Origin of the sequence: Streptacidiphilus fuscans, from assembly GCF_015690355.1 — a bacterium.
In the GTDB taxonomy this organism is placed as follows: Bacteria; Actinomycetota; Actinomycetes; order Streptomycetales; family Streptomycetaceae; genus Streptacidiphilus; species Streptacidiphilus fuscans.
Genome location: NZ_JADPRT010000005.1, coordinates 113,880 through 168,992 on the forward strand (window position 1 = coordinate 113,880; position 55,113 = coordinate 168,992).

58 protein-coding genes and 3 pseudogenes (3 of these 61 only partly in view) are annotated in these 55,113 nt (G+C 68.9%); 32 read left to right on the plus strand and 29 right to left on the minus strand.

The window, feature by feature from the left end:
• On the plus strand, window positions 1–3 hold the 3' portion of the coding sequence (locus I2501_RS13755; protein WP_196194259.1) for a protein kinase domain-containing protein. It extends 846 nt beyond the left edge of the window; 3 of the gene's 849 nt are visible here — the last part of the coding sequence; its start codon lies off the left edge, out of view; it ends in the stop codon at window positions 1–3.
• Window positions 1–506, plus strand: partial view of a GNAT family N-acetyltransferase gene (locus I2501_RS13760; RefSeq protein ID WP_328806358.1) — the 3' portion only. 1 nt of this gene lie to the left of the window's left edge; 506 of the gene's 507 nt are visible here — the last part of the coding sequence; its start codon straddles the left edge of the window (only 2 of its three bases are visible, at window positions 1–2); it ends in the stop codon at window positions 504–506. Before I2501_RS13755 ends, I2501_RS13760 begins: the two co-directional genes overlap by 4 nt.
• A 48-nt stretch (window positions 507–554) precedes the next feature.
• The gene (locus I2501_RS13765; RefSeq protein ID WP_328806359.1) at window positions 555–1,058 is read left to right on the plus strand and encodes a hypothetical protein; all 504 of its coding nucleotides are present in this window, start codon (window positions 555–557) and stop codon (window positions 1,056–1,058) included.
• Between the two features lie 143 nt (window positions 1,059–1,201).
• Complete coding sequence (locus tag I2501_RS13770) at window positions 1,202–2,344, plus strand: hypothetical protein (RefSeq protein ID WP_196194261.1); 1,143 nt, start codon at window positions 1,202–1,204, stop codon at window positions 2,342–2,344.
• A 213-nt stretch (window positions 2,345–2,557) separates the two neighbouring features.
• Window positions 2,558–2,767, plus strand: a pseudogene (locus I2501_RS40585) (DUF6882 domain-containing protein); the annotation flags it as partial.
• Between the two features lie 126 nt (window positions 2,768–2,893).
• Here I2501_RS40585 and I2501_RS13775 read toward each other — a convergent pair.
• From I2501_RS13775 to I2501_RS13805, 9 genes and pseudogenes are all read right to left on the minus strand, one after another.
• Window positions 2,894–3,628 (minus strand): hypothetical protein, encoded by a 735-nt coding sequence (locus tag I2501_RS13775; protein ID WP_196194262.1) that lies wholly within the window; start codon window positions 3,626–3,628, stop codon window positions 2,894–2,896.
• Window positions 3,629–3,870: 242 nt separating this feature from the next.
• Window positions 3,871–4,230, minus strand: a complete 360-nt coding sequence (locus I2501_RS13780) for a hypothetical protein (protein WP_196194263.1) — start codon at window positions 4,228–4,230, stop codon at window positions 3,871–3,873.
• Window positions 4,231–4,331: 101 nt separating this feature from the next.
• Window positions 4,332–4,622, minus strand: a complete 291-nt coding sequence (locus I2501_RS13785; RefSeq protein ID WP_196194264.1) for a hypothetical protein — start codon at window positions 4,620–4,622, stop codon at window positions 4,332–4,334.
• Between the two features lie 31 nt (window positions 4,623–4,653).
• Window positions 4,654–5,019, minus strand: coding sequence for a transposase (locus I2501_RS40925; RefSeq protein WP_408022738.1), 366 nt, complete (start codon window positions 5,017–5,019; stop codon window positions 4,654–4,656).
• 454 nt (window positions 5,020–5,473) lie between these two features.
• Window positions 5,474–6,253 (minus strand): annotated as a pseudogene (locus tag I2501_RS40930) (ISL3 family transposase); the annotation flags it as partial.
• A gap of 157 nt (window positions 6,254–6,410) precedes the next feature.
• Window positions 6,411–6,944, minus strand: a pseudogene (locus I2501_RS39305) (HAD domain-containing protein).
• Window positions 6,944–7,501, minus strand: a complete 558-nt coding sequence (locus I2501_RS39310) for a DUF6193 family natural product biosynthesis protein (RefSeq protein WP_196194266.1) — start codon at window positions 7,499–7,501, stop codon at window positions 6,944–6,946. The pseudogene I2501_RS39305 and the gene I2501_RS39310 overlap by 1 nt, the downstream one beginning before the upstream one ends.
• 434 nt (window positions 7,502–7,935) lie before the next feature.
• The gene (locus I2501_RS13800) at window positions 7,936–8,367 is read right to left on the minus strand and encodes a ribosomal protein L7/L12 (RefSeq protein WP_196194267.1); all 432 of its coding nucleotides are present in this window, start codon (window positions 8,365–8,367) and stop codon (window positions 7,936–7,938) included.
• A gap of 197 nt (window positions 8,368–8,564) precedes the next feature.
• On the minus strand, window positions 8,565–9,059 hold the full coding sequence (locus tag I2501_RS13805; RefSeq protein ID WP_196194268.1) for an Lrp/AsnC family transcriptional regulator: 495 nt from the start codon (window positions 9,057–9,059) through the stop codon (window positions 8,565–8,567).
• 73 nt (window positions 9,060–9,132) lie between these two features.
• Between I2501_RS13805 and I2501_RS13810 the strand changes: the two genes are divergently transcribed.
• Together I2501_RS13810 and I2501_RS13815 are read left to right on the plus strand one after the other, a co-directional pair.
• Window positions 9,133–10,134, plus strand: coding sequence for a DMT family transporter (locus I2501_RS13810; RefSeq protein ID WP_196194269.1), 1,002 nt, complete (start codon window positions 9,133–9,135; stop codon window positions 10,132–10,134).
• A 44-nt stretch (window positions 10,135–10,178) separates the two neighbouring features.
• Window positions 10,179–10,646: a DUF2000 domain-containing protein gene (locus I2501_RS13815; protein ID WP_196194270.1), complete on the plus strand. Its 468-nt coding sequence runs from the start codon at window positions 10,179–10,181 to the stop codon at window positions 10,644–10,646.
• Between the two features lie 1,208 nt (window positions 10,647–11,854).
• Here I2501_RS13815 and I2501_RS13820 read toward each other — a convergent pair.
• The 4 genes from I2501_RS13820 to I2501_RS13835 all read right to left on the minus strand — a co-directional run bounded on the left by I2501_RS13820 (window position 11,855) and on the right by I2501_RS13835 (window position 16,341).
• Window positions 11,855–12,280, minus strand: coding sequence for an SMI1/KNR4 family protein (locus I2501_RS13820; RefSeq protein WP_196194271.1), 426 nt, complete (start codon window positions 12,278–12,280; stop codon window positions 11,855–11,857).
• A 52-nt stretch (window positions 12,281–12,332) separates the two neighbouring features.
• Window positions 12,333–12,920 carry a S1 RNA-binding domain-containing protein gene (locus I2501_RS13825; RefSeq protein WP_196194272.1) on the minus strand — a complete coding sequence of 196 codons (588 nt, stop codon included), beginning with the start codon at window positions 12,918–12,920 and terminating at the stop codon, window positions 12,333–12,335.
• 522 nt (window positions 12,921–13,442) lie between these two features.
• Window positions 13,443–15,512, minus strand: coding sequence for a SpoIIE family protein phosphatase (locus I2501_RS13830; RefSeq protein ID WP_196194273.1), 2,070 nt, complete (start codon window positions 15,510–15,512; stop codon window positions 13,443–13,445).
• A 184-nt stretch (window positions 15,513–15,696) separates the two neighbouring features.
• Complete coding sequence (locus tag I2501_RS13835) at window positions 15,697–16,341, minus strand: GAP family protein (protein WP_196194274.1); 645 nt, start codon at window positions 16,339–16,341, stop codon at window positions 15,697–15,699.
• 239 nt (window positions 16,342–16,580) lie between these two features.
• Here I2501_RS13835 and I2501_RS13840 point away from each other — a divergent pair, with 239 nt between their 5' ends.
• The 3 genes from I2501_RS13840 (at window position 16,581) to I2501_RS13850 (ending at window position 20,712) form a co-directional block, all read left to right on the plus strand.
• A complete protein-coding gene (locus I2501_RS13840) occupies window positions 16,581–18,404 on the plus strand; it encodes a glycoside hydrolase family 15 protein (RefSeq protein ID WP_196194275.1) in 1,824 nt (607 codons plus the stop codon).
• Between the two features lie 194 nt (window positions 18,405–18,598).
• Complete coding sequence (gene ctaD, locus I2501_RS13845; RefSeq protein ID WP_196194276.1) at window positions 18,599–20,329, plus strand: aa3-type cytochrome oxidase subunit I; 1,731 nt, start codon at window positions 18,599–18,601, stop codon at window positions 20,327–20,329.
• Complete coding sequence (locus tag I2501_RS13850) at window positions 20,326–20,712, plus strand: hypothetical protein (RefSeq protein WP_196194277.1); 387 nt, start codon at window positions 20,326–20,328, stop codon at window positions 20,710–20,712. The genes ctaD and I2501_RS13850 overlap by 4 nt, the downstream gene beginning before the upstream one ends.
• A gap of 5 nt (window positions 20,713–20,717) precedes the next feature.
• Here I2501_RS13850 and I2501_RS13855 read toward each other — a convergent pair whose 3' ends face one another.
• Entirely contained in the window at window positions 20,718–21,251 is a 534-nt protein-coding gene (locus I2501_RS13855; RefSeq protein ID WP_196194278.1) for an SPW repeat protein, read from the minus strand.
• A 307-nt stretch (window positions 21,252–21,558) separates the two neighbouring features.
• Between I2501_RS13855 and I2501_RS13860 the strand changes: the two genes are divergently transcribed.
• The 3 genes from I2501_RS13860 to I2501_RS13870 all read left to right on the plus strand — a co-directional run bounded on the left by I2501_RS13860 (window position 21,559) and on the right by I2501_RS13870 (window position 25,601).
• Window positions 21,559–22,941, plus strand: coding sequence for a cytochrome ubiquinol oxidase subunit I (locus I2501_RS13860; protein WP_196194279.1), 1,383 nt, complete (start codon window positions 21,559–21,561; stop codon window positions 22,939–22,941).
• 25 nt (window positions 22,942–22,966) lie between these two features.
• Entirely contained in the window at window positions 22,967–23,980 is a 1,014-nt protein-coding gene (gene cydB / locus I2501_RS13865) for a cytochrome d ubiquinol oxidase subunit II (RefSeq protein ID WP_196194280.1), read from the plus strand.
• Between the two features lie 202 nt (window positions 23,981–24,182).
• Window positions 24,183–25,601 (plus strand): chloride channel protein, encoded by a 1,419-nt coding sequence (locus I2501_RS13870; RefSeq protein WP_196194281.1) that lies wholly within the window; start codon window positions 24,183–24,185, stop codon window positions 25,599–25,601.
• A 158-nt stretch (window positions 25,602–25,759) separates the two neighbouring features.
• Here I2501_RS13870 and I2501_RS13875 read toward each other — a convergent pair whose 3' ends face one another.
• Entirely contained in the window at window positions 25,760–26,014 is a 255-nt protein-coding gene (locus I2501_RS13875) for a hypothetical protein (RefSeq protein WP_196194282.1), read from the minus strand.
• 229 nt (window positions 26,015–26,243) lie between these two features.
• On the opposite strand from I2501_RS13875, the gene I2501_RS13880 reads away from it, so the two are divergent.
• Window positions 26,244–27,083: an SDR family oxidoreductase gene (locus tag I2501_RS13880; RefSeq protein WP_196194283.1), complete on the plus strand. Its 840-nt coding sequence runs from the start codon at window positions 26,244–26,246 to the stop codon at window positions 27,081–27,083.
• A 27-nt stretch (window positions 27,084–27,110) separates the two neighbouring features.
• Complete coding sequence (locus I2501_RS13885) at window positions 27,111–28,880, plus strand: cation:proton antiporter (protein ID WP_196194284.1); 1,770 nt, start codon at window positions 27,111–27,113, stop codon at window positions 28,878–28,880.
• A gap of 36 nt (window positions 28,881–28,916) precedes the next feature.
• Here I2501_RS13885 and I2501_RS13890 read toward each other — a convergent pair whose 3' ends face one another.
• Together I2501_RS13890 and I2501_RS13895 are read right to left on the minus strand one after the other, a co-directional pair.
• Window positions 28,917–30,497, minus strand: a complete 1,581-nt coding sequence (locus tag I2501_RS13890; RefSeq protein WP_196194285.1) for a GMC oxidoreductase — start codon at window positions 30,495–30,497, stop codon at window positions 28,917–28,919.
• Window positions 30,498–30,634: 137 nt separating this feature from the next.
• Entirely contained in the window at window positions 30,635–31,540 is a 906-nt protein-coding gene (locus I2501_RS13895; protein WP_196194286.1) for a cyclase family protein, read from the minus strand.
• Between the two features lie 238 nt (window positions 31,541–31,778).
• On the opposite strand from I2501_RS13895, the gene I2501_RS13900 reads away from it, so the two are divergent.
• Window positions 31,779–32,747, plus strand: coding sequence for a DUF389 domain-containing protein (locus I2501_RS13900; protein WP_196194631.1), 969 nt, complete (start codon window positions 31,779–31,781; stop codon window positions 32,745–32,747).
• Between the two features lie 234 nt (window positions 32,748–32,981).
• Window positions 32,982–34,346, plus strand: a complete 1,365-nt coding sequence (locus I2501_RS13905; protein WP_196194287.1) for a glutamate decarboxylase — start codon at window positions 32,982–32,984, stop codon at window positions 34,344–34,346.
• Window positions 34,347–35,011: 665 nt separating this feature from the next.
• On the opposite strand, the gene I2501_RS13910 is transcribed toward I2501_RS13905, so the two are convergent.
• Window positions 35,012–35,413 carry a helix-turn-helix transcriptional regulator gene (locus I2501_RS13910; protein WP_408022732.1) on the minus strand — a complete coding sequence of 134 codons (402 nt, stop codon included), beginning with the start codon at window positions 35,411–35,413 and terminating at the stop codon, window positions 35,012–35,014.
• Window positions 35,414–35,514: 101 nt separating this feature from the next.
• Window positions 35,515–35,757: a hypothetical protein gene (locus tag I2501_RS39315; protein ID WP_196194677.1), complete on the minus strand. Its 243-nt coding sequence runs from the start codon at window positions 35,755–35,757 to the stop codon at window positions 35,515–35,517.
• 206 nt (window positions 35,758–35,963) lie between these two features.
• On the opposite strand from I2501_RS39315, the gene I2501_RS39320 reads away from it, so the two are divergent.
• Window positions 35,964–36,137, plus strand: coding sequence for a hydrophobic protein (locus I2501_RS39320; protein ID WP_236046332.1), 174 nt, complete (start codon window positions 35,964–35,966; stop codon window positions 36,135–36,137).
• 397 nt (window positions 36,138–36,534) lie between these two features.
• Complete coding sequence (locus I2501_RS13920; RefSeq protein ID WP_328806360.1) at window positions 36,535–37,581, plus strand: mechanosensitive ion channel family protein; 1,047 nt, start codon at window positions 36,535–36,537, stop codon at window positions 37,579–37,581.
• 161 nt (window positions 37,582–37,742) lie between these two features.
• Here the strand turns inward: I2501_RS13920 and I2501_RS40245 are convergent, their stop codons facing one another.
• Window positions 37,743–37,877 (minus strand): hypothetical protein, encoded by a 135-nt coding sequence (locus I2501_RS40245; protein ID WP_268926918.1) that lies wholly within the window; start codon window positions 37,875–37,877, stop codon window positions 37,743–37,745.
• 382 nt (window positions 37,878–38,259) lie between these two features.
• Between I2501_RS40245 and I2501_RS13925 the strand changes: the two genes are divergently transcribed.
• The 3 genes from I2501_RS13925 (at window position 38,260) to I2501_RS13935 (ending at window position 39,547) form a co-directional block, all read left to right on the plus strand.
• Window positions 38,260–38,610, plus strand: a complete 351-nt coding sequence (locus tag I2501_RS13925; protein WP_196194289.1) for a PRC-barrel domain-containing protein — start codon at window positions 38,260–38,262, stop codon at window positions 38,608–38,610.
• A gap of 92 nt (window positions 38,611–38,702) precedes the next feature.
• Complete coding sequence (locus I2501_RS13930; RefSeq protein WP_196194290.1) at window positions 38,703–39,005, plus strand: WhiB family transcriptional regulator; 303 nt, start codon at window positions 38,703–38,705, stop codon at window positions 39,003–39,005.
• A 188-nt stretch (window positions 39,006–39,193) separates the two neighbouring features.
• A complete protein-coding gene (locus I2501_RS13935) occupies window positions 39,194–39,547 on the plus strand; it encodes a hypothetical protein (protein ID WP_196194291.1) in 354 nt (117 codons plus the stop codon).
• A gap of 87 nt (window positions 39,548–39,634) precedes the next feature.
• On the opposite strand, the gene I2501_RS13940 is transcribed toward I2501_RS13935, so the two are convergent.
• Both I2501_RS13940 and I2501_RS13945 read right to left on the minus strand, forming a co-directional pair.
• A complete protein-coding gene (locus tag I2501_RS13940; RefSeq protein ID WP_215909645.1) occupies window positions 39,635–40,432 on the minus strand; it encodes a SigB/SigF/SigG family RNA polymerase sigma factor in 798 nt (265 codons plus the stop codon).
• 194 nt (window positions 40,433–40,626) lie between these two features.
• Window positions 40,627–40,995, minus strand: coding sequence for a helix-turn-helix transcriptional regulator (locus I2501_RS13945; protein ID WP_196194293.1), 369 nt, complete (start codon window positions 40,993–40,995; stop codon window positions 40,627–40,629).
• Between the two features lie 158 nt (window positions 40,996–41,153).
• Between I2501_RS13945 and I2501_RS13950 the strand changes: the two genes are divergently transcribed.
• From I2501_RS13950 to tatC, 5 genes are all read left to right on the plus strand, one after another.
• Window positions 41,154–41,477 carry a hypothetical protein gene (locus I2501_RS13950; RefSeq protein ID WP_196194294.1) on the plus strand — a complete coding sequence of 108 codons (324 nt, stop codon included), beginning with the start codon at window positions 41,154–41,156 and terminating at the stop codon, window positions 41,475–41,477.
• Between the two features lie 269 nt (window positions 41,478–41,746).
• On the plus strand, window positions 41,747–42,025 hold the full coding sequence (locus tag I2501_RS13955) for a hypothetical protein (RefSeq protein ID WP_196194295.1): 279 nt from the start codon (window positions 41,747–41,749) through the stop codon (window positions 42,023–42,025).
• A gap of 3 nt (window positions 42,026–42,028) precedes the next feature.
• Window positions 42,029–42,259, plus strand: a complete 231-nt coding sequence (locus tag I2501_RS13960; protein WP_196194296.1) for a DUF6458 family protein — start codon at window positions 42,029–42,031, stop codon at window positions 42,257–42,259.
• 257 nt (window positions 42,260–42,516) lie between these two features.
• Entirely contained in the window at window positions 42,517–42,807 is a 291-nt protein-coding gene (gene tatA / locus I2501_RS13965) for a Sec-independent protein translocase subunit TatA (protein WP_196194297.1), read from the plus strand.
• Between the two features lie 48 nt (window positions 42,808–42,855).
• Window positions 42,856–43,740: a twin-arginine translocase subunit TatC gene (gene tatC / locus I2501_RS13970; RefSeq protein ID WP_196194298.1), complete on the plus strand. Its 885-nt coding sequence runs from the start codon at window positions 42,856–42,858 to the stop codon at window positions 43,738–43,740.
• 7 nt (window positions 43,741–43,747) lie between these two features.
• Here tatC and I2501_RS13975 read toward each other — a convergent pair whose 3' ends face one another.
• From I2501_RS13975 to I2501_RS13985, 3 genes are read right to left on the minus strand one after another with little or no spacing between them, the layout of a single operon-like run.
• Window positions 43,748–44,011, minus strand: a complete 264-nt coding sequence (locus I2501_RS13975) for an SRPBCC family protein (RefSeq protein ID WP_196194299.1) — start codon at window positions 44,009–44,011, stop codon at window positions 43,748–43,750.
• 28 nt (window positions 44,012–44,039) lie between these two features.
• A complete protein-coding gene (locus I2501_RS13980; RefSeq protein ID WP_328806361.1) occupies window positions 44,040–45,065 on the minus strand; it encodes a MerR family transcriptional regulator in 1,026 nt (341 codons plus the stop codon).
• The gene (locus I2501_RS13985; RefSeq protein ID WP_196194300.1) at window positions 45,062–45,274 is read right to left on the minus strand and encodes a hypothetical protein; all 213 of its coding nucleotides are present in this window, start codon (window positions 45,272–45,274) and stop codon (window positions 45,062–45,064) included. Before I2501_RS13985 ends, I2501_RS13980 begins: the two co-directional genes overlap by 4 nt.
• Window positions 45,275–45,508: 234 nt before the next feature.
• Between I2501_RS13985 and I2501_RS13990 the strand changes: the two genes are divergently transcribed.
• Entirely contained in the window at window positions 45,509–45,877 is a 369-nt protein-coding gene (locus I2501_RS13990; protein ID WP_408022733.1) for an FAD-dependent oxidoreductase, read from the plus strand.
• The gene (locus I2501_RS13995; RefSeq protein ID WP_196194302.1) at window positions 45,874–47,430 is read left to right on the plus strand and encodes an SDR family oxidoreductase; all 1,557 of its coding nucleotides are present in this window, start codon (window positions 45,874–45,876) and stop codon (window positions 47,428–47,430) included. Before I2501_RS13990 ends, I2501_RS13995 begins: the two co-directional genes overlap by 4 nt.
• 67 nt (window positions 47,431–47,497) lie before the next feature.
• On the opposite strand, the gene I2501_RS14000 is transcribed toward I2501_RS13995, so the two are convergent.
• Complete coding sequence (locus tag I2501_RS14000) at window positions 47,498–48,385, minus strand: LysR family transcriptional regulator (protein ID WP_196194303.1); 888 nt, start codon at window positions 48,383–48,385, stop codon at window positions 47,498–47,500.
• Between the two features lie 119 nt (window positions 48,386–48,504).
• Here I2501_RS14000 and I2501_RS14005 point away from each other — a divergent pair, with 119 nt between their 5' ends.
• Both I2501_RS14005 and I2501_RS14010 read left to right on the plus strand, forming a co-directional pair.
• Window positions 48,505–49,497: an aldo/keto reductase gene (locus I2501_RS14005; RefSeq protein ID WP_328806362.1), complete on the plus strand. Its 993-nt coding sequence runs from the start codon at window positions 48,505–48,507 to the stop codon at window positions 49,495–49,497.
• A gap of 32 nt (window positions 49,498–49,529) precedes the next feature.
• A complete protein-coding gene (locus I2501_RS14010) occupies window positions 49,530–51,341 on the plus strand; it encodes a beta-galactosidase (RefSeq protein WP_196194304.1) in 1,812 nt (603 codons plus the stop codon).
• Window positions 51,342–51,524: 183 nt separating this feature from the next.
• Here I2501_RS14010 and I2501_RS14015 read toward each other — a convergent pair whose 3' ends face one another.
• Complete coding sequence (locus I2501_RS14015; protein ID WP_196194305.1) at window positions 51,525–51,968, minus strand: VOC family protein; 444 nt, start codon at window positions 51,966–51,968, stop codon at window positions 51,525–51,527.
• 137 nt (window positions 51,969–52,105) lie between these two features.
• Window positions 52,106–52,576 carry a VOC family protein gene (locus tag I2501_RS14020; RefSeq protein WP_196194306.1) on the minus strand — a complete coding sequence of 157 codons (471 nt, stop codon included), beginning with the start codon at window positions 52,574–52,576 and terminating at the stop codon, window positions 52,106–52,108.
• A gap of 992 nt (window positions 52,577–53,568) precedes the next feature.
• Between I2501_RS14020 and I2501_RS14025 the strand changes: the two genes are divergently transcribed.
• Window positions 53,569–54,300, plus strand: a complete 732-nt coding sequence (locus I2501_RS14025; RefSeq protein WP_196194307.1) for an SDR family NAD(P)-dependent oxidoreductase — start codon at window positions 53,569–53,571, stop codon at window positions 54,298–54,300.
• Window positions 54,301–54,544: 244 nt separating this feature from the next.
• On the opposite strand, the gene I2501_RS14030 is transcribed toward I2501_RS14025, so the two are convergent.
• Window positions 54,545–55,113 carry the 3' portion of an arylamine N-acetyltransferase family protein gene (locus tag I2501_RS14030; protein ID WP_196194308.1) on the minus strand. It continues 331 nt past the right edge of the window, so the window shows 569 of its 900 coding nt (coding positions 332–900); the start codon falls outside the window, past its right edge; the stop codon is at window positions 54,545–54,547.

Genomic DNA, 55,113 nt, shown 5'->3' on the forward strand with positions numbered 1-55,113 from the left:
TGACCCTCCGAGAACTCACCGCCCAGGACGCGCCCGCGATCCAGCAGGTCTTCGCCGGCGCGTCCGCCCACTACACGCGAGGCCGCGAAATGACGCCCGAGGAGGCCGCCAACGCCGTCGCCTTGTACCTCGCCCAGGCACGCGCCCTGCCCCGTCGCCACTGGGCCTACGGGATCACCGTTGCTGGTGACCTCCTCGGCCTCCTTCGTTTCCGGCTCCGCTCCGCCGACACGGTGACGGTCAGTTACGTCCTACGCGAGAACGCCTGGGGCAACGGCTACGCCACCCAGGCTGTGCGGCAGGCCGTGCCCACCTGCTTCGCGCACGCCACGGCCGAGCGCCTCGAAGCCAAACACCACCCGGACAACGTCGCCTCCGGCCGAGTCCTCGACAAGGCCGGATTCATCCGGATCGGCGTCTCGAACGTCCGGACCGAGGATGGCACCGTCGTTCCCTATCCCGTCTACGAGCTGCGACGGATATCGGCTCTGACGGTGCCTGGGTGAGACGGAATCTCGGGGTGTTGGACAACGGCTGTAGGGCATGCTGGTGCGGTGGATGAAACGGAGGCGGCATGGCAGTCGTGGCTGTCAGGACTTGATTCGTCCGGGCGGGCCGCTGCCGAATTGCTCAGGACGCAGTTCGAAGCGCTCGGCGCGGCGGACGCGCCAGTGTGGGCGCGTTCGGAGATCGATGAGAACCAGCCGCAGTTGGCGCGCATTGTGCTGCTGCGTTCGCTGTGGCGTACTGCGATAGATGGCTGGGCCAGCCCGGGAGCATTGGAGCGGGTGGCTGCGGCCAAGCGGCTGTTGGACGAGGGGGCCGACAGGGACGACCTGGTGCTCCTGGTGCGGGTCGCCGCCTACGAGGCTGTCTCCGCTGTGGTTGACGAGCTGGATTCAGGTGCGGACATGAACGTGTCCGGCATGGACGTCGGATGGGTGGTCATGGAGTCCGACACAGAGGGCTCTCCCACCGGTCGACCTCTCGCGGGCCTCCACGAGGACTTGCTGACGATGGATCCGAGTGGGCGCGAGGGCGAGGACCTCGTGCGGTAGGTCCCAGTACCGGTCGGTCCCCGGTCGCAGGCGCGCGGCCGGGTGGCGCGGATACGCATCCGAAGCGGTGAGTCCTTGCCCGCTCGAAGGGCTTGCCGCCACCAGACCTTGAAGTGGCACGGCCGGGCCATAATGATCAACCGATGACAGAAATGCCGCCCGCAGCCGGTCATACCTGGGACAGACTCACCAGAGCCGCTGAAGTCGACCGCCGAGCAGGCCTCTCATGGCTGTCCGCGCTTGGCTTCAACCGTGCCGCACCCACGGGGGTGCTCCTGAGGCTCCTGGACGTCGGCGAGACCTCCTTTCTGTACCGCGAGGATCTGCCTGACAGCGTCATCGAGGCCGCCATCCTCCACCCGACGCGGCAGGTTCGCGCCAGCGTCGCCGAGATCCGTCGCCTGTCGCCGGGCCAGTGGGAACGGCTCGTCGCCGCGACCCCTGAGCCGGACCTGCGCGAGCAGTTTGCCGAGCTTGCCGAGGAACGCCTGGAAGCACGTCGAATGTCACGCGGCGGCCGGGGCGTCGGACGCGCGCCTCGGCCCGACGCCGAACCGCCCGCCACTCCCGACGAGATCGCGGCGATGGCCGCTCAGGTTCCTGACATCGACCCGCAGGGCTCGACGATGGCCCTGTGGTGGATCGGTGCTCTGCACGCCAACGGCGAGGCCATGCGTCAACTCGCCAGTTCCCCCAAGCTGTTGGTCCGACGCAGCGTAGCCAGGGCACCGCGTCTGCCTGCGGATGTGGTGTCCCTCCTCGCTCGTGACCAGGATCGTGTTGTACGTCTCTTCCTGGCCGAATCCTGCGAAGACGCACCAGCGGACATGCTCTTGGAGGTGGCCGCGTGGTGGGAGGGGAGTCTTTCGTTTCCAGGCAGACCGCGCACCCATCCGAACTTTCCCCGCGACGGCCTGCTGCGGTTCCTGGAAGATCCGAACCCGCGCCTGCGTGCGCTCGCGCTCGACGACCCGGACTCCAGCGCGGTCCACGCTGACCGGCTCAGCCTGGATCCTGATCCGATCGTCCGTCGAGCGGCCGCCGAGGACCACCGGCTCCCTGCGGTAGCAGCGGTCAGACTGGCCGCAGACCCCGATCAGGGCGTTCGCTGGCGAGCATGCACCAACCCGGTAGTCCCCGCGTCCGACCTGGTAGTGCTCCTACTCGACCCACACACCGCCCAAATGGCCGCCCGCAACCCCGCTGTCCCCGAATCTGTGATGAAGCGCATGATCACGCTCGGGACTCCGTTCATCAAGGCTCCGCATCGCCCGGCACGGAAGTAGGGCAACGAGCGCTTCCCCACCTTGTCGGTGTCGAGATGACAGGCGCGAGGGTGATCGCTTGCCCGTCAGAGGTGTCTGGCAGACTCCGCGGGCATGGGAATGTTCACGCAGTCCAACAAGGCGGATAGTGCTGGTCAGGCCGGGGAACGGGCCGACCTGAGTGTGCTTCTGATGCAGGGCGAGGACATGATCGAGCAGGTGAGCTGGGCTCATATGTCGTGGGGCCTGGGCTCGGCAGACCGCTGGGACCTGGAGCAGGCGACCGGCATCATCACCTGGACCTTCCCCGACAAGACCGCGACCGCGCCGGCTCAGCTCCTCGGAAGCTTCGCCCCGAGAGCGGGCTCATGGATGTGGGCCTGGGCCAACCAGAGCCTCCTTCCCGCCATGAGCCGCGACTCCCGCAGCTTCTGCGACTGGGCGGAGGCCAACGGGCATCCCGGGCTGGCTCAACCCAAGATTGACGCTGACGAGCAGATGGCTTCGACGCTCGCCGGGCCCTGTCCCACAAGCGACGGCGACGGGCGAGCCGGCCAAGTTGCCGCGAGGTCAGGGAATCCAGCGGGCCTTCACTCGATCCGCCACCGTGAACTCGGTGGAGCAGTCCGTGCATGTCGCCCGCCCGAACAGGTAAGGCACCCCACGAGCCAAGTCCGTCTGTCCGTCCGCAGTCGCCCGATCATGCAGACGCCTCGGCAAGTCCTCCAGGTCACCTTCTGCTGCCGGACGCAGCGGAGACCGAAGGACGTCTCCCGACGCGTAATCGTCGCTGCAGCAGAAGCAGTCGTCCGCCTCGATCACGACGCACAGGTTCACACCGCAGTACGGGCAGTCGACCTCGTACTCTCCGGTCGCCAGGCCTTCCAAGCACCTGTCCCAGACCTCCACGCCCTCGAACGACAGCAAGGACTGGAGCAAAACTACGTAGTCGTCCACCGCGGTCGTCCGGCTTAGGCACTCGTCCGTGAGCTGATGCAGCACCGCGAGCGGAGCCGAGAAGACGTCAAGAGGTCCACCGACCTCGGACAGTCCCGGCGCGCAGGACGCGATTGCCCCAGCCGCTTCCAGCACGGACGGCAGGTCATCCGGGCGGCACGACGCGGCGATCTCGGCCAGCCGCGGGAGAGCCGCAAAGCTCGCCGAGAACGCCGTGTCGAGCTGCGGACAAAGGTGATCCATCAGCTCGGACAACACGCCACTCGGATCACCCGCGAATCGCTCCAGCAGGACAGGAACGTGTTCCGCCGGACCGCATGCATCGCTGAGCGTCGCCCACTCCGTCATGCGCTCATCCAACCAGGGCACCCCGACCCTCGCAGGGGCCGGGTCACTTCAACCCATCCCCAAGCGGGGCCGACGCACCGTCACGGTCAGGGCCCGGCCACTCTCAGTCGCCTGGCCCTCGACGCGCTCTTCGCTCCCCACGACCCCCACTCAGTTGCCGAGCGGACGAACTGAGGCGAAGAGCAGCCCTGGGGAATATCACGGGTCTGGCCGCGACGTGAATGATCTTGAATGCGGCCCTGTCAGGTCGCTGATGCAGCCTTCAGCTCTTCGAAGATCACTCCAGGGTCCCTTTGTGCCAGGTAGCGGAAGTGCCAGTGGATGGACCCGTCCTCGACGGCGAGCGAGGACAGCGAGACGCCTTGAGGTGTGATGAACCGCGGCCTTTCCCACTGCTGGGCAACCACGGCGATCGAGGAGCCTGCACAGGTCAGGACCCAGCTGGCCTTGCCCCCCGCGATCGAAGCGAGGTAGTCGCTCTTGACGACGGAGGTGATCGCTTCACCAGCTGACATTTCGGCAGGCAGATCCCTGGTCGCGCCATGTGGGGCGTCGGCGTCATCCCCCATTGCGACGCTGTCCCTGGTCAGATGCACCTTCATGGCCGGGATTCTAGGCGGCTGAGCCAACCCTCATGCCGAGCCCGCCCGTCACGCGGTCGCGGCCAGAGACTTGACGGCTCTGACCGGAATTGGGCGAATGATCAATGAGAGGTGCCGGTCAGTCCCTGCCGAGTGGGCACGGCTCGTCCGGTCGGCACGGGCACCGAGTACATCAGGGCGAGGACGACGCTCCGTGCATCGGGGCGGTCGTATCCGGTCGATGAGCGGATCTCATCGATGGCCGTGTTGATCTTTCCCTCGTGGATGAGTTCCTGAGCACGTTCCTGAACCGCCTGCGGCACCGGCAGCTGCAGAGCCCTGATGATGTCGGGATCCCAGCTGCTCCTTCGCATACGCCACGCGAGGAAGCGCCTTCTGAGCGGCCATCCCATCGCTCCTCCGAACCCGTGCCAGTACATCACTTCAGTGGCTGCTGGAGAGGATACGGATGCGAAGGAGCCGGAAGGAAGCCCGGCCATACATGGCCCTCTTGAGTGTCTTGACTCGATTCACGTTGCCTTCGACTCTTCCAGAGCTCCATTCGAGGGTGAGGCCGGCGGGGACGGCGTCGAGGTCCTGACGAAGGAAGCCGGCGAATGAGCGGACCGGGGCGGGGCCGTTCTGCTCGGCCTGGCGGATCCACTCCAGCAGCAGGGCGCCGCGGCGGTTGACGAGGAGGTCGCGGAAACATCGGGCCAGATCGCAGGCTCGGGCGTTGTCGGGGCAGGCGAGCTTGACGTCGAGCAGGCTCTCCACCTCCCGTTCTGTGAGCGTCTCCCGAGGACGCATGATCCACGAGGTAATGCGGCGAGGGCTTGGGGTCTCGGCTCGGACGGGCTGCCGTGCCGGCACGGAGCTTGGCCAGGTAGGGCGTGATTGTCGAGTAGGCGCCCTGGTAGCCGCGGGCCCGGATCTCGTTGAACAGCTGACGGCTGGTGGTGCATCCGGCGACGAAACGGCTGTTGAGGTAGGGCTTGAACGGGTCCAGGACGCCGCTGGGGCTTCGGTCGCAGGCTCGGGCCAGGAGTTCGTCCAGGCTGGTCTCCCTGAAGTGGCGGACGGTCTTGCGGTCCAGTCCGAGCTGGCGGGCGATGGCGCTGATCGTCCACTTCTCGTCGAGCAGTCGGTGCACGTCCGCGTAGCGATCGCGGGTGCGCTCGACGATCGAGGCGCGTGGTAGCTGAGGCGGTGGCAGGTCGATGGCCGGCGGTTCGACGGGCTCGCGTTGCTCGATGTGTTTGCGCAGGCAGGCGCGGTGCTGATGGCACGTCTTCTCGACTGCAGCGGCCAGGTTCTGCAACATATGCCACCGGTCGGCGACCTCGGTCGCGTGCGGCGCTGCTTCCTTGATCGCCTTTGTGTACGCGATGGCTCGGTCCCGACATACGATCTCGACCCCGGGATGGGTGCGGAGCCAGTTGGCGAAGGTCTCCGAGGTGCGGTCCGGGAGCACGTCGACGACTCGGCTGGTCTCGACGTCCACGAGCAGGGTGCCGTAGGTTTTGCCCTTACGGAATGCGAACTCGTCGACGCCCAGGACGCGGGGCGATCGCTCCGGCGCGTCGGGGGCCTCCAGGAGGCCGAGGAGCTGAGTGCTTCCGGCGCGCAGGTTGATCCGTTGGCAGAGCCGTTCCCCGGGGCGGCCTCCGAGCTCGGCGGCGATGGCCTGCAGCCAGAGCTTCAGCCCCAGGCCGGAGCGCCGATGACGCTCACTCAGACCGCGGACCTGCTCGACGAACGTCAGCCGAGGGCACTGGCGTCGGTCGCAGAAGAAGCGTCGGACTCGCAGGCGTATCGACAGTCGCCGCCCAATCAATGGTCGTTCAGCGAGGGTGCGCCAGTACCGGGAGTGGACGCGCTTCGCGCGGGTTGAGCAGTCCGAGCATCGCGGCGGATCGCCCCGGGCCGACATCTCGGCGGTGACCAGCTCAGCGCAGATGCTCAGTCGCTCCAGCACGACCTCGGTTCCGAAGGGCAGCACCTGCTCGATGGCACCGGTCTCCATGCGGAGAAGATTCCGCATGGAAACGATCCTGCATGCAGGGCTCTGACCTGGCCTTTCACGGAACTCCGGCCAGACCCAATTTCACGAATCCTCATCAACCGTATCTCCCTCGGGGCGCCGCTCAGGGTGGCGGAGCAGTAGACCCCTGTCACGCCCTACGTCAGAACTCAGGTCGTCAGCCTTCCAGGCTCTCCGCCCACCCCGTCAGAACCGCGAAGTCCTCTTGGCTGAGACCGAAGCGTGGGTCGACGCGGTGCAGTAGCGCCGGCCCCTCATGATGGGCGGCAACCCACTCGCGATCCCCTCGCGTGATCTCATCGTCGACCCAAGCGAACGGCCGCCCCGCGGCCCACGCGACAATCGGCCGTGTCTTCCAGTGACGCCCGGCCCGGACGTCCCGGTCCTCATCCTGCGAAGGCCCCGGCCAGGAGACAACGGGCAGGCGCGGCAGGCCGAGCCGCGGCGCGACACACTCATTCGCTTCCTCCTCCCACGTCGTCGCCCAGACGAGCTCGAAACCCAGCACCGCCAGCCGACGCCCCACTCAGGGATCAATCCGTGCCAGCAGCGGGGTCGCAGCGCCAGCCCCCGGTTCGACGCGATGGCTCGGCGTCGGTCCCCCAAAGGGAATCAGCGGCCCGTCGACGTCCAGGAAGAGCAACGGCGGAACAGCCCAGACTGTTGCGTCGTTGCGCGAGGGCTCGGTCATCAGCTCTCGCGGTCTCGCAGGTCGTGGTCGGTCCCGGCGATGGCCGGCCCCCAGCTCGCCGGCATGCGGGCGACAACCGACGCTGCCGCTTCCTCTGCCGAGTAGGAGGGCTCCAGGCTGAACTCCTCGCCGCGGTGCCGCACCGCGTAACGACCGTCGCCCAGCGGACAAATGGCAGAGACGTCGCGCGAGAAGGGCCAGCCGGTGCAACGGCTGAAGTGCAGACTGCCATGGCTCGTGGAGGGAAAGAGCATGCGAAGCCTGGGTTCCGCGTGAGCCGCGCGGATCATCTGCAGATCCAGGCGATGCCCCGGCTCCAGATAGCGGCGCCACTTCTCCGCCACAGCATGGTCGGGGCCGCGCTGGTGAGCCAGTGCCATGGCCGAGACCTCCAAGAAGGGTGCCACGTCACCCAGCTTGGCCAAGGAGACACCTGCATGCCAGGCTGACGCCGCAACAGCGAGTTCGGTGAGGTCGCTGGTGGACCCATTCGTGAGGTTCACGCCCTCCCCCCAGGCGGCGACGACGAACACGCGCGTCGCCGAGCCGAGGGTCACGTTGAAACCGTCGAGGCGAGGGTTCCGGCTCCCGACCCGCGCAGCGATGGGCGAGTCACTTCGCGAGGTATGAATCTCACCGACATCCAGGCCGTTGTCGGCCGCACACCGCGTGAGGGCGGCGGCGAGGCTCCCGGCGGCCGCAACGTCGGGGTAGAGCCCGGCATCGGGTTGCTGCGGCTGCCGCACAGGACCAGGTCGAGTCATCCCGACATGATCGCTCCGGGACCACTGCCGAGGCCAGGATTATCGGGAAGCGGTCACTCGCCCCTGGACAGTGATCGCTAACCGGCGCTTCGATGGCTCGCCCAGACCCCTTCGTCAGTCCCCCATGGTCGCCGTCCCGTGGGGAATCCCGCGATCACGAAGGTGCGGATTTGCGCAACGCTGATCACGCAGAACATAGAGACGCCCCGACGGCCGATAACGTGACATCAGCGGGTGGGGGTGGTTGGCCCGTAGGTAGTGCAGAACGTGCAGTCACAGCTGGTGAGGGAGTTCGCCTGACAATGGGCGGTCGGCCAGTAGCGGGATGTGCAGGGCTCTGGGGCGAGCAGCGTTCCGTCGCGAGGCACTGTCCTGTCGCACCAGGTGCAGCGGATGGCTGCAGGGACGCCGGCTTCCTGCAGCCGGCGGGCCGCTAGGATCGCCGTGTCCAGCGGGGCTTCCTCCAGGACCGCCACGGGCGTGCTGTCCAGGAGAAGCTTGCTGTGCCACAGACTCAGTCCGGTCACCGCTCTGACAGCCTGCAGGGCCTGCCGTCCACTGCTGCCGGATTCGGTCACGTTCACGGTGAATCCTGGATCCTCCACTGACGCGTCTCCTCCAACAACGGGGCACCTGGCCCTCAGTATGTCGATGGACATGACCTACGTCCCGTCAGTTTCCCGTGACTGCTGAGCTCCCCCTGATCAGGTAATCGCGGGGGCCCGGTCGGAGCGTCTTAGCGGTTCGCGCTGGAAGTCCTTCGAGGGTTGACGGGTAGCTGCTGTTGTGCGTGGGGTTTTGCAGGAGCGCTAACGGTCCGTTGGCGCAAGCTCGGCGCACAGTTACGCTGCTGCGATCAGCGGGTGTTGCGCAGGGTGCGGGAGCGATCGGCGCCAGCGGGTTCGATGCAGTGGGACTGGACGTGCTCGTAGGCCAGTGTGGTTTGCACGTCCGCGACCTCGCGGCGGTCGGTGAGACGGTCGATGACGAAGGCGTATACCCCGTTGACGTCCGGGACCGCGATGTGGATGAGGAAGTCATAAGCGCCGGATGTGACGAACAAGCCGATGGTTTCGGGCAGTTGTGCCGCCCATTCGCGGAATCCCTCGATAATCGGGCGGGCTGGTGGCCGGATGCGAACAGAGATGAGCGCCTGGACAGGGCGCCCGGCAGCTTCGAGATCCAGGGCCGCGTGATAGCCGGTGATGATGCCGTGCTCGCGCAGCAGTCTCACACGCTCCAACGAGGTGGAGGGAGAGACTCCTGCCTTGGCGGCCAGATCGCGGTTGGTCTGCCGTGCATCGTGCTGCAGTTGCCGCAAAATGACCCGGTCCACTGAATCAAGTTCCACGATTCTTCCTATCTTCCGCATGAAGTTTGGCAGCCCATAAACTTCCCCGGATGTTTGTCTAGCGTATCGGGTTATGTATGCGCAGAAGAACGGGACGACCGTCGCTGCCGGGCTGGTGCTCGGCGCGGCGGTGCTGTGGGGCACGGTGGGCCCCGCCCAGGTGCTGGCCGACACATCACTGGGCCCGGCGGCCCTGGGCGGATGGCGGCTGCTGCTGGGAGGCATGGTGCTGGGGGTCTTCACGGCCCGGAGCCCGGTCAGGCTGCGTGCTCTGACCGCGCGCTCGGCCTTGTGGCCGCTGCTGGTGTGCGCGCTGTCCACCGGCCTGTACCAAGTGGCCTTCCTCTGCTCGGTCTCACGGACCGGGGCGGCGCTGGCCACCGTGGTCGCCCTGGGCAGCGCACCGGCCGCCACCGGTCTGTGTGCACGCTGGGCCACCGGTGAGCGGGTCGGGACCACCTGGCTGGTGAGCACGGGCGCTGCCGTGGTCGGCTGCGCCTTGCTGCTGGCCCCAGGCAGCGATGCGGTGGACGTCCCCGGCCTGCTGCTGGGGATGGTGGCCGGGGTCTGCTACGGCCTGTACACGGTCTTCGCCAAGCGGCTGGCCTCCGACAACCCGGCGGTGCATCTGCCGACCGTCGCCGCCGTCTCCCTGACCGCCGGCGGGCTGATGCTGCTGCCCTGGATGGCCACCGACACCGCCGGACTGTCCGATGCCAGGTCCCTCGCCCTCATCGCGTGGCTGGGCCTCGCCACCACCGCCGCCGCCTACTGGTTGTTCTCCACCGGCCTGGCCCGCCTGAGTGCGGCCGCGGTCGGCACGCTCAGCCTCGCCGAACCGCTGGCCGCCGCCCTGCTCGGTGTGCTGGTGCTTGGCGAACACCTGTCGTCCACCGCCTTGGCCGGCTGCGCGCTGCTGCTGGGCGGGCTGGCCGCCGCATCCCTTCCGCATCCCTGGCAGGCGTCCCGTACGACCACGACTGGGAAAACCAGGCGGGCTTTCGACTCGCGCTCCGCGCCCGTCCTGGGCGCGCGTCGAGCGACGCCCGATCCCGTGCCGCCCGCCTCCAGCTGAATCCCTCGACCCGATAGACCGCACAGCCCGAAGGAGCCCTTTCCGTGTCCACTCCGCAGCTGTCCAGCGAGGACATCCGTACTGACCTGTCGACCCGGAAGGCGAAACTCAAGTGGGTCATCGTCGTCGACGAAACCATGGCCGCCGGACGCCTGGTGAATGCAGCCGCCTGCATGGCCGCAGCCGTCGGCAAAGCCCTCCCCGACCTGGTCGGACGCGACGGCGAGGACGCCTCCAACGTCCCCCACCCCGGTCTGCCCTGGGCAGGCTGCTCCGTCCTGGCCGCCGACGCACACACCCTCCACACTTTGCGGGCCGAAGCCACCGCCAAGGGAGACGAGTTGCTGATCATCGACATGCCTGAACTCGCGCAGGCCTCACGCGTCTACGACGAGTACCTCGACCAGCTCGCCAGCACCAAGAACGAGGATCTGACCTACTGCGCCATCAGCCTCGTCGGCCCTCGCAACAAGATCGACAGACTGGTCCGCAAGCTCCGTCTGCTCCGCTGACCCACACCGCCATAACCCCGACGAAAATTGCCAGCCTGCCACCGGGCAGCGCACTCAGGCACTGGACGGTCAGTCATTGCCCGTCGCCTCATCGTCAAGGGTCGTCCGTCGAGAATGTCACCGCCCCGCGCTCGCCCCATAGCCTTGACCGCCTCCGAGCGCCACCGGTTGAAGAAAATGGCCTACGACTGTCAGCTGGCTGCAATCCCCGGACACCTGGAGCGGCTGCCCGGCCGGCGCCAACCAGGAGTACTCCGCCCGCGCGCTCGGGAACCGGGTCAACCCGCTGTACAACCCCGGCAGCCCCACCACGGCAGGACACTGGACCAAGGCCAGCTTCACCTTCACCCCCACCGACTACCTGTCCACCCTGGAGTTCGCCTCCAAGAACAACGGCGGCGGCTGCGGCCCCCTGATCACCGACGTCGCGGCACGCCAGAGCCCCTGACGTTCCGCCATTCCCGCGTGCCCATTGGGGCACGCGGGAACCCTCAAAGCCGGTACCGAGCTCGACCAGACCCCGCGTACCGCCCAGCCGACGACGAGCCAGAGGACATGTGGGAAGACGTGGCCACCCGTACGGACTCGATCCGATCGGTGAGGAAGTTGTTGGTCGCCTGCCGTCCATGGCCCTACCTCCGCGGGCTGTCGAGGGCGCGAAGGTGTTGATGGAGAACCGGTATCCCGCTACCGCCCGGTGGCCGCTTTGACTGACACGGCTGCGCGGCACGGAGTACGAGCGCGTCGCATGGCAGACGCTTCGTCAACCACCCTGAACTCACCACATCCGACCCACGACGTCCACTCAGTGGCTTTGTAACTGAGGGCGGGAGTCGTTCCGAGCTGATTGCGGGAGTCACCTTCTGACCGAGTTTGCCGTGTCGGTTTGTTTTGACGTCAGTAGGGCTCTTGCGGTGGGAGCGTGGAGTGTGCATCTCCCGTAGGGGGGCTCGATGTCGGAGTCGAAGGTAGATCTCTACGCCGCCATTCGCCGTGACCACGACCGCAACGGACTGTCCCAGCGAGCCCTGCAGCACAAGTACAACGTCACCTGGCGAACGGTTCGCCGGGCCCTGAACGGGCAGTGGCCCGAGCCTCGGAAGAAGCCACGCTAGCGCGAGTCCCGGCTGGACCCGTACAAGCAGCTGATCGCTTACATGCTGCGGGCGGATCTGGACGCGCCGGCGAAGCCGCGGTGGGACGCTTCGCTAGAGCTCGATATGCCCGGCCTGCCACCATTCAAGATACTTGGCGAGGCTCGGTGCCACCCAAGTGCGACTGTCAGTCTCGTGATCCCACACGAACACGTCGGGTCGGCGGACGGCGGACAGGAGCGCGAACAAGTCCCCGTTCCCAGCATCGGCGAAGAAGATCAGGGGGTCGAAGGGCATATACAGAGCCGCGAACTCCTCATCCTGGCGCAGGGTCAGATTCTCCGAGGCGATCCTGTCTGCGGACCAGACGAGCCCCGCCCCGTATTCGCCTTCGACGCCGTCGCTCTCGCGGAGCAGAGCCGCGAGGTCTATCGGCAGTGCATGACCAAGAGCGTCAGCACAGCTCTGCAGAGAAGATTCGGAGGCCGGGGACCGCAAGACTGTCGGCCCCGGCAACGAGCTGACCAGCTCGATCCACATGTTTGCTCATCCCAACTGGAAGATCACCGCCCGGACAGTATGACGGCCGGCCTCACTCGACTGGACCGGCGCTGCCCGGGAGAGCGAGACGGATCCGGCGTCGCTCCGGTTCCACCTCGGCGATCTGCACGGTCAACTCGTCCCCGATCCTGAAGCTCTCACAGGGACGCGGCAGTTCGGATATGTGGACCAGACCGCTCATGCCGTCATCGACGCCCACGAAGACCCCGAACGGGACAACCTTCGTGACGCGACCGGTCAGGACACTGCCGACCCGATCGACCCGGTCCAACCATGGGTTGGACTGGAGGGCGATCAAGGAAAGTACAGCCTGTCCGCGCGTCTCGGACTCCACATCCAGCACCTCGGCGGTCACCCGCTGGCCCACCGCCAGGACCTCGTCCGAGGGGAGCCACTGCCACGACACCTCGGGCAACGGAATGATCCCCGCCATCGACTCCGGCGCCCCATCAAGATCGACCAACACACCGAACTGCTCGACCGACACGACAACCCCGGACCGCACCTCACCGCGACGAAGCGTCGACAGGAACTTCTTGAGGGCCGGAGACGGGAGCTGGTCAGTCACAGAGGCGACCATACGCCCGTCCTCGAACGGATGAGCGACATCAAAACTCACCGACTTTGTCACCCATAAGCCGAGGAAGTGACTCCCGGATTCACTTCGAAACGACTCCCAAAGAAACCGGCACAGCCAACTCAGCACGTCCGCGGCGCTTCGCCCATATGACTGAAGCGTTCCCTGACAGTTCGTCAGCTAGGTCAGCATTGAGTCAGCATTCGGACTGGAACAGAAGACGGCACATGGGATTCACGACAAGGGCACGAGCCCTTCGGCTCCCCGAGGTTCCCGCGGTCGCATGACCGGGGCATTCTGAACCTGTTGCTTCAGCCCCGCTTTCCCGAACCGCCGAGAAGGCTGAATCCCCGCAGGTCACAGGCAGTGCAGGCAGTCCCATAGAGGTGCTTGCCCGGGGTTCCCCGTTGGGGCTCGCCCTCCTTGCAGGCGCGGGGCCCACGTCGGGTCCCTGCCATGCACTATCGTGCGGATCGTCCACGGAGAAGTCGGGCATATCACAACCCAGGCGCTTCTTCCCTGCCCAGGGGCGTGTCGCACCCTCCGTGGTCAGCAAGGGGTCCGTCAGGCCGGGTGGGTTCCGTTCGTGACGTGTTGCTCGACCCATACCGTCTTCCCGGTCGGCGTGAACCGCACGCCCCAGCGGTCCGCGAATTGCGACACGATGTAGAGCCCGCGGCCGCCCTCGTCCGTGGTCCGGGCGTGGCGCAGGTGGGGGCTGGAAGCCGCGCCGTCGCTGACCTCGAGCGTCAGGTCGTCGGCGTGGATCAGTCCCAGGCGGCACGGCGGTCTGCCGTAGCGGACGACGTTGGTCACCAGCTCGCTCACCAGGAGTTCGGTGGTGTGCGAGACCTCCTCGGGAAGCCCCCAGCGTCCCAGCTGCGCCCGGACGAGCCTGCGCGCCAGTGCCGGGGTGCGTTCATCGGCGTCCAGGACCCAGTCCACGGCGCCGTCGCCGGCCAGTCCTGTGGCCCGGCCCAGGAGCAGGACCACCGCCCCCGCCTCGCCGGCGACCTCCGCGGCGAGCAGGGCCTGGTCGCACTGCTCGCGCAGCAGGCGGCCGACGGGCACGAGGCGGTCCCGCAGGCCCTGAGTGCCGAGGGCGGTGAACAGTTGCGGAGTGGCGAGCGCGACCACCGTGCCGTCGGGGACGGGCATCCGGGCCGCAGCGAAGGGCGCGGTCTCGGAGGTGCCGAGCCGCGGCCCGTCGGGGAGGCCCACGTCGGGGAGGTCCACGTCGGTGAGGGATCCGTCCGGGGGGATGAGGACCAGTCCGGGGTGTCCCGCGCGGGCCACGGTGAGGGTGCCGGCCACCGGGTCGTAGACCGCGCACAGGCAGCTCGCCGTCAGCGACTGCTCCCGCAGCGGGTCGGCCGCGGGCAGAGCGCGTCGCTCAGCTGCCAGTTGCCGGGTGGTCTCGTCCAGGCGGGCGAGGAGCTCGTCGGGTTCGAGGTCGAGTGATGCCAGGCAGCGCAGTGCGGTGCGCAGTTGGCCCATGGTCGCGGAGGTGTGGATGCCGGAGCCGTCGACCTCGCCGATGACCAGGGCGGTGCGGGCGCTGGATATGGGGATGACGTCGTACCAGCCGCCGGTGGCCGGATGCGTGGCCAGATGCCCTTGGGCGGTCTCCAGGCCGACGGTGGGCTGGGGTGCCTGCGGCAGGAATCGTCGCGCGACGGTGGCGGCCACCGCGTGCTCCCGGGTGTAGCGGCGCGAGTTGTCCAGGCACAGGGCGACGTAGTCGGTCACCGTCGCGGCCATGGCCGTGTCCTCCTGGGTGAAGGAAGGCGAGCCCTGCCACCGGTACAGGCTCACCAGGCCGAGCAGCGTGCCGCGCACGATGAACGGCGCCACCAGCACCGCGACCGGCGCTGCCCCGCGCAGGGCGGCGACGTGGTCGGCGGCATGCAGCCAGGCCGCATCGCCCTCCACCGTGACCGTGACCGGTCTGCCCTGCGCCAGCGCAAGGCCGGCGGGCGACGCCGCGTCGGGCACATGCGAGGACCCGAGCGGTCCACTCCCCCGACCGGTGCCGCGACGTCCCACGGCCGCGCAGTGCAGGGCCGTGAACTGCGGTGCGGGCAGCAACGGAGGATCATCGCCCGTCATCACGGCGTCGACGACCTCCACGACCACCGCATCGGCCGTCCCGCCCGCAAGGACGCCGGCCAGCTCCCGGCAGATGTCGACCGCGTCCAGTGAGGCGCCTGCCCGTGCCCGTACCGCGTCCAGGACCTGTGAGCCCGCCTCCGCTGCCGCCTCTTCCGTCACGTCCACCACGGCCGCCGCCAACCCGAGGACCGGCCCCGCCTCTGACCGCAGCCGGAACAGCGACACCGAGAAGGTGCGCGCCGGCGCCGGGTGCGGGTCGATGAACGCCCTCACACGCCGTTCCAGCACGGGCCGCCCGTCCTCGAGCACCGAACGCGCCAGAGCCTCCACCGCGTCGGGATCCTCCAGCGCGAACAGCTCCCGCAGAGGCAGTCCGGCCATGTCCCCGGCATCGCGACCCCGCATGGCCGCCGTCGCCGGATTGATACGCACCAGCCGCAGGTCGGCGTCGAAGATCTGCAGCCCCAACGGCGACTGACTGAACATCGCGTCCAGCGTCAGCCCCTCAGCCGGCTCCTCCACCGGGCTCACCGACCCAACCACCCACTCGCCCGCCCTGGTCCCCGGCGGGACGAGCAACTGCCTGACCGGCAGTCCAGCACGGAGCAGCCCACGGCCTCGTTCATGGCCACCATGATCCCCGACATACGGCCCAGCCCACGGCATTGCAGACATCAGCGCGCCGCCCCGGGGAAGGCGGCGCGCGCTAGCCGACGAGCTGCGCGACGCTCCTGCCGACGAGCCAGAGACCGAGGAGCAGGGCGATCACGACGACGGCCTGGTCCTCATGCCTCTCGATCCAGGCTCTGAACCCCGTCAGCCGGTCCTGGGCGGTCATCGGGCAGAAGGTGGCGTAGATCTGCATCGCCAGCAGGCTCCCCGTGGAGAGCAGGCAGAATCCCGTCAGGGCCAGGTAGCTGGTGACCATGGACATGTCCGCATCGACCACGGTCGCGCAGCCCGCCGCGATGAGCCCCCACGGCTGCACCAGGAAGGCCAATCCGGCCGCGGACCAGACGGAGACGCTGTTCAGCCGGGTGGCCCAGGCGGGCGGCTTGCGGGGGCGCCCGAGCCGACGACGCCGGTGCTCGCCATAGGTCACGAGTCCGACACCGATCGCCAGTTTGACGGCGAGGACGGCGGTCGACGGAGCGGACCCGCGCGTGGGCGGGGTACCGCCGGTCGTCACGAGCACCAGTGCGAGAACCAGCACGAGGGACGCGAGCCACGCCGTGATGAAGGCGAGCCCCTTGCGCACGCCCCGCTCCACGGACAGCAGGAGGATGAACGCGACGATCGGCACCGGCTCCAGCGTGACGGCCAGGCCGATCAGGACGAGGTCGAGAACCATGTCAGTCGGTGAGCCTCAGAGGCGAGGTGTGCTCATCAGGCCCTCCTGGGCGGGCAGCTGACACCCCAGGGCCGGGTGTCGGGCACCATCACAGCACCCATCGATGAGCCTCGCACATCCGGCGCGACCACGAAGCGCCCAGAACGCCAGGGCACCGGAGGATCGGCGCGGTCAGGAGAGGCGAAGGGGTGGGACGCGTCGGATAGTTGAAGAGGGGGACCTCCTTCGATTGGACGGTCATGGACCGCTACCCTCCGATTGCCGAGCACGGGCTGGTGGGCGACCTGCAGACCGCAGCCCTGGTCTCCTCGCAGGGAGTCGTCGACTGGTTCGCCGCTCCGCGGTTCGACTCCCCGAGCATCTTCGCCGCCCTGCTCGACCACGACAAGGGCGGCTACTTCCGTATCGCGCCGGACGCGCCGGACGACTCGCGCAAGCAGCTGTACTACCCGGACACGGCCGTCCTGGTCACCCGGTTCATGTCGCCGGACGGAGTCGGCGAGGTCCTCGACTGCATGGACCCGGCAGGCTCGGAAACCGTCACGGACCGGCACACCCTCATGCGCGCGATCCGCTCGGTCAGGGGCACCGTCCGGTTCACCCTGGAGTGCCGTCCGCGCTTCGACTACGGCCGCGTCACCCACGACCTGGACCTCACGAACGACGGCGCGGTGTTCCGCGCTCCTCAGAACACCGCTTACCTGCAGGCCACCTTCCCCATCGAGCGCGACGCCAGCGACGCCGTGGGCGCCGTGACCCTCCACGAGGGTGAGACCGCGGTGGTCGTCTTCACCGTCTGCGGCGCTGTCGGGCCCCCGCCGCCGCCCGTGACCACTGCCGAGGCGGAGGAGAAGCTCTGGGGAGTGGTCGACCACTGGCAGCGCTGGACGCGTGGGTCCCGTTACCGCGGTCGCTGGCCGGACATGGTCAACCGGTCCGCCATCACCCTCAAACTGCTCACCTACGCTCCCACCGGCGCGCCGGTCGCCGCGGCAACGATGGGCCTGCCCGAGCAGGTCGGCGGGGAACGCAACTGGGACTACCGCTACACCTGGGTCCGCGACGGTTCCCTTTCCATCCGGGCCCTGCTCGACCTCGGATTCACCGAGGAGGCGACCGCGTTCGCCCACTGGATCCGCAACCGGCTCATCGCCGAGCGGCAGCAGGGCGGCAAAGAAGCGCTCAAGATCATGTACCGGGTCGACGGGGAGCCCATCCTGACCGAGGAGATCCTCGAACACTTCGAGGGATACCGCGGCTCCTATCCCGTTCGGGTCGGCAACGCGGCCGCGGACCAGCTCCAACTCGACATCTACGGCGAGGCGCTCTACGGCCTCTCCCAGGGCCGGACTATCGGCATGCAGGCCGACTACCGCGGCTGGAAGGCCGTCAGGGACGGCCTGGACTGGCTGGCCGACTCCTGGGACCGTCCCGACGAGGGCATCTGGGAGACCCGAGGCGGGCGCAAGGACTTCACCTACAGCCGGGTGATGTGCTGGGCCGCCTTCGACCGCGGACTGCGCATGGCCGCCGAGTTCAGCCGGCCCGCCGACACGGAGCGCTGGACCAAGGCCCGGGACGCCATCCTGGAGCAGGTCATGTCGCGCGGCTGGAGCGAAACGGACAAGGCCTTCGTGCAGCACTACGGCGCGGGCGCCGTCCTGGACGCCTCGCTGCTGCTGATGCCCCGGGTGGGCTTCGTGGCGCCCCGCGACCCCACGTGGCTGTCCACCCTGGACGCGATGGACCGCACGTTGGTCTCGGACAGCCTGGTCTACCGCTACGACCCGGCCGCCTCCCCCGACGGCCTGCGTGGCTCGGAGGGCACCTTCAGCCTGTGCACCTTCCTCTACGTGGACGCACTCGCCCGCGCCGGCCGCCTGCGCCAGGCCCGCTACACCTTCGAGAAGATGCAGACCTACGCCAACCACGTCGGCCTGTTCGCCGAAGAGGTCGGCCCCAGCGGCGAGCAACTGGGCAACTTCCCGCAGGCTTTCACGCACCTCTCGCTCATCACCGCAGCCACCACCCTCGACGAGGCCCTCGACAACCCAGACGGCTGACACCGCAGGCCGGGGCACACTCGAATGGCCTAGGCCCTGCACACGACCGGCTACGTGACGAGCGCCGGCCCGGCGTGTCGCCTTCAGGCTTGACGGAGAGTCACTAGCGTTCCGGACAAGCCGGACAGACGGCTGTCCAGCACCAACGTGCCCCCGTGCGCTCGACCGGTGCAGGGCCGCGCACGAGGAGAACAATGCAGGCAGCAGAGCCCACCGTCGTGACCGACGCGATCGCGGCGCAACGCAAGCCGCCGTCCCCCGGCCAGATCATGGTCAAGTGGATGACCACCACGGACCACAAGACCATCGGGTCGCTCTACATCATCACGTCGTTCGGATTCTTTCTCGTCGGCGGTGTCCTGGCGCTGCTGATCCGCAGCCAACTGATCCGGCCGGACAACGACCTGCTGACGAACGAGCAGTTCAACCAGGCCTTCACCATCCACGGCACGATCATGCTGCTGATGTTCGCGACGCCGCTCTTCGCCGGCTTCGCGAACTGGATCATGCCGCTGCAGATCGGCGCTCCCGACGTCGCCTTCCCCCGCCTCAACGCCTTCGCCTACTGGCTGTACCTGTTCGGCTCCCTGATCGTCGTCGCCGGGTTCCTCACGCCCGACGGTGCGGCCGACTTCGGCTGGTTCGCCTACTCGCCGCTGTCGGACGCGATCCACAGCCCCGGCATCGGCGGCGACATGTGGATCATGGGTCTGACCTTGTCCGGCTTCGGCACCATCCTCGGCTCCGTCAACTTCATCACGACCATCCTCTGCATGCGTGCCCCGGGGATGACGATGTTCCGGATGCCGATCTTCGTCTGGAACGTGCTGCTCACCGCGGTCCTGGTCCTGCTGGCCTTCCCGGTGCTGGCGGCCGCGCTGCTGGCGCTGGAGGCGGACCGCAAGTTCGGCGCCCACGTCTACGACCCGGCCAACGGCGGGGCGATCCTGTGGCAACACCTGTTCTGGTTCTTCGGGCACCCCGAGGTGTACATCATCGCGCTGCCGTTCTTCGGCATCATCTCCGAGATCGTGCCGGTCTTCTCGCGCAAGCCGATGTTCGGTTACCAGTCGCTGGTCGCGGCCACCATCGCCATCGCGGGGCTCTCAGTCACGGTCTGGGCCCACCACATGTACGTCACCGGCGCGGTGCTGCTGCCGTTCTTCGCCTTCATGACGTTCCTGATCGCCGTACCGACCGGCGTCAAGTTCTTCAACTGGATCGGCACCATGTGGCGCGGCTCGCTGAGCTTCGAGACCCCGATGCTGTGGACCATCGGCTTCCTGGTGACCTTCGTCTTCGGTGGTCTGACGGGTGTTCTGCTCGCCTCCCCGCCGATCGACTTCCACGTCTCGGACTCGTACTTCGTCGTCGCCCACTTCCACTACGTGGTCTTCGGCACCGTCGTCTTCGCCATGTTCGCGGGCTTCCACTTCTGGTGGCCGAAGTGGACCGGGAAAATGCTGGACGAGCGCCTGGGCAAGATCTGCTTCTGGATGCTGTTCATCGGCTTCCACACCACCTTCCTGGTGCAGCACTGGCTCGGGGCCGAGGGCATGCCGCGCCGCTACGCGACCTACCTTCCCCAGGACAACTTCACCACCCTCAACGTGATCTCGACCATCGGCTCCTACCTCCTGGGCACCTCGCTCCTGCCGTTCCTCTACAACGTCTGGAAGACCGCCAAGTACGGCGAGAAGGTCGAGGTCGACGACCCGTGGGGTTACGGCCGCTCCCTGGAGTGGGCGACCTCCTGCCCGCCCCCGCGGCACAACTTCCTCACCCTGCCCCGCATCCGCTCCGAATCTCCCGCCTTCGAGCTGCACCACCCGGCGATCGCGGCGCAGGACTACATGGAGAACGCGGGCGAGGTGCCCCCGCACCTGGCTGCCGCGATCGAGCGGGAAAAGGGCCAGCACGGGTGAGCGAGCGACCCCACAACAGATTCTCCGCCGCCGAGGTGACCGCGCATCACCCGGAGGCTCCAGACCCGGAACAGGGGCTCCGTCATCTGGAGGGCTTCCTGGTCTGGCAGGCGGAGGCCAAGCAAGCGCGGTCCGCAGCCCAGTGCTTCGCGGACAGACTGCCGTGGCTGACCACCGTTGAACGCGACGAGGTGATCCGTGTCTACGCCGCCGATCATCTGGAGGTCTCGCGTGCCACCGTCTGCCGCCTCGCCGAACGCAGCAAGGTCATGCGGCAGGAGTACACCGACCGCTATTCGGCCCTACGAGCCCGGCTCTTCGGCTGCTGCCTGGCCGCCGTGGCGGTTGCCGTGCTGATCCAGGAACTGCTCCTTGGTCCATGAATCCGTCAGGCCCGGCGAGCCTGGCGTTGAAAAAGCCGCTCCGAGAACCTCAGCGCGAATGCGCTGTAGAGGGCGAGCAGAATCAGCACTCCTCCGGTCACCCAGTCGGTGACCGCGGCGACACCGGCATCGGCATGGCTCGTGTACCCCACAGCAAACGGGGCGGCGACGAGCCATGCGCCCGCCAGCGCGACAACCCCGTCGCTGAGCCGGGAGGGGTCGCGGAGCATGCGGGACAGTCCGTTGAGGAAGACCACGATCCCGACCATGATCTCGTTCAGGTGGGCATTCTGGGCCGCCGCGGTCTGCGGGTAGTCGAGCACCCAGAGGGTGATGAACAACCAGACCCCGATGGCCAGCAGCAGATAGCCGACGGCCTGCCGCTGGTCCGCCCACCACAGCGGCCGGGGCGGGGTGATCGACTTGGGCGGACCAAAGGCGACGCTGACAGACGAGGACGGTGATGTCACAAGCGCCATGGCAATCCCTCCGGCTTCGTGATCGTCGGGTTTTGCGCCGCGGCCGACGTGCCGCAGCACGACCCCTTGGATTATCGCTGCATACGAAACACCACGCCTGGTGAGAGGGCACCAGGCGCGGCAAGGACGCTCGCCCCGGTTCGCGTCCCGTCCTGCTCGACCCGTGGCAGCGCCACCTCATGGACGGGCCCCGGTACTGACGAGAGCGCCGCACCGGCTGCGCTGTTCGGCTGACGCCCGATGGACGTAACAGCGCCACTGCCACGCGTGATGCCTGGTGCATATGTGTATGACGGGGAGCAGCGCTCCAGACGAAACCGGCTGGTCCGAAGCGAGTTCCACAACAGGCCCTAGGAGCAGAGCCGGGATGAGTCAACTCGATCTCGCCAGACTGCAGTTCGCCATGACGTCGATCTACCATTTCCTGTTCGTCCCGGTCACCATCGGGCTGGCCTTTCTCACTGCCCTGCTCCAGACCGGCTGGCATCGGACGGGCCGATCCGAGCTCCTGCAGCTGACCAGGTTCTTCGGCACCCTCCTGGTGATCAACATCGCTGTCGGCGTGGTGACAGGTCTCGTCCAGGAGTTCCAGTTCGGCATGGACTGGTCGCAGTACTCACGGACGGTAGGGGACGTGTTCGGTGCGCCTCTGGCGATGGAGGGGCTGGCGGCCTTCTTCCTCGAGTCCACGTTCCTCGGCCTGTGGCTGTTCGGCTGGGACCGACTCCCCAGGCGGGTACACCTGGCGACCATCTGGATGGTGGCGGTGGGTGGCGCCCTGTCGGCGGCCTTCATCATGGCGGCGAACTCGTGGATGCAGCACCCGGTGGGCTACGCGATCAACTCCTCGACCGGACGTCCCCAGCTCAACGACGTCTGGAAGCTCTTCACCAACCCCGTGTTCCTGCGCGGCTACCTGCACGTGATCCTGGCGTCCGTGGTGACCGGGGCGGCCGTCATGCTGGCCGTCTCGCTGTGGCAGCTGCGCAAGGGAGCGTCCCCGCGCACCTTCCAGTCCTCCGCGCGGCTTTCCCTGGTCGTCCTCGTCCCCGTGATCCTCGTGGCGATGCTTGTGGGCAGCGAACTGGGCGTGACCGAGGGAAAGTACCAGCCGATGAAGATCGCCGGCGCCGAGGCCCAGTGGACGACGTGCCAGCCCTGCTCCTTCTCGCTGTTCCAGATCGGCGGTGGCAAGAACGACCAGACTCCGACGAAGATCATCGAGGTGCCGCACCTGCTCTCGCTGCTGGCGACCAACCACTGGAACGGGAAGGTCCTGGGCCTCGACACCGTCCAGAGCCAGTACCAGGCGCAGTACGGCCCCAGTAGCTACGTCCCGAACATCTTCATCCAGTACTGGTCGATGCGGGTCATGGCCTACCTCGCCGTCGTGGTGCTGCTGGTCGGCCTGTGGGGCCTGTGGCTGATGTGGCGCAGACGGCTCGGCGCCGCGCGGTGGTTCCAGCGGATCGCCGTGTGGGTCGTCGTCCTGCCCTTCCTGATGAACACCGCGGGCTGGTTGCTGACCGAGAGCGGCCGACAGCCGTGGATCGTGCAGGGCATCCAGCTCACCAAGAACGGCGTCTCGCCATCGGTGACCACGGCGACCGTCGCCACCAGCCTGGTGGTGTTCTTCCTGCTCTACGCCGCGCTGGCCGTCGTCGAAGCGGTACTGATGATCCGGTTCGCCCGCAAGGACCTCACGCCCGCGCCCAACGAGGACGAGCCCGTCCCGAGCCTGTCCTACTGACACCCACCCACCGCAGAGGTCTCCGATGGCACTGGCCACCTTCTGGTTCATCCTCACCGCCGTCCTGTGGGCCGGTTTCTTCGTCCTGGAGGGGTTCGACCTGGGCGTGGGAATGCTGCACAGCTTCGTGGCCCGGGACGAAGCAGGGCGGCGGGCGGCCATCAACACCATCGGACCTCTGTGGGACGGCAACGAGGTCTGGCTCATCGTCGCGGCAGCGGCGATGTTCGCGGCGTTCCCGGCCTGGTACGCGACCATGTTCTCCGGCTTCTACCCGGTGATGATCCTGCTGCTGGTCGGGCTCATCCTGCGCGGCGTCTCCTTCGAGTTCCGCGGCAAGGTGGACAGCGCGCGCTGGCGCCGCACCTGGGACGCCACCCTCACCTGCGGCAGCCTGCTGGTCCCCCTGCTGATCGGTATCGCCCTGGGCGGCCTGCTGCACGGCGTTCCGATCGATCAGAACCAGGAGTTCACCGGCAACGTCGGGGACCTGTTCTCCGGGTACTCCGTGTTCGCCGGCGTCACGCTCGTCCTGCTGTGCCTCCTGCACGGCGCGGCGTTCATCGCGCTCAAGACGACGGGCACGGTAGAGGGCGGTGCGTCCCTGCTGGCCCGGCGGATCGCACCGCTCACCGCCCTGGCCGTGCTGGCTTTCCTTCCCTGGACACATTCGACCGCGGGAGACGGCGTGCTGCCCAGCATTCTCGGGTTCGTCGCCGTCATCGCCGTTCTCGCCGCGGTCTGGTTGGTCAATTCGCGGCATGAGGGGTGGGCCTTCGTTGCCACCACGGTCACGATCGCGACGACCGTCCTGTCGATGTTCGTCGACCTCTACCCCCGGCTGATGGTGTCGAGCACCAACTCCGCCTACAACCTGACCGTGCACAACAGCGCGTCGGGGAACTACGCGCTGAAGGTGATGACGGTCGTCGCAATCGTGTTCTTCCCCCTGGTGCTGCTCTACCAGAGCTGGACGTACCACGTCTTCCGGCTGCGCATCTCGGCCGACCACTTCACCTCCTCGGCCGAAGCGGAGTAAGTCCCGGTCGTCGCCCGGCGCGTCCCGAGCGACGCGGATGCCGAATCTGGGTCGGCCCGCGATGATCTGTCCTGAGGGCACCAGCGAGCGTCCGGCAGCCGTTCCGCCCGGTGCGGAGTTCGCACGGGAAGCTCTGATCGCCCCGGTAGCCGTCAGGCCCGCTGGCGCTGGGGCCCCAGCCAGACCGGTCAGGAGTCCTGCGATGTCCGAGGAGAAGGCCCCCGCCCCGGGGAAGCCCCCGGCAATCACCACAGACCCGCTCAGGCTCGTCCGCAGCCGCGGGTACCTGATGGTGCTCCTGATCGCCGCAGTCCTGGGTGTCCCGATTTCGGCGGCGGCCTTCGGCTTCCTCGCACTTGTCAACGAGCTCCAGTCGCTGACCTACACGGACCTGCCCAAGGCTCTGGGCTTCCACGGCACGCCCAACTGGTGGCCGATTCCGCTGCTGGCCGTGGCCGGGCTCCTCGTCGGCCCGATCGTCCGGTACCTTCCCGGCAACGGCGGGCACGAGCCCGCCAAAGGCTTCGTGGCGTCCGGTCCGACCCCGACCGCCGAGCTGCCCGGTGTCGCACTCGCCGCCGTGGTCTCACTGAGCCTCGGTGCTGTCGTCGGCCCCGAGGCCCCGCTCATCGCCATCGGCAGTGGCTTGGCCGTCGCCGCACTGCGGGTGGCGCGGAAACCGTTCCCGAAACAGGCGAGAACCGTCGTCGGATCCTCCGGGAGCTTCGCCGCGATCAGCACCCTGCTGGGCTCGCCCCTGCTCGGGGCGTTCCTGCTGATGGAGATGTCCGGCCTGGGCGGACCGATGCTCGGCATCGTCCTCGTGCCCGGCCTGCTCGCCTCCGGCATCGGCGCGCTCATCTTCACCGGCCTGGGGTCGTGGACGGGTCTGGGCACCTACTCGCTGGTCCTGCCCGACGTCCCCCATGCGGCCCGACCGGACGCCGCCGAGTTCGGATGGGCGCTGCTGATCGGAGTGGCGGCGGCCCTTCTCGGCTACGGGATCCGGTGGCTCGCGGTCCACCTGATGAAACTGGTCCAGCCGCGACGGCTGCCGGCCACCGTGCTCGCCGGCGTCGTCGTCGGTCTGATCGCCCTCGTCTACGCGGAGTGGACCGGCCACGCGGCATCGGGAGTCCTGTATTCGGGGCAGAGCGGACTCGGCTCCCTGCTGGAGAACAGCGCACAGTATTCGGCGGGCGGCCTGGTGGTGCTCGTCGCCTGCAAGGCGCTCGCCTACTGCGTGTCGATGTCGGCCTTCCGCGGCGGCCCGATCTTCCCCGCCATGTTCGTCGGCGCGGCCGCAGGCATCGCGTTCTCCCACCTGCCCGGGCTCGGCGAGACCGCCGGGCTCGCGATGGGCGTGGGCGCGATGTCCGCCGCGATGCTCAAGTTCCCGATGGTCTCCCTGCTCCTGGCCACCCTGCTGCTGGGCAAAGAGGGGATCACCGTGATGCCGCTGGTGATCGTGGCCGTCGTGGTCTCCTACGTGCTCACGCTCAGGCTGACCCCGCCGTCAGCCGCCGGAGGCGCCCCGGGGGCGCAGGCGTCAGGGTCGGAGCCCTCCGGGTCGGCGCAGGGTGAGCCGTCCGGGGGCGAGGGCGGCCGCTCGACCGGGTGACTTACCCGTGTCGCTTTCGCCTCGCCCGCGCGCCGACCAGCAGAACGGCGCGGGCAGGTGCCGGCCCCGTGGCCGAACCGCTGCGCTGGGGTCTGACCCCCTGGGGCGCTTGGGCCTTGGAGACTCCGTAGGCCGGGCTCCGTCCTCGGAAGCGTCGTTCAGTCCGCACCCCGCATCAGCCGCGCCACGTCCAGTGGGTCCTCGCCCAGGGCCACCAGGCGTTCGGCGAGACGGCGGATCTGGGCGTCCTTCTCGGTCTCTTCGGCCGCGATGTTGGCGAGGGCCTCATGGGAACCGTGGTCGGCACCGCTGTCGAAGACGCGGAGGACGAAGTCCGCGGCAGCCGCGCGGTCCAGATCCTTGGTGAGGGCCAGTAGTTCGGACGTGTAAGTGACAGCCGGATGATCTTCCATGGGACCATTCGAAGCCTTGACACGCTCGGCCGCACGCGCAAACCCCACGGGAGCGCACGGCCATGGAGCGCCCCGGCCGCGCCGGATACGCCATCGGGCGGACGGCGGATACCTCCGTCGGTCGAACGAAGCATGCGCCTGCGTGCGGCCGACCGTTCCGGATGGTTGTGTCGCGAGGGCAGGTTCGACCGGTCCAGGCGATCGGGCATACCAACGACGGGAGACGACCGTGACCCAACCGGCGGACAGCGGACGGCGGCCCGAGGCACTGCCGCTTCTCAGGGGGCAGAAGGCGCTGGTGACCGGGGCCAACTCCGGCATCGGCCTGGCCACCGCGATCGCACTGGGCCGCGCGGGGGCGGATGTGGTCGTCAACTACGTCTTCGGCCGAGAGGCGGCCGAAGACGTGGTCAGCAAGATCCAGAGCTTCGGCGTCCGGGCGTTCGCACACGAGGCGGACGTGTCCGACGAAGGCCAGGTCGTCGGGATGTTCGCTCGCATGCTGGAGGAGTTCGGCACCATCGACGTCCTGGTGGCCAATGCCGGCCTCCAGCGGGACGCCGCGCTGACGGACATGACCGTCGAGGAGTGGCACAAGGTCATCGATGTGAACCTCACCGGCCAGTTCCTGTGCGCGAGGGAGGCGGCGAAGGAGTTCCTGCGCCGGGGCGTCGTTCCGGAGGTTTCCCGTTCCGCGGGGAAGATCGTCTGCATGAGCTCGGTGCACCAGATCATCCCCTGGTCCGGCCACGCGAACTACGCCGCCTCCAAGGGCGGCGTCCTGATGCTGATGCAGACCCTGGCGCAGGAGCTCGGGCCGCACGGGATCCGGGTCAACGCCGTGGCGCCGGGCGCCATCCGCACCCCCATCAACCGCAGCGCGTGGGACACTCCCGAGGCCGAGCAGAACCTCCTGAAGCTGATCCCCTACCGTCGGGTCGGCGACCCGGACGACATCGCCGACGCGGTGACCGTGCTCGCGTCCGACCTGATGGACTACGTCGTGGGGACGACGATCTACGTCGACGGCGGGATGACTCTCTTCCCCGGCTTCGCCACCGGAGGCTGAACAGAACAGCCGCTCACGAGGTGTGTGGTGACGCAGAATCAGATTCTGGCGGGCCTGGGGCTCATCGTCGTGCTCGCAGTCGGATCCCAACTGCTGGCGCGCCGGCTGCGCATCCCCGCACTCATCGTCCTGCTGCCGGTCGGCTTCACCGCCGGAGCGCTCACCAGTGACGTCAATCCGAACCGGTTGCTGGGCGCGGCCTTCTCGCCGATGGTGTCGCTGGCGGTGGCGGTCATCCTCTACGACGCCGGACTCGAACTCGACCTGCGCAGACTCCAAGGGCACACGCGGCGCGTGGTGATCCGGCTGATCTGGATCGGCACGCTGGTCACCTGGGCCTCCGCCGCTGCTCTCGCCGCCCCGCTCCTGGGCATGCCGAAGCGGTCGGCGGTGATGCTGGGAGCGATCCTGGTCGTCTCGGGACCGACCGTCGTCGGGCCCCTGCTCAACTTCGTGCGCCCGACCGAGCGGCTCCAGCGCATCCTGGTCTGGGAGGGGTCGCTGATCGACCCGGTCGGCGGCATCCTGGGGGCGCTCGTCTTCCACGCCGTCGTCTCCAGCACCCACAAGGGCCTTGCCGCCCAGCTGGGAGCGTTCGCGGCGAGCGCCGCGATCGGTCTGCTCGGGGGCGCGGTGGGGGCCGCCGTGCTCTGGACGCTCTTTCGTCGTCTGCAGCTCGGGGAGGTCCTCGGCACAACGGTGCAACTCGCCGCGGCGGTCGGCGTGGCGGCGGCCTGCGACGCCATCCGCGACGACACCGGGCTGATCGCCGCGGTCGTCATGGGGATGGCGCTCGCCAACCTTCCCCGCCTCGACCTGCCGGCGCGTCGACCGTTCTTCGAGACGCTGGTGTCGCTCATCATCGGTCTGCTGTTCATCTCCATCTCGGCCACCGTCACCCCCGCCTCGGTCCAGCACCTGCTGCTGCCCGCGCTGGGCCTGGTCGCCGCTCTGGTCCTGGTGGTCAGGCCGCTTGTCGCGGCCCTCGCCACCGCCCGGACCGACGTTCCGCGCGGCGAGCGCGCGTTCATCGGCTGGATGGCCCCGCGCGGCATCGTCGCCGCGGCCACCGCCTCGACCTTCTCGGCCACGCTGGTTGCCAAGGGCGTCGGCGGGGCCGAGAAGATCCTGCCCGTCACTTTCCTGGTGATCGTCGCCACGGTGACGCTCTACGGCCTGACGGCCTTCCCTGTGGCCAGGCGCCTCGACGTGCTGCGGCCCTCCCGCTCCCGGCCGCTGCTCGTCGGCGGCGAGCCGTGGGCGGTCGATCTCGGACTGGCCCTGCGTTCGGCCGGTCTCGACGTGCTGATGTGGGCGGGTGTCGAGAGCCAGCGGCAGCACATCAGCGCGGCCGGGCTGGAGTTGGCACCCGGGGAACTCTTCGCCGCAGCCACCGGCGAGGGGGCGGAACTGGAGGGGGTCACCGGCGTCCTGCTGCTCACCGAGGAGGACGACTTCAACGCACTGGCTGCGATGACCCTTCGAGGCACGGTCGAGGGCCCCGTCCAGCGCCTCGGGCCACCCACCCGCAGTCACGGCGTGGTTGCCCCGTTCACCGGCGGGGAACCGCTCTTCGGAGCCGCACTCACCCGGGCGGAGCTGGCCCAGCGGTACAAGGCCGGCGCCCGGATCGCTGCACACCTGGTCGACGACGGGATTCCCGCCGGGCACGACGTGTTGTTCCTGGTCCACCCGGACGGCAAGTTCACCCCGGCCACCGAGAGCCACCCGGCGACGCCGGCTGCCGGGGACGTCGTCATCCTGCTCAGTCCTGCCGCCACGCCCCCGCCGATGTAGGCGAAGGGCGCGGCGCCGGGAGGAAGGACGCCGTCCTCAGCGCAGCCGGTCGGTGATGTGGTCACCCACCCGCAGGGCGTTGGCGATGGCGGTCAGTGAGGGGTTCACCGCGCCGATGCTCGGGAAGAAACTCGTGTCCACGACGTAGAGGTTGTCGAGGTCGTGGGCCTTGCAGTTGACGTCGAGAGCCGAACTGGTCGGGTCGGTTCCGAAGCGGACGGTGCCCGCCTGGTGCGCGGTGGCGCCGATCGGCATTCCCTTGTGCAGATAGAGACTGTGCGGCATGAGGTGGTGCGGGTGCATGCCCAGATGTCCCAGCATGCCCTGGAGCTTGCGTTGCAGGTGCTCGAGCGCCTCGATGTTGTTCTTCTCGTCCAGGGCCAGGTGGATGTTTCCGTCTCCGTCCAGGGTGACCCGGTTGTCCGGCTGGGGCAGGTCTTCGCCGCACAGCCAGAAGTCCACGGCGTGGTGCGCCAGAACCTCGAAGGGCATGTCCGGTGAGGCCTTGCCGGCCCAGCGTGGCGCCTCACCGCGGATCTGGTCGGCGTCGGACTTGCCCAGCATCTGGATGCCGCCGAGCGGGTAGTCCCAGTCGTCCGCACCGAGGTACCAGTCGTTCAGTGCGAGGGTCTTCTGGAACTGGGTGTCGTTCGGCTCCTTCGAGACCGCCATCAGCGCAAGGTTGTTGTGCCGCATGTAGTGGCGGCCGACCACGTCCGAACTGTTGGCCAGCCCGAGCGGGTGCCACTCGTTCGCCGACCGCAGCAGCAGCGCTGCGGAGTTGACTGCCCCGCAGGCGACGACGACGATGTCGGCGCTGAAGCCGGTCGTGGTCCCGTCGTCGAGTTCGGCCACCACCTTGGTGACCACACGTCCGGTCGGGTCTGTTTCCAGGCGCCGCACGTTGGCGCCGGTGACCATACGCACGTTGTCGTGCTCCAGGGCCGGCTCGACGCAGATGACCTGCGAGTCGGCCTTGCCGCGCACCAGGCAGGGAAAGCCGTCCACCCGGTTGCACCGGATGCAGACGCTCTCATGGGTGGCGCGGCCGTGCTCGTCCTGGGTGAGGTTCACCCCGATGGGCAGGTGGAAGGGGTGCAGCCCCTGCTTCTCCAGGTCGTCGCTGAGCTGCTGGATCCGCGGCTCGTGCTCGACCGGCGGATAGGCGTACTGCGCGCTGACCGGGCCCTCGCCGGGGTCCTCCCCGTGCCGGCCGTGCACCAGGTAGAGGTGCTCGGCCTGGGTGTAGTAGGGCTCGAGATCCTGGTAGTCGATGGGCCAGGCAGGGGAGATGCCGCCGTGGTGCCGCAGTTCGCCGAAGTCCTCGGGACGCAGGCGGAAGAGGGCGGCACCGTAGAACTTGGTGTTGCCGCCGACGTAGTAGTTGACCTCGGGCTGGAACTCGTTGCCGTGTCTGTCGTACCAGGACTCAGGGGCGAGGTACTTCCCCTTGACGAAGACGGCCGTGGACTCCCAGTTGTCGCGTTCACGCGGCAGGTAGCCACCGCGCTCGAGGATCAGGATCCGCTTGCCGGAGTTGGCGAGCCGATGCGCGATGGTGCCTCCGCCGGCGCCGGTTCCGATGACAATGACGTCGTAGTGCTGCTCGTCGGCCATGCTGGCCTCCGTCCTCAGGTCGTCGGCCTCGCCCCGGCGCGGCCAATCCAGGTCAGAACGCAAGCTATCGGGCGTTACTTCGGCGGGCGCGTCGATCCCCGAGGCGGCGCGGGCCGTTCACCCGATCGCCCAGCACCTCAGAGAACCGCGATCGGGTTGACCGGAGAGCCGGTGGCCGAGGGCAGCCGCAGCGGTGCGATGACGCAGAAGAACGACCAACGGCGCTCCTGCACGCAGAGCGGCACCAGGTCCTCGAACTGGAGGTAGTCGAGGAGATGGAGGCCGAGAGCGTGCACAGCGAGCACGTGCACCGGAAAGGCGACGCCGTCCACCGCACTCGGTGCGCTGTCGTTGTTGCTGTCACTACCGAGCACCGCCACGCGACGATCCGCCAGGAACTCCATCGCGGTGGGATGGAGCCCGGCGCGCGCGTGGGCGGCGTCCCAGGCTCCGGACTCGACTCGCCGTCGCCGGTGGCCGACGCGGACGAAGAGCAGGTCGCCCGCGCCGACCCGCACCTGCTGGGCCTCCTCGGCAGCCACGAGTTCCGCTGCGGTCACCTGGTCACCGGGTTCAAGCCAGGGAACGTCTCGCAGGCGCGGGATGTCGAGCAGCACACCGCGCCCGACGATCCCGTCTCGCGCGAGCTCGACGGACAGGGCGGTGGCTCCGGCGGGTGTCAGCGTGGCCGCCGGGACACCTCCGTACAGCGTGCCGTCGTAGACCACATGGCACAGCGCGTCCAAGTGTGAGTCGGCGTCACCGTGCACGTTCATGCTGAACCGGTCCGTGGCGAAGTGCAGCCCGCGGGGATCCGCTTCCTCCTCGGGCGGACTGGTGAGCCGGTGGCCGGCCGGCTGCGGATTGTCGGGCCCGGGCTCGGTCTCCACCGGTGCGGCCAGGGTGACGGTCCGGCCCGTACGGACTTCGGCGGCCGCCACCCGGATCCGCTCCGGGGTGACGGTGTCCAGGGCACCGCGGGCGCCACCCGGGGCTCGCCCCCGCAACTGCTCGTACAGCACCCGGAATTCATCCTGGCTCATTCGCCCTGCGCCGGAGGACCCGGGCTGCACGTGGGTGTCCATGGACTGCTTTGCTTCCCGTCCGTTCTCGGTCGAACTGCCGGCACGATCCAATATCCGCACGATCCAATATCCGACAGAAGCGGTGATTCCGCCCGACCGGCCAACGGACCTTGGATTGCCGATTTCCGCAGCCGTGGCGTTACTGGAGGTGACTGCGGGTTGCGGAGAGTATGACGGTCGAACGCGGAGGTGCCGCATGGACATGATTCACCTCCGCCTCGTCAGCCCCGCGGAACTCACTGAGCGGGCGCTCGCGCGCCTCGGCAGCGATCCAAGCGTGCTCAATCTGGTCACCCAGCGGGATGCCGCGCGCAACCCGGACGGCGACGTGATCGTGTGCGACGTACTGACCGGAGGGGCGAACGACGTCCTGCGGCACCTGCGTGACCTGCGCCTCGACCGGCGCGGCTCGATCGTCATCGAGCCGGTCGACATGGCCTTCTCCGATCGGGCGGACGAGGCCAGAACTCGTCAGCTCGGCAGACTCGGCAACGCGCCGGTCTGGGACCAGGTAGAGGCCCGCATCCGCGCGGAGGGGACGTACACGCCGAGCTTCTACCTCTACCTCGTCGTCGCGGGCCTGCTCGGAGCCGTCGGCATCGTGACGAACTCCCAGATCCTGATCGTCGCCGCCATGGTCGTCGGGCCCGAGTACGGGGCCATCGTGAGCATCGCCCTCGGCATCGACCAGCACACGGGTCCGCGGATCCGCCAAGGACTGTGCGCGCTGCTCGTCGGCTTTCTGCTGGCCATCGCCGCCACGTTCCTGTTCAGCCTGATGATCCGTGGCTTCGGATTTCAGTCGAAGGCGTACAGCGCCGGACTGCGACCCGTCTCCAGCCTGATCGACACACCGAACTTCTTCTCCTTCGCCGTCGCAGCGCTGGCCGGAATCGTCGGCATCGTCTCGCTCACGGAAGCCCGGACGAGCGCACTGCTCGGCGTCTTCATCTCCGTCACCACCATTCCGGCGGCTGCGGACATCGGCGTCTCCCTCGCGTTCGGCAGCTGGAGTGAGGCTCGCGGATCGTTGATCCAACTCCTCGTCAACATCGTTGTGCTGATCGTTGTCGGCACACTCACGCTCAAGGTCCAGCGGGCCATCTGGCGGCGCGTGGGCCGCCGCGAGTCTCACAGAAGGGGCGGGTGGCGACCACCGCGGTGACTCGATGCAGTTCCATCGCCTGCCGGGCCGATCCATGTCCTCAGCCCGTGGAGGAGGCGTCCTGCGCGTTCCGGCGCGAACGCCGTCCCCAGCTCCATGGTGAGCAGATCGAACGCGCACCTTCCGGCTCCGCCGATAGGAGGCCTGCAACGCGCTGTGCCGTTCAGGTGCTTTCAGGTCCGGCTCACGAGTCCCGGGCACGACTCTCCGCCCGGAAGTGGTTGAGTCGCAGACATGAGCAAGAGTGACGTCGAGGCCCTGTTCGGTAACCGCTTCCTGACCACGCCCGCTCCCTCGGAGACGTTTCCCGAGAGGGGCATGTCCGCGACGGACGCGATGCGACTGCTGGACGAGGACCTCGTCATGGAGGGCGACCCGCAGCGCAACCTCGCCACGTTCGTCACCACGTGGATGGAGCCGGAGGCACAGCGGATCATCGCCGAGAACCTCCACCGGAACTTCATCGATCACGCGGAGTACCCCATCTCGGCGGAGATCGAGCAGCGCTGTGTGCGGATGCTCGCCGATCTCTTCCATGCGCCGGGTAAGACCGCCGGATGTCGGACCCAGGGCTCCTCCGAGGCGATCATGCTCGGCGCGCTGTCGCTGAAGTGGAAGTGGCGGGAGCGCCGCAAGGCGGCCGGCCTGTCCGTCGACCGGCCCAACCTGGTCTTCGGCGGGGACGTCCACGTCGTGTGGGAGAAGTTCTGCCGCTACTTCGACGTCGAGCCGCGGATCGTGCCGCTTGCCGAGGACAAGTACACGATCGGCCCGCAGGACGTGGAGCCCCACCTCGACCAGAACACGATCGGCGTCGTTGCCGTCCTCGGCACCACGTTCACGGGTCACAAGGACGACGTCGTCGGGATCGACAAGCTTCTGCGGGACGTCCGCACGGAACAGGACCTCGACATCCCGATCCACGTCGACGCCGCAAGCGGCGGCTTCGTGTGGCCCTTCCTCTACCCGGACTCGAAGTGGGACTTCCAGCTCGAACAGGTCCGATCGATCAACGTCTCGGGACACAAGTACGGACTGGTCTACCCCGGCATCGGCTGGCTGATCTTCCGCCAGGAGACCGACCTGGCCAAGGACCTGGTGTTCTACGAGAACTACCTGGGCAAGACCGACGCGACGTTCACACTGAACTTCTCCACCGGCGCTTCGATGGTGCTCGCGCAGTACTACAACTTCGTACGGCTGGGTCGCCAGGGCTACACCTACGTCATGGAGACGATGCAGTCGAACGCCCGCGCGCTGGCGGACAACCTGCGTGACAGCGGCCGCTTCGAAGTGATCGGCAGCGACCTCGAACAGCTGCCGCTGGCCGCGTTCCGCCTTGTCGGCAAACACGCCTACGACGAGTCCGACATCGCCTGGCAACTGTCCGCCGAGCGCGGCTGGATGGTGCCGGCGTACACGCTTCCGCCCAACGCCGAGCGAGTGAAGATCTTGAGGGCCCTGGTCAAGGAGACCATGAGCCGCGAGCAGGTCGAGCGCCTGACCCAGGACATCGCCCGCGCGTGCGCCACCTTGGACCACAAGGGTGCGACCAGCGACATCGAGCGTGCCCGGGTCAAGGGAGGGACCGGCTACTGAGCATTCGGCGGGCTGAACTTCTTGTCCGACACGCCGGGCGTTTCGTCCGGAGCGGCGCCCTGGTCCGGGGGAAATCGGGGCGCCGCCGTCCTCGGGGAACCCGGGGACGGGACGCGTCTAACCCGCCCGCCCGTGCGCAAACGGGGCTTGTCCGATGGCCTGTCTCCGGACGCGCGTCCCGCCCGCGGAGGGCTCAGGTCAGACGCAGCCGCATCTCGACCGCCTCGTTCCCGGGGATGTTGCCACGGTTTGGGTCCGTCGCCGGGGACGCTCTGCGTACCCGGGCCCCGGACTGGGGCCGGGACCCGGGCGGCCCGGTGGGGGCGGTGGCACCGGATCCGGGCCCAGCGGCTCGGGCCGCGGAGGCGGCAGCGGATCGGGGCCCAGCGGGCTCGGCCGGGGCCCGGGATCAGGGCCCGGTTCCGGGCCTCCGGGCGGCGCGGGTGTCGGGACAGGCGGGACCGGATCCGGATGTGCGGGTTCGGAGGCCTGCCAACGTCCCAGCCGGTCCCGACGGGCAGTCCTGTCGATCGCGGTCCCGGTCTCGGTCTCGGTCCCGGTCCCGGATTGCTGCAGCATCGTCTCCACCTCGGCTGTCCGTTGTGGCCCCTTCCGAAGGGGTTCGCTCCCGGTGTGGAGGTGCGCCTGCCCCCTTCTCCCGATCGCTAACTCACAGACGTGTCTGCGGCCGAGGGTCGAGGATGTCCAGGCTCAGGTTCGACGCCGCGCTCGGAGACGGGCGTGCCGCCCAAGGCGCCGGCCCTCGTCGTGCCGCTCGGGGTGAGCAACGCGAGGAGGTCGGCGACGGTGGGGCCGGCGTCAGCCGGGTGCCGCAGGGGGCTGGAGGCGGTGACCTGGTACCTGTTGGCGCGTCCGACCCGGGTATGGGCCAGGTAGCCCTCGTCCTCCAGGTCCGTGATGATCCGCTGCACCGCGCGTTCGGTCAGCAGGCAGCGTGCGGCAATGTCGCGCACCCGGATCCCTGGATCACGTGAGATCTGCACCAGCACCCGCGCGTGGTTGGTCAGGAAGGTCCATGTGGCTCGGGGACCAGTCACGTGCTCCATAGTCACCATCGTACGACTGCTGTTTCACGCTTCATGAGGGACGACAACCTATTCGTGCAATGCTTGACGGGGCTGGGCGGGGCGGCACGCTGCGCCGCCGATCACCGCCACACGTCAGGGCCGCCGCCCTGCCACGCCACGATGCCCGGATCCTGGATGAGGGCGGCGTCCAGACCCGCACGCCGCATGAACTCGGCGACGTCAGCCACGCTGTAGGCGTTGCCCACGGGCATCGCGGCCACGTCCACCCGACGGGTGGGCTCGCCCGACCCGTCGTCGTGGACCGGACTGACCGTCACATGGGCTTCACGGCGGGCGTTTTCCACGTCTTCCGGACGATTCATACTCATACTCCCCAGACTGCCTGAATCGGCGACCACTCGCAGCGGCGACCTCGGTCGCCGGGGCCAGGGCCGGTTCTCACCATGCGGGGCGGCTGCCCCGCGCCGCGCGGAAGAAACACACGGCACTGCCAACACTCGGGTCGTCCAGCCGCATGCATAAGGGCCGTCGGAGCGGGCAGGCGCGCGGCCAAGGAGGTTGGTATCTCATGGGTGTCGTGATTCTGGTTCTGTTGGTCGCATTGATTCTCGGCGGCGTCGGGTTCGCCCTCCACATTCTGTGGTGGGTCGCACTCGCGGTCCTCGTGCTCTGGCTCCTGGGCTTCGTCTTCCGAGCCGGGGAAGGAGTGGGTGGCGGGCGCAGGCGCTGGTATCGATGGTGATGACCGATCCACCCAGGACCCGGTCCCGCTGGCGGCTCGTCCTCTCAGGGATTGTCGACTGTCTGTCCACCTCATGGGATGGGAGCCTCGTGGCTCGGGAAAGGCCGTCTGGGCGGAACTGCCTCGGCGCGCCGCGTGAGGCGTCAGCGCTGACCGGTCACACCTGCCGGCAGTCGCATCGACCGGGAGGCGGCGCCCGCGCTGAGGGATCACGCTGACGCGTGCTGTTTGGACCCCGGATCGCCGGGCAGACGCGCCCCGCCCGGCCCCGCTCGGGGCCGCGGGAGCGTCGACGGGGAGGACCGATGCGAACGGAACGGACCGTGCAGGCCGGAGTGCTGAAGACCCGGCAGACGGAGTTGGACAAGCGGCACGACCCGGCCGGGTGAGCGCGTTCGTGGGAACAGCCATACGACTCGGCCTGGTCGGCGTGTCGGCGTTGCTGACTGCATGGCTCGTGGTGCGGGGCGCCGAAGGTCTGGCCCGGCGGATCACGCGGGCCCGCGCCGCGACGACTTCCGTGCTCCTGATGCGCCGCTGCCGGCGCCCGTTGCTGCTGACGTTGGCTCTCGGGCTGGCCCTGCTGGGCGAGCAACGGGCCGCGCCGGGTCCGGGGCTCGCCCAGGACCTCGGCCACCTGCTGGCCATCCTGGTGATCGGGGCCTCGGCATGGCTGGCGTACCGGGTGACGACGCTCGGCATCGACCTCGGGCTGGCACGCTACGAGATCGGCTCACGAGACGCCGCGCGGATCCGCAGGGTACGCACCCAGGCGGACCTGCTCCGCCGGATCACCGGGGTGCTGTCCGCAGTGATCGCGGTCGCCGCCATCCTGATGACCTTTCACACGGCCAGGACCATCGGCGCGAGCATCCTCGCATCGGCGGGACTGGTCGGCGTGGTGGCAGGCATCGCGGCACAGAGCACGCTGGCCAACCTCTTTGCCGGGATGCAGCTCGCCTTCGCGGACATGGTGCGGATCGGCGACGAGGTCGTGGTCGCGGGTGAATGGGGCACGGTCGAGGAGCTGACCCTCACGTACGTGGTCGTCGCCACCTGGGACCAGCGCCGGATCGTGATGCCGGTCTCCTACTTCGCAGGAAAGCCCTTCGAGAACTGGTCCCGCCAGGACCCTGCCATCACCGGGACAGCGCTGATCCACCTGGACCACTCCGCCCCGATCGGCGAGCTGCGTGAACGGCTCGGCACGCTGCTGCGCTCAACTCCCTTGTGGAACGGCAAGGGTGAGGCGCTTCAGGTGGTCGACACCACCCCGACCACACTGGTGGTCCGGGCTCTGATGACCGCGGACAACGCCTCCGACGCCTTCGAACTGCGCTGCCTGGTCCGCGAGGAGCTGGTCGCCTACCTGCGCGACCGGCACCCCTACGCGCTGCCACGGATCAGCGTCGACACCCGCCCGGGCCGCGGTCCCGAGTCCTAGGGCCTGTTTTAGAACTCGCGTCGGATCAGCCCGGCCCGTCTGGTGCGGTCAGCTGCAAGGCGGAGGATCGCCCTCGTACTGGGCCGTACTTGGGCGATTCGACAACGCAGCAGATGACCGTGCCAGGCGGGCCGGGCCCGGCGGGAGTTCTAAAACAGGCCCTAGTCGCGGTGGGCGCGTCGTCGGTGCTCCGAACGGCGCAGCTTGTCGTCGGAGAGCTCGAACTCCTCCCAGCGCCCCAGAGCGAGCAGCATCAGCAGCAGGAACGGCGGCAGCAGCAGCGCCAGGAAGATCATGTCGTTCCCCTCCGTCGTCAGGACCTCGGGACAGAACACACCTGTGAGCGCCTGACCCGGATCCGTCGGGCCAAACACCCATCGGCGCTGGTGCTCAGAACTTCAACGACACCGCCGTCGTGCGCGTCGCCGGGGCGTTGAGCCCCCTGTGCCTCATCCAGCCTTTCCGCGGATATGTTTTGACGCCCGATCAGCGGTTAGACGCCTCTCGTTCGGAAGGACCGGCCATGGCCGAGACCGGACAGCGGAGCCCTGGCGTCCCCCCTGTGGCCAAGGACTCCGCAGCGACCGCCGCCGCTGCCGAACCGCGGGGCAGGCGCTGCCCGCAGGCGCAGGACGGCGTTCGCTTTTCTCTCTCGAAGAAGAAGAAGAAGGAGCGCTCATGGAGAGCAACTTCTGGACCCACCGTCAGGACACCGGCTACCAACCCGGCATGAACCTCGCCGGGTTCGAGGTGGAGGCAACCGACGGCCGGATCGGAAAGGTCGACAAGCACAGCGACGAGGCCGACGCCGGCCGGATCGCCGTCGACACCGGTATATGGATCTTCGGCAAGCACGTGCCTCTGCCGGTCGGCACGATCGTCAAGGTCGACCCCCTCGACCGGGTGGTCTACGTGGACCGCAGCAAGGACGAGATCAAGAACGCCCCCGAGTTCGACCGTGACCGGCACGACGGTGATTTCGAGTACCAGCAGCAGATCAGCGCCTACTACGCGCCCTGGCTCCTGTAAGCGCTCCCTGGTCCTTTCACATGAGCAGGCCGCACGGGCGCGAACAGGCGGCGGGGCGGCGACGCAACGATGAAAGCGGGGTTGGACAACTGATGGGACGTAAGCCGGATCTGCCCGGGCCGATGGAACAGGCATGGGTGTGGCAGGAGGAGGCCGCTTGCGCGAGCTACGACACTCAGCTCTTCTTCCACCCGGCCGGCGAACGGGGCCGGGACTTCGAGGACAGGGAGCGGGCCGCGAAGGGCGTCTGCGCCACCTGCCCGGTCCTCGTGAACTGCCGCGCGTACGCGCTGGCGGCCCGCGAGCCCTACGGGGTCTGGGGTGGCCTGAGCGAGGACGAGCGCGCCACTGTGCTCCGCCGCCGTCGGCGTAGTCCCGCCCGCATCGCAGCATGAGGCACGCGGCCTGGCACCGGCTTCACCGCGAGGGCCGCCCGTGACCCGTGACGGGGCTGCGGCTGGCTGCGTCCGCATCCAGTCAGCGCCGGCGGATTTCGCCGCCCCGACTCGGCTGGGTAGGACCGCCCCTGCGGGACAGACGCCCACTGACCGATACCTGCACAACCGTCATGAAAGGGGATCTCGTGCGCAAGCACACCATCACCCAGGGTCGTCTGCAGGATGTCACGCACGCTGCCGTCGGCGCGGTCGAGGCGGCGAGAGCACACTCCGGCCATGCGATGGGATCCGCACGGTCCACCGCGGCCCACCTCAAGGACAGCGCCTCGCAGGTGCATGGATCGGCCCGGGACGCGGCCGCGGGCGCGCAGCGCACCGCAGGCAGCCTCACCGCCCGAGTCAGGCCGCACACAGCCGGACGGCACTGGTCCGCGACGCTCGGGGCTGCTGCAGCGGTGACCGTCGCGCTCGTCGCATGGCGACTGGCCCGCACGACCGAAGACCGCGAACGGCCGAGCCTTTCCCCGCGACAGGTCTGACACCGGCGGCGGTCCGCCCCGAACGGTACGGCGAGCACGCGCGGCGCCTGACCGCTCGGGGCGTTGCCGGCCCCGCAGGGGCGTCGGCTACTGGCGCTCGAGCTGTTCGCGCAGGTCGGTCAGGGTGCGGTTCAGCCGGCGGGAGACGTGCATCTGCGAGCAGCCGATCCGCTCGCCGATCTGGGCCTGGGTGAGCTCGTCGACGAACCGCAGCTTGAGCAGGAAGCGGTCGGCTTCCGGCAGGCCGGGCAGGATCTGGTGCAGCGCAGTCAGGTCGACGACCAGCTCCAGGTCATGGTCGCAGGTGCCAAGGCGGCGCTGCAGCGGGCTGTCGTCCTGGTCCTCGTCACCGGCAGGGGTGGAGAGGGTTCCGGCGGTGTAGGCGTCAGCGGCGATCCGGCCCTCGGTCACCTCGCCCTCGCTGATACCGAGATGGTCAGCGAGTTCCGCGGTGGTGGGCGCGCGGCCCAGTTCCTGTTCCAGCGCATCGTCGGCCTTGGCGAGGTGGAGGCGCAGCTCCTGCAGGCGGCGGGGAACGTGGACGGACCAGCTGGTGTCGCGGAAGTGGCGCTTGATCTCGCCGGTGATGGTGGGCAGCGCGTAGGTGACGAACTCGACCCCGCGTCCGATGTCGAACGCGTTGATGGCCTTGATCAGGCCCACCACGCCGACCTGGAGGATGTCCTCCTGGGATTCGCGGCGGTGTGCGAACCGCTGTGCGGCGGTGCGCACCAGGCTCATGTTGAGCTCGACCAGGGTGTTGCGCACGTAGGAGTACTCGCGCGTGCCCTCCTCCAACTCCCGCAGCCGGACGAACAGCACGTCGGTGAGGGCGCGTACCTCGAGCAGGTCCAGCGTGACCGGGTCGCACGCGATCGAGGGCAGGACCTGGTCGCAGTCGTGGGCGCGGATGTCGGCTGCAGTCCGGGTGTGGGCGTGGCGCTGCTCTGTCGGCTCAAGAGCTCCCGGGTTCACGTGTCGTCCCTCCTCGAAGTGGGCTTTGTTTCTTCCTGTTGAGCGGTTCCTCAGGTTGAGCGGGGCTTCAGGTTGAGCGGTTCCTCAGCCGTCGCGGGCGCAACTCAGACGGCGCTTGCGCGGAAGCCGTTCGGCTCGATGTCGGTGGTGACGGCCGGGGCGGCGTCGCCGAGGGGTCCATGGGCGGCCAGCAGGGACAGCAGGTCGGCGACCGTGGGTCCGGCGTCTGCCGGATGCCGGAGAGGACTGCCGGCGGTGACCTGGTAGCGGTTGGTGCGCCCGACCCGGGTGTGGGTGAGGTAGCCACCGTCCTCCAGGTCGGCGATGATGCGCTGAACCGCGCGCTCGGTCAACAGACACGTGGCGGCTATGTCGCGCACTCGCACGCCGGGATCCCGTGCGATCTGCACCAGGACCCGGGCGTGGTTGGTCAGAAAGGTCCAGCCCGTTCTTGAGCCCGGTGTCGGTTCCATCCCGTCATCATACGACATTTATTTCACGTATCGCGATAGTGGACATAGATTTCACGCAATGGTTGACAGGATCAGGTCGCGGACTCAAGCTGTGGGCACCCCACCGCGCAACCCCCTTCCCTACCGCGCGGCCCGCCGCTTGTCAGGAGGTGCCCAGGTTGACACGCGACGAACTCGACAACCTCGCCGCGTTCCTGCGCGCCCGCCTCGGCGCACCCACATCCGCAGACCCTGCGGCGCCCAAGACCGTCACGGGCGCCTTGCGCACCGTGGAGCAGGCCGTCCTCGGACTCGAGGCCTTCTTCCAGCTCGCCGCCCGCGTGCCGACGACGCCGGGCCTGTCGATCGAGGAGCAGCGGGCCCAGGCCCTGTGGCAGACCCTGCTGGAGATGGCCGCCCGATGGCCCGACCACCCCGACAGTCCCCTACTCTCTTCCACACCCCCGGATCCCGGCCCACCGCCGGCCGTGACCGCTGCCTGAACCCGACTGCCTGCAATGCGCCTCGGCGACGCCGAAGCAGGAAAGCGTCCCTCCTTGGCCCGGCTGCTCGCGATGCGTGCCTCCCCCACCCCAGCAGCCTCTTGACGGGCCTTCGTGAACGACTCGGGGGCCGGTGGGCCGATGGGAAGCCTCGCACCGCCGTTTCCACCGACCGGATCGGGGCAGGCGCGCCCTGACGATGTGTCGGGCGGCTGCCGCTCCCCCGCCCCGGCACGGGACAGCCGGGGGCGGACGAGGAGTGAGAAACCATGTCCGGCATCCCGTACTTGATCAGACTCGCCGCGATACTCGCGGCGATCGTCCTGATCGGCTGGTTGCTGATGGATCTTGTCGGCGCCGACACCGGCGACCCGGCCGTGCGGTTCTTCCGCACCGCCGCCGACTGGCTGGCCACCTGGTCGCGCGGCCTCTTCGACGGCGTGGCGAACGCGACCGGGCGGGCCGTGCTCGTCTACGGCGTGCCTGCCTTCACGTACCTGGGACTGGCGTCGGTGCTGCGTCACGCAACGCTCGGAAAGGAGCGCTGAACCATGGGCATAGGAGGCTGCATCCTCGTCTTCGCCGCCGGTGCGGTCCTCGCCTTCGGCGTCGACTGGCACGTCAAGGGCGTGGACCTGCCCGTGGTCGGGGTGATCCTGATGGTCGCCGGGCTGCTCGGGCTGATCACCTACGGCGCGCTCTTCCACCGCCGCCGCTTCCTCGGCGACCGCGTTGCGGACTCCGAGATCGTCGAGGAGCGCCACTACCGCGACGGCTACTGATCCGCCGCTGCTTCGGCCGACGCGCCGCTGACCGCCGCCGGCCGCCGCTGACCGGCGGGGGCTGCCGCTGGGCGCCGGGGGCTGCCGCTCAGCGCAGCACCGGCCTCACCGGTGAACCTTCCCAAAAGGGTGCCGTCTCGACCCATCCGGGACGCGCCGGGCGACGAATCCTTCATGACGGTCACCGCGGCCACGCATGGTGCCTTGGCCGGACGCTTCGTCCTGCCCTTACAACCAGGCGCACCTGGGAGGTCATCATGCTGGAGAACCGCGCTCTGGAAATCGTCATTGTCGCGCTGGTGGTGCTGGTCCTGTTCGGCGCCAAGCGCCTGCCCGACTCCGCCCGCGCGCTCGGCAGGTCTCTGCGCATTCTCAAGGCCGAGACCCGCGCCCTGCATGACGAGCCGCCCGCCGATCCCACGGAGCCCGCCGCCCCCGACACCTCCGCTGCCGCCGACCCTGCGACCCCGCTGCGGTCGGCCGTGCCCGAAGGACCCGTCGCCCAACACGCTGACACCCCACGGGAGAAGCCGGCGCACACCACCTGACCCGCGCTCAAGCGACGCGCCACGCGCACCGCCCGCCGAGGAGCACAGGTGAACACGACCGCCGCGTCCGCGCCTCCCGACACCGCGAATCCCGCGACGTCGCCGGACGGGGTGATGCCACTGCGCGAGCACCTGATCGAGCTGCGCTCCCGCCTGATCAAAGCGTTGCTCGCGCTGCTCGCCGGCACAGGAGTCGGCTGGGCGCTGCGCGGCCGCATCATCAACGCCCTCACCCGGCCCGCCTGCCTGCTCCATCACGTCCACGGTGTCGGAACCCCCACCCCGGCCTGCCCGAACGGCGTCCTGGTGCTGCAGGGCGTGCTGACGCCGCTCGGCTTCAGCTTCAAGATCGCCCTGGCCGCCGGCGTGATCCTGTCCTGCCCGGTGTGGTCCTACCAGCTGTGGGCATTCGTCGCCCCCGGCCTGTACCGGCGCGAGAAGCGCTTCGGCCTCGCGTTCGTGGCCGCGGCCGTACCGCTGTTCCTGGCCGGTGCCGCCCTGGCCTACAAGGTGTTCCCCAAGGCCCTGGGCATCCTCGCGTCCTTCAACCCGAGCGCGTTCGGGTTGGTGATCGAAGGCGACCAGTTCCTCGACTTCTTCCTGCGCATGGTCCTGGTCTTCGGACTCTCCTTCGAACTGCCCGTCCTCATCGTCGCCCTGAACCACATCGGCGCGGTCAGCGCGGCCCGGCTGCGCCGGATGTGGCGGCCCGTCATCTTCGGCATCTTCGTCTTCTCCGCGATCGCGGTCCCCACCGGCGACCCACTCACCATGACCGTCCTCGCCGTTCCCATCTGCCTGCTCTTCCTCGCTTCCCTCGCCGTCTGCACGGCCCACGACCGCCGCAGGACCGCCCGCAGCGAAGCACTCGCAGACGGCGAAGCCTCGCCGCTTCCCTCCCCGCAACCCGTCGAACCGGATGACATCCTCTGAAGGGGTCTCACTTGACCGTCCCGCGAGCGGGCAGCGCGTGGAGGACCTGGGTGAGCCGGACCTGGACGGCGTCGGCGAGTTCGTCGAACGAGCTTCGCAGCAGCGGCTCGGCGAGCCGGAATACGCCGTTGAAGCGGAGGATGGCGCGGTAGGTGATCAGGCTGCCGCTTCCCTGCGGGCGCACTGCGATCTGGTCGGTGGCCGCCAGATAGAGCGTCACGGTCGCCGCGGGGGTACCGACCACGAAGGAACGCTCCACCGTGATCGCCATGTCGGACTCCTTGTCTCTTCGGTTTCCTTCAGGCCTTCGTTGTCACGGCCCCGTTGGACGGGACGCCCAGTCCAGCCCGTGCCCCGATGCAGTCGACCGCGGCCCGCAGGGATTGCGGAAGCACCGCGCAGTCCGGGACCTTGACGCCGCGCCAGCCTGGGCCGGCGAGTAGCAGCAGGGGCCGACGGCGGGCGCCCGCGACGCCGAACATGCGGTTGGGGACTGCGGCGGCGAGGCCCGGCATGGCGGTAGCACTGGTCTGCGACCACAGGACGACAGCCGCCGGACCCAGGCGCCGCATCGCGTGGACGAGGGCCGGGGGCGGGACGGAGGCGCCGAGCATTCTGAAGGCGATCCCCCGCCCGGTCAGCGCGGCGGCGAGCGCGTCCAGGGGCAGCGTGTGGTCTTCGGCGGGAACCGCTGCGAGCAGCGCTACGGGCCCTTGGCGGGCAACGGGGTAGGCGCGCCGACGGAGCTCCGCGGCGATGTGCCAGGAGAGGAAGTGCTCGACCTCGACGTAGGGCTCGCCCACCGTGGCCCATCGCCGTCCGGCGGCGCGCAACGTCGGGGCGATCACCGCCTCCCACGCGTCCTCGACGCCCCACAGGTCCACCGCGTCCGCCAGCGACTCTTGCAGGGTGGGAGCGTCGAGGCGGTCGGCCGCCCGGACGAGTCCGCGCACGAGGAGCCGGGTCTCGTCACCGGCGAGGTCCGACGGCTTTGCGCCCCCACCCGTCGGGGGTTCGCCGCGGGCCGGGGACGGGTCCTGGCACGCCCGCCGGTCGGCGGCGACCCGGGCGGCTTCCGCCGGGGGGAGCCCCTGTGAGGTGAGTTCGCACATCGCCTCCAGCAGCGCGATGTCGGCCGCTGACCAGCGACGGTGACGTCCCTGTTCGCGGTGGGCGGGGCCGATGCCGTAGCGGCGTTCCCAGGACCTCAACGTGACGGGCGAGACGCCGAGCCGACGGGCGACCTCGCCCGTCGGCAGACCCGCCTGCTCGTCGCCCGGCACGGTCCCTGCCCCGGACGGCTGAGGCTCGTGGACGGTGTTCACAGGGCGAAGATCCGTCCGATCACGAAGCCCACGGTCGGGAGCACGAGGACGGTCAGGCCGATCAGGCCGACCCAGGTCCACCACATGTCGTGATGGTAGACCGGGTCGTGGATCGAGATCCCGTGGCACGTGGAGGACTCGCACTCCGGAGTCTCCTCGGGACGGACCAGGGGCTGTGCCGGCGGAAGCAGGGGGACGAGACCGGTCATGGCGACCTCCAGGTGCGCGGTCCTGGTCCAAGCCTTACCGCCTGCCGGCGCCACGTCACAGCGCACAGCTAGCGCATCGTTTTCCCCCGCAGGCGGTCAGCGCGCCCCACAGCCCAGGCGTTCGCGGACGAATCCGGCAAGCGATGCACGACCGCTGCGGATCGTCCGCAGCCTGCTCACGGCGAGAAGGTCGAGGGGTGATCCGGTAACCCACGGCAAGCGAGGTGGATGTCGATGGCGCGGAACCTGCGCGTGGACGCCGTAGTCGTCGGGGCAGGCCTGGCGGGGCCGGCGTGCTCGGCCGATCTGTGCGCCGCAGGACTGAACGTCATGCTCGTGGAGGCGAGCCACCGTGCGGGAGGCCGGATGGTCTCCGACTACCGGGACGGATTCGTACTCGACCGGGGATCCCAGGTCTTCAACACCGCTTACCCGCAGGTGCGCCGCAGGGTGCGGCTTGACCACCGCGCCACCGCCTCGGTGCAGGGCGCCCTCGCGTCCGGCGCCCGGGCGGCCAGCGAAGTGCTCCGTGACCTCTCCGGTCCGAGAGCCGCTCGGACGGCTGTCTGCACCTGGACCGGGCCTGCTGCGAGGTCCACGTGACCGGCCGCGCGCAGCAGCACAGTTCACGGGGCGACCTGTGTCTGGTCACCGGCGCCACCGGCTACGTCGGCGGTCGCCTCGTGCGCGAGCTGCTGGCCGCCGGGCAGCGGGTGCGGTGCCTGAGCCGCGACCCGGGCCAACTGCGCGATCAGCCCTGGGCCCGCGAAGTGGACTGCGTGCGCGCCGACCTGTCCGATCCCGCCTCGCTCGCCGCAGCCCTGGACGATGTCGACGTCGCGTACTACCTGGTCCACTCCCTCGGCAGCGGCCCCGCGTTCGAGCGCACCGAGGCGGCCGCGGCCCGCCACTTCGCCAAGGCCGCAGCGGACGCCGGCACCCGCCGGATCGTGTACCTGGGCGGGCTCCTGCCGCGCGGCGTCCCACGGGACAGGCTCTCACCCCACCTGAGGTCCCGGGCGAGGGTCGGGGAGATCCTGGTCGGCTCACCTGTGCCCACGGCCGAACTGCGGGCCGCAGTGGTGCTGGGTTCCGGGTCGGCCTCGTTCGAGATGCTGCGCTACCTGACGGAACGGCTTCCGGTGATGGTGACCCCGCGCTGGGTGCGCACCCGGATCCAGCCCATCGCGGTGCGCGACGTGCTGCGCTACCTCGTCGCCGCGGCGCAGCTGCCGCCCGAGGTCAACCGCAGCTTCGACATCGGCGGCCCCGACGTGCTCACCTACCGCGAGATGATGCTGCGTTACGCGAGCGCCGCCGGACTGCGGGCGCGCGTCATCCTCCCCGTGCCGGTGCTCACCCCTGCACTGTCCAGCCACTGGGTCGGGCTGGTGACCCCGGTCCCGCGAAGCCTCGCACGGCCGCTCGTCGAGTCCCTGCGCCACGAAGTGGTCTGCCACGAGGACGACATCAAGCGGTACGTTCCGGACCCGCCCGAGGGACTGCTCGGATTCGACGAGGCCGTCCGTCTGGCCCTCGTACGCATCAAGGACGCCGAGGTCGCCACCCGGTGGTCCTCGGCGTCCGTCCCGGGCGCGCCCAGCGACCCGCTGCCGACCGACCCCGGCTGGGCAGGCGGATCCCTCTACCAGGACGTACGCCAAGCCGCCGTCGCGACCGACGCGGCGGCCCTGTGGCGCGTCGTCGAGGGCATCGGCGGCGAGCACGGGTGGTACTCCTTCCCCCACGCCTGGGCCCTGCGCGGCTTGATGGACCGCGTCGTCGGCGGGGTCGGACTGCGACGCGGGCGGCGCGACCCGCACCGGCTCCGCGTCGGCGACTCGCTCGACTTCTGGCGGGTCGAGGAGATCGAGCCGGGGCGACTCCTGCGGCTGCGTGCCGAGATGCGGCTTCCGGGCCTGGCCTGGCTGGAGTTGCGCGTCCAGCCGGACGGTCCGAGCCGCTCACGCTACCTCCAGCGCGCCGTCTTCCACCCCCGCGGACTGACGGGGCACGCGTACTGGTGGACCGTGGCCCCCTTCCACTCCGTCGTCTTCGGCGGCATGGTCCGCAACATCGCCAAGGAAGCCACCGGGAACAACCGCGCCACAACGAGACACCACCACCGCAGCGGACTCATCGGCAGCTGGTCGTAGTCCCAAGGAGATCTCCGCTCGACGAAGCGGGCGCCCGGTCGACCCGGCGCTCCGCGCCCGAGCCGCCTCAGGCCGGCTGGCGTGCCTCCAGGAGTTCCATCAGCACCTGGGCCGCCGGGCTGGTCGCCGGCGGGAGCGGCAGGAGGGCTGCGGCCTCGTACGCCGCGTCGCCGTTGTCCCGCAGGGGCAGGGCGGCGAGGCGGGGGCGCTTGCAGGCGAAGTGCCGTGGCACGACGGCGACACCGAGGCCCTCGTCCACCAGGTCGAGGAGGCCGTGGACGTCGTTGACCTCCAGGGCGACGGTCCGCCGCATGCCCAGCGAAGCGAACGCCGCGTCGGTGACCCGGCGTGGGCCCCAGTCCGGGTGGAAGTCGACGAACACCTCTCCGTCGAGGTCCCGCAGCGCGGGGGCCGTTCCGGCCTTCGCCAGGCTGTGGTCCGGATGGCACAGCGCGATCATGGGCTGGCTGGTCAGCGACACCGAGCGCAGCTGCTCCGGGTCGGCCTCCGTGCGGTAGGCGAAGGCCACGTCGAGCCGGCCTGCCGCGACCGCAGCCGTCAGCGCGGCCGAGCCCGACTGCCGCAAGCGGATCTCCACCTGCGGGCACCGCCGCCGGAACTCCGCCAGCAGCCCCGCCACGTGCACCCCCGGGACGCACTGTTCCGCGCCCAGCGTCAGCGTGCCGCGCAGCACGCCCTGCACCGCGGCCACCGCCTCGCGCGCGGCCCGCTCCTGCGCCAGGATCCGTTCGGCCTCGACCAGCAGCGCCCGACCGGCCTCGGTGAGCCTGACGCCGCGGGTCGAGCGCACGAACAGCGCGGCCTGCAGCTCCCGTTCCAGCGCCCGGATGGAGGCGGACAGACCCGACTGGGAGATCATGAGCCGCTCCGCCGCCCGCGTGAAGTGCTGTTCCTCGGCGACCGACACGAAGTGCTGCAGCTGGCGCATCTCCATGACCGAGAAGCGTAACCACTGAATCCCATCGCTTTCTCCTGTTGGACTAGACCTCATGGACGCGACAGAGTGAGTCCGCCCCGGGAGCCCACCGTCAGTCCACCGTTCTTGGAGTCGCGTTGTACCTCGCCCATCCCGACCGCTACGAAGCCATGACCTACCGCCGCGTCGGACGCAGTGGCCTGCACCTGCCCGCGATCTCGCTCGGCCTGTGGCAGAACTTCGGCCCCAGCCGCCCGGTCGATGCCCAACGCGCGGTTCTGCGCCGCGCGTTCGACCTCGGCATCACCCACTTCGACCTCGCGGACAACTACGGGCCGCCCGGCGGCGCCGCCGAGTCGGCTCTCGGGGAGGCGCTCAGGGCGGACTTCACGCATCACCGCGACGAGCTCGTCATCTCGACCAAGGCCGGGTACCGCATGTGGCCGGGCCCGTACGGGGAGTGGGGCTCGCGCAAGCACATGCTCTCCTCGCTCGACCAGTGCCTGGGACGGCTGGGCGTGGAGTACGTCGACATCTTCTACTCGCACCGCTACGACCCCGACACCCCGCTGGCGGAGACGATGGGCGCGCTGCACAGCGCGGTGCGGCAGGGCAAGGCGCTGTACGTCGGCGTCTCCAACTACCCGCCCGAGCAGACCCGCGAGGCCGCACGGATCCTCGGCGAGCTGGGCACCCCGCTGCTGATCCACCAGCCCAAGTACTCGATGCTGGACCGAGGCCCGCAGGAGCACGGCCTGCTGGACACCCTCGACGAGCTGGGGGTGGGCTCCGTCGTCTTCTCCCCGCTGGAGCAGGGCCTGCTGACCGACCGTTACCTCGACGGCGTCCCCGCGGGCTCCCGGGCGGCCAACCACGGCTCCCCGCTGCGCAGCGAAAGACTCACCGAGGAGTTGGTGACCACGCTGCGCGACCTGAACGACATCGCCAAGTCGCGCGGCCAGAGCCTGGCCCAGCTGGCGCTCGCCTGGGTGCTGCGCGGCGGCCGGGTCACCTCCGCCCTCGTCGGCGCGAGCAGTCCCGAGCAGCTGGAGGACAACGTCGCCGCCGTCCGCAACCTGGACTTCGACCCGGACGAGCTGGCGCGGATCGACGCGGTGATCCAGCGGTGAGCCGCCGAACCCACCCGAGAGAGGAACGCACCATGCACAGGCACCGTGCACGGAAGTACCTGATACCGATTCCGGTCGCGCTGCTGGCGGTCCTCGCCGTGGTCGGCGCCGCGCTCACCTTCCCCGGCTTCGGCGCGAAGGCGTCTGCCGCGACCGCCGGCAGCACGCTGTGGTCCACGCAGCTCAAGTGGGACGACAACGGCACCGCCTGGTCCGAGGCCAGCTTCGCCGCGCTCAAGGCCAAGGGCCTGAGCCAGGCCGAGATCGACATGTCGTGGAACACCGTCGAGCCGGCACGGGGCAGCTTCACCTACGCCGAGTTGGACCAGGAGATCGCCAACGCGAACGCCGCCGGCGTCCATCTGGTCCTCATCTTCTGGTACTCCGGCTGGTCCGGCAGCCCCGCGTCCTGGGTCACCAGCCACGAGACCACCGCGAGCGGCGCGCAGAGCGCCACGCCCGCCTGGTGGGACCCCACCGACGAACCGGCCTACCTCACCTATGTCACCGACACCGTCAAGCACGTGGCCGGCGAGGCCGGTTACGGCGGCAGCATCCTCGACTACGGGCGGCTCGACTCGGTCTGGGACAGCACCGTCAGCGGCCAGGTCGACGGCTGGGCACAGGCCGACGTCAACGAGTTCCACAACGTCTACCTGCCGCAGACCTACAGCACCATCGGCGCGTTCAACAGCGCCAACAAGACCTCGTACAGCTCGTTCTCGCAGGTCCCCGCGGCTACTCCGGGTCAGCCGCTGGCGAGCGTCTACCAGCTCTTCCGCCTCTGGAGCGTGCAGCAGGTCTACGGGCAGCTGACCGCCGACGTGCGCGCGGTCTCCGCCTCGACGCCGCTCTACTACTACTTCGGCGGCCATGTCGGGAACTTCGCGAACTACGAGAACGTGCCGGAGGTGTTCTTCGGCCTCGCCAAGAAGTACGACGTCACCGTCATCCAGGACTGCTCGGAGTCCACAGGCATCGACCTGCTCTTCGCCGCCCTCGGCCGCGCCTACGGCGTCCCCGTCGCCACCGAGTGGACGGCCCCGAGCGACAGCACGCAGCTGGCCGCCCAGGCCGTGCAGTGGATCGGCAACTACCCGATGATGCTGCCCGAGGGCGGGGGCACGGACTTCTTCATCCACGACGGCACCCAGAAGGACACTGTCGCCTTCCCGATCTACACCGGCTGGCTGGCGAACCTCAAGGGCCTGTCGGGGTCGTACCCGCAGCAGCCGGTCGCCGTCTACCTCGACGACTCGCTGGCCTACGGCAACACCGCGGGCGGCGCGCTCGGCGCTCCCGAGAACGCCATCGCCTCGCTCTGGGACGGCTACCAGGCCGGGTTCTCGGTGGTCACCAGCGAGGAGGTCGCCACCGGGATCGTCAAGCTCTCGCAGTACCGGGCGGTGCTGCCGATCAACGGCGTCGACGCGAACCTGACGGCCTATCAGAAGGCGGGCGGGAAGCTGCTGACAGCCGGGTCGCAGCTCGCGCAGTACGCGCCCGCCTACGCTTCGCTGTCCAACAGCGGGATCGTGCAGGTCGTCCCGGTCGTCGACGCCGCCCGGACCGGCGCGCAGCTCACCCTGGCGGACATCAACTCGGGCACCGCCTACAACGACCCGGTCACCGTCAACCCGACCGGCCTGGGCCTGGCCGCAGGCACCTACCACCTGGTCAACGCCGCCGGTACGGCGATCCCCCAGGTCGCGGTCTCCGGCGGCATCTGCGCCTCGGCCTCCCTGTCGGCGGCCTCACTCTCCGAGTGGTCGGTCGTCGCCGGAGCCGCACCCGCGGGCACCCCCACGCCCGCGGGCTGCGGCACCGGCACCGCCGCGAAGTAGCCCCCGCTCCTGCCCCACCCCTGCCGCCCGGCGCTCCGGACCCTCCGGAGCACCGAGCGGCCTCCCTCACCCAGCTGCAGGCCGAGGCCGACGCGGAAGTACTCGCCTTGGCCATAGGAATCACGGGCCGGCCACCGCAAAGGAATTCAAGACTCAAGCAGTGATCCGTAAGAAACGGCCTAGTCAGGCCGGCGAGGGGAAAGCAGGTGCCCAATCCCCCCTGGGGTCGGTGGTCTGCCCCACCTCGATCAGGTGGCCGTCGGGATCGCGGATGTAGCAGCGGGTCTCGTACTGATGCTGCTTCGGCGGCGTCAGGAACTGAGCACCACGGGCGCTCCACTCGGCGTATACGGCCTCGATGTCCTTGACCCGGAAATTGAGGAAGCTGTCGACTCGGTCGGGATCGCGCGGCGTCTCCAGGGTGACCGTCGGCTTGTCATCGGTCGGACCGCCACCGGCGTTGATGACAATCCAGGTGTTGGACAGGGCGACGACGGTCGGCACTCCGTCGAAGATCGTGGTACCGCCGAGCACCTCGGTGTAGAAGCGCCGAGAGCGCTCGACATCGTCCGAGACGATGAAGTATCCCAGCAGAATCCCCTCGAGGGGCGGCGGGAGCTCGACCATCTGACACCTCCGGCTCGTGTGATCCCGCTACCACCGGGATGGAGAGGGACATTACCCCCTGCATTCACGCCATCACCGTACGACACCGTGCTCTGCCAGGCAGGTGGACTGCCGAGCGTGGCCGGGGCCTCAGCAATTCACTCCGAATCGCCGGCACGCCTACTTGACGGCCAGTGAGCGGGTGACCAGTCTCCCTCTGGGTCGGTAGTTTGACCTACTTCGATCAGATGGCCGTCGGGATCGCGGATGTAGCAGCGGATCTCGTACTGGTGCTGCTTCGGCGGCGTCAGGAATTGAGCACCACGGGCGCTCCACTCCGCGTACAAGGCGTGGATGTCTTTGACCCGGATATTGAGGAAGCTGTTGATCCGGTCGGGATCGCGCGGCGTCTCCAGGCTGACCGTCGGCTTGTCATCGGTCGGGCCTCCGCCGACATTAATGATGATCCAGCTGTTGGCTAGTGCGACATAGGTCAGCCCTCCGGGGCCGGAGTAGACCACCCGGCCGCCGAGCACCTCGGTGTAGAAGCGTCGAGAGCGCTCGACATCGTCCGAGACGATGAAGTGGGCCAGCACAATTCCTTCTGGCGGTGGTGGGAGCTCGGCCATCTGGTACCTCCACACGTCGGTCGCATCCCCCGTTTACGACGAGGCCTGCAGGCGGCGTTGCCGTGATCGGGATGCAGCGTTGGAGTAGCGTGCCCCTCGAAGCAGCCAATAATTCACGGCATCACCTTCCTGGCAGAATCGCGCGCCGCCGCCGCACGTCACCGAACGCCGGCACTGGCCAGGAGTCGCTCGGCGAGGATCGCGTGGTGCGGCGCCTTCAGACGGGCGACACAGTTCCCCCGAGAAGGCGGGTAACGCCCCCGAGAAGGCGGGTAACGGCTGGATGACCTCGCCCACCGTGACGGCCCCACAGGCTCCGGCCGCCGTTGCGGGTCGTTGGCGGCGTGGCTCCCCACCGTTTACAACCTCGTCTCCTCCGGCAGCAGCATCCGGGTGCAGATGGTCGCAGAGGTGCCTAGGGTGGCCCAAGGGGGACACCCTGCGGCAGCGAATCGGTTTCATGGGTCATCCCCGCCGACCCCAGGTACGCGTCCGAGAGGAAATCACTGTCATGGCCAAAGTGCTTTTCATCGTGAGCGGAGCCACTTACTGGGTGTTGAAGGACGGCACGAGGTACGCGACGGGCTACTGGGCCGAGGAGTTCGCGAACCCGTACAAGATCTTGACGGACGCCGGCCACGAGGTCGTCGTCGCGACGCCGAACGGCGTGACCCCGAACGTCGACATGATGAGTCTGCGCCCCGAGATGGTCGGAAGCCGTACATGGTCGAGGATCGCAACCTCGTCACCGGGCAGAACCCGGCATCGGCCGCGGTCCTGGGCGACCGGATGCTGGAGATCCTCACATGACACCGTCCCGCAGCGGTTTTTCCCGCACCGCCGGGGCCCCAGGTGCAATCCGCCCAGCGGGTGCGGGAGCGGTCTCCTGCTGACCGGGCCATGGCCGTGGCCGCCCGAGTCCGGGCGGGAGTGCCGGGACGGGTCACCCGCCTGAGCCATGCCGACGAGGCGAAGGAAGTGACGGGGTGAGCATGAACGACGCCACGGGTGCGGACATTGACCAGAAGGTCGCGCTCATCACCGGTGCCAATGGGGGCATCGGTTCTGCCATCGTCACCGCCTACCGCAGCCTCGGGTACGCGGTCGTGGCCACCAGCCGTTCGATGCCCGAATCCGGGGACCCGCAGGTGCTCGCCTTCAGCGGCGATCTGCTCGAGTCCGGCGCGGGCGAGCGGATCGTAGGGGCGGCGATGGATCGGTTCGGTCGGATCGACACCGTGGTCAACAGCGCTGGCGTCTACATCGGCAAGCCGTTCACCGACTACACGGACAAGGACTTCGACCTTGTCGTCGGCGTGAACCTGCGCGGATTCTTCAACGTCTCGCGCAGCGCCATCGGTGCGATGCTCTCTCGCGGTGAAGGCGGCGGTCACCTGGTGAACATCTCCACATCCCTGGTCGACCAGCCGGATTCACAGGTCCCCTGCGCGCTCGCGTCGCTGACCAAGGGCGGGCTGAACGCGGTCACCAAGGAGTTGGCGATCGAATTCGCGGGGCACGGCATCCGCGTGAACGCCGTCTCGCTCGGCGTCGTCCGTACCCCGATGAACCCGGAGACGACGCCCGAGCTCGTGGCTCGACATCCACTCGGGCGAATGGAAGAGGTGGACGACGTCGTCCAGGCCATCGTGTACCTCGAGCAGGCGTCCTTCGTCACGGGCGAGATCCTGCACGTGGACGGCGGCCAGAGCGCCGGCCACTGAAATTCCAGCCGCCCGAGTAGGGCTGATCGGTCCCGGCCGTTGCGACAAGCTCCTCGATCCTGGCGAGCTGAGTGCGGTCGCACTCCGGCCACCCCCGGACAGTGACGTACACGCCCGTCGTTGTCGCTCCCAGCCCTCGTCGGCGTCCCAGGGCATGCCGGCCCTGTCCTGCCGCACCATAGGAATCACGGGCCGGCCACCGCACAGGGATTCAAGACTCAAGCAGTGATCCGTGAGAAACGGCCTACTTCTCGGCCGACTCCTGCTTCGCCCGCCACTCCGCCCCCGCGCGCTGGACGCGGTCCCACAGGGCAGCGCGGTCGGCGTCGTCGATGTCCGACAGGTCCAGGTGGAACACGTCCGTTGCGACCTCGAACAGCTCCTCAGCCGACTGGAGGAGCCGTGTCGTGCGCCGTCCGGCTCCCTCGTCGCGCGTGAACTCGTCGTCCAGCACGAACTCGGCGCAGCCCGCGTCGCGGCGGAAGAGTTCGAACCACATGACGTAGGGAGACTGCGGCGACGTCGAGAACTCGACGTGGCGGCTCTCGAAGTCCTCCCACGTGGCCGGCGCCAGGGTGAAGTCCATGCTGTGGAAGGTCGTCTGCGCCGGATCGGTGAAGAACCGCCAGGCATCCGGGCCGATCTCGGGCAGCGGCCGGAGCTCGAAGCGGAAGGAGCCCTGGACGTGGACTCCCTCCCGGAGCGGGATGGGCTCGTGGTGGGAGTTGGCCAGGCCGACGTCGACCGACCAGCGTTCGCCGTCGATCAGGACGGTGAGGGCCATGTGCGTGGTGTATTCGTCGGCGGTCGCCT

Excerpts from the sequence above, each read along its gene's own strand:
- I2501_RS13875 (WP_196194282.1), bottom strand. The coding sequence starts at position 26,014 with ATGGAAGATCATCCGGCTGTCACTTACACGTCCGAACTACTGGCCCTC.
- I2501_RS13785 (WP_196194264.1), bottom strand. The coding sequence starts at position 4,622 with ATGGGATGGCCGCTCAGAAGGCGCTTCCTCGCGTGGCGTATGCGAAGG.
- I2501_RS39315 (WP_196194677.1), bottom strand. The coding sequence starts at position 35,757 with ATGAATCGTCCGGAAGACGTGGAAAACGCCCGCCGTGAAGCCCATGTG.
- I2501_RS13905 (WP_196194287.1), top strand. The coding sequence starts at position 32,982 with ATGAGCAAGAGTGACGTCGAGGCCCTGTTCGGTAACCGCTTCCTGACC.
- I2501_RS13945 (WP_196194293.1), bottom strand. The coding sequence starts at position 40,995 with ATGGAACCGACACCGGGCTCAAGAACGGGCTGGACCTTTCTGACCAAC.
- I2501_RS13860 (WP_196194279.1), top strand. The coding sequence starts at position 21,559 with ATGAGTCAACTCGATCTCGCCAGACTGCAGTTCGCCATGACGTCGATC.
- I2501_RS13835 (WP_196194274.1), bottom strand. The coding sequence starts at position 16,341 with ATGGTTCTCGACCTCGTCCTGATCGGCCTGGCCGTCACGCTGGAGCCG.
- I2501_RS13820 (WP_196194271.1), bottom strand. The coding sequence starts at position 12,280 with ATGTGGATCGAGCTGGTCAGCTCGTTGCCGGGGCCGACAGTCTTGCGG.
- I2501_RS13930 (WP_196194290.1), top strand. The coding sequence starts at position 38,703 with ATGGGACGTAAGCCGGATCTGCCCGGGCCGATGGAACAGGCATGGGTG.
- I2501_RS13900 (WP_196194631.1), top strand. The coding sequence starts at position 31,779 with ATGGACATGATTCACCTCCGCCTCGTCAGCCCCGCGGAACTCACTGAG.
- I2501_RS14015 (WP_196194305.1), bottom strand. The coding sequence starts at position 51,968 with ATGGTCGAGCTCCCGCCGCCCCTCGAGGGGATTCTGCTGGGATACTTC.
- I2501_RS13770 (WP_196194261.1), top strand. The coding sequence starts at position 1,202 with ATGACAGAAATGCCGCCCGCAGCCGGTCATACCTGGGACAGACTCACC.
- I2501_RS13840 (WP_196194275.1), top strand. The coding sequence starts at position 16,581 with ATGGACCGCTACCCTCCGATTGCCGAGCACGGGCTGGTGGGCGACCTG.
- I2501_RS13925 (WP_196194289.1), top strand. The coding sequence starts at position 38,260 with ATGGAGAGCAACTTCTGGACCCACCGTCAGGACACCGGCTACCAACCC.
- I2501_RS40925 (WP_408022738.1), bottom strand. The coding sequence starts at position 5,019 with ATGCGTCCTCGGGAGACGCTCACAGAACGGGAGGTGGAGAGCCTGCTC.
- I2501_RS40245 (WP_268926918.1), bottom strand. The coding sequence starts at position 37,877 with ATGATCTTCCTGGCGCTGCTGCTGCCGCCGTTCCTGCTGCTGATGCTG.
- I2501_RS13955 (WP_196194295.1), top strand. The coding sequence starts at position 41,747 with ATGTCCGGCATCCCGTACTTGATCAGACTCGCCGCGATACTCGCGGCG.
- I2501_RS14025 (WP_196194307.1), top strand. The coding sequence starts at position 53,569 with ATGAACGACGCCACGGGTGCGGACATTGACCAGAAGGTCGCGCTCATC.
- I2501_RS13910 (WP_408022732.1), bottom strand. The coding sequence starts at position 35,413 with ATGGAGCACGTGACTGGTCCCCGAGCCACATGGACCTTCCTGACCAAC.
- I2501_RS13985 (WP_196194300.1), bottom strand. The coding sequence starts at position 45,274 with ATGACCGGTCTCGTCCCCCTGCTTCCGCCGGCACAGCCCCTGGTCCGT.
- I2501_RS14020 (WP_196194306.1), bottom strand. The coding sequence starts at position 52,576 with ATGGCCGAGCTCCCACCACCGCCAGAAGGAATTGTGCTGGCCCACTTC.
- I2501_RS13780 (WP_196194263.1), bottom strand. The coding sequence starts at position 4,230 with ATGAAGGTGCATCTGACCAGGGACAGCGTCGCAATGGGGGATGACGCC.
- I2501_RS13890 (WP_196194285.1), bottom strand. The coding sequence starts at position 30,497 with ATGGCCGACGAGCAGCACTACGACGTCATTGTCATCGGAACCGGCGCC.
- cydB (WP_196194280.1), top strand. The coding sequence starts at position 22,967 with ATGGCACTGGCCACCTTCTGGTTCATCCTCACCGCCGTCCTGTGGGCC.
- I2501_RS39320 (WP_236046332.1), top strand. The coding sequence starts at position 35,964 with ATGGGTGTCGTGATTCTGGTTCTGTTGGTCGCATTGATTCTCGGCGGC.
- tatA (WP_196194297.1), top strand. The coding sequence starts at position 42,517 with ATGCTGGAGAACCGCGCTCTGGAAATCGTCATTGTCGCGCTGGTGGTG.
- I2501_RS13800 (WP_196194267.1), bottom strand. The coding sequence starts at position 8,367 with ATGTCCATCGACATACTGAGGGCCAGGTGCCCCGTTGTTGGAGGAGAC.
- I2501_RS13960 (WP_196194296.1), top strand. The coding sequence starts at position 42,029 with ATGGGCATAGGAGGCTGCATCCTCGTCTTCGCCGCCGGTGCGGTCCTC.
- I2501_RS13895 (WP_196194286.1), bottom strand. The coding sequence starts at position 31,540 with ATGAGCCAGGATGAATTCCGGGTGCTGTACGAGCAGTTGCGGGGGCGA.
- I2501_RS13990 (WP_408022733.1), top strand. The coding sequence starts at position 45,509 with ATGGCGCGGAACCTGCGCGTGGACGCCGTAGTCGTCGGGGCAGGCCTG.
- I2501_RS13810 (WP_196194269.1), top strand. The coding sequence starts at position 9,133 with ATGTATGCGCAGAAGAACGGGACGACCGTCGCTGCCGGGCTGGTGCTC.
- ctaD (WP_196194276.1), top strand. The coding sequence starts at position 18,599 with ATGCAGGCAGCAGAGCCCACCGTCGTGACCGACGCGATCGCGGCGCAA.
- I2501_RS13975 (WP_196194299.1), bottom strand. The coding sequence starts at position 44,011 with ATGGCGATCACGGTGGAGCGTTCCTTCGTGGTCGGTACCCCCGCGGCG.
- I2501_RS13870 (WP_196194281.1), top strand. The coding sequence starts at position 24,183 with ATGTCCGAGGAGAAGGCCCCCGCCCCGGGGAAGCCCCCGGCAATCACC.
- I2501_RS14010 (WP_196194304.1), top strand. The coding sequence starts at position 49,530 with ATGCACAGGCACCGTGCACGGAAGTACCTGATACCGATTCCGGTCGCG.
- I2501_RS13775 (WP_196194262.1), bottom strand. The coding sequence starts at position 3,628 with ATGACGGAGTGGGCGACGCTCAGCGATGCATGCGGTCCGGCGGAACAC.
- I2501_RS14000 (WP_196194303.1), bottom strand. The coding sequence starts at position 48,385 with ATGGAGATGCGCCAGCTGCAGCACTTCGTGTCGGTCGCCGAGGAACAG.